Source organism: Pararhizobium sp. DWP1-1-3 (assembly GCF_049896125.1).
GTDB lineage: Bacteria > Pseudomonadota > Alphaproteobacteria > Rhizobiales > Rhizobiaceae > Pararhizobium.
Map to the genome: position 1 here is coordinate 1 of NZ_JAFCTR010000019.1, position 57,671 is coordinate 57,671.

A 57,671-nucleotide genomic window follows, 5' to 3' on the forward strand; every position below is an offset into this window, starting at 1 on the left:
GCCAGATGTTGGTTGGCCGTCTGCTCGAACAAGTGCCGGATATCGCGAAGCTGCATCTGCGATGTCGGCAGATCGTTCGACAGAAGCCATTTGTTCTCGCGCTCGATCAGAGTTTTGTCACCGAGCCCGCCCGGCGTCACTTCCCGTGTCGTCATCATGATGTGGGCATGATGATTGCGAACATCGCTCGCACCGTGTGGAGAGTGCACGGCAAAATCCACCGCTGCGCCATACCGGTTCGCCAGTTCCTGCACAAAGGCCCGTGTCAGTGCAATCCGCTCGCTTGCCTGCAGTTCATGGGGAAGAGCAACTTCGAATTCACGAGCGACGCGAGCGTCCTTGCGGTTCTCGGCTTTCTCGGCTGCATTCCACAAAGCCGATCGATCCCGCGCCCATTCGGCATCCACACCGTCAGGAAGCACAATCTCCACATGCTCGACGCCCTGCTTGGCTCGAAAATCGTGGGTCAGGCCATCTCGCTCATTCGTCAGCTTTTCTGCAGCACGATAGGCGGCCGAAGCAACCGCGCTACGGCCGCCGCTCCTTGCAATCGGCTTCATGCTGCAATGGTAAATCGCCAAACGCGGTTTGCCTTCCCGATATGCAGATCGGCGACTTGAGTTGCGCAGCAACTCGTAAGTGCGCCCTTGGAACTTCTTTCGCTTCGCTCTCTTCGTAAGGGATTGCACCAGGCGCACCATTGTAGGATCCAACAATGGTGCCGGTGCTGCGTTGTCTGTAGTCTTGCGACAAACAAGGAAGCGTCCATGACACAAACACGTCGAGCACCACTGGCGTTGCTGATTGACGACGCCGCCGCGCCCAGGATCATCCGCAGCCATTTGAGGGAGGTCACGCCGTTGGGATCACCCGTCGTCAAGCGGATCTACGGCGACTGGACCACGCCAAACTTTAAAGGCTGGAAACTGAGCCTGCGCGATTTCGCCATTCACCCCATCCAGCAGCTTGCCCAAACGCTCGGAAGGAACGCCACCGACGGTGCGATGATCATCGACACGATGCATATGCTTCATACCGCTCGTTTTTCCGGTTTCTGCATCGTCTCCAGCGATCACTATTTTTCGCGCCATGCCGACCCGAAAGAGCACGATGGGACGTAAACCGATTGTCCAGCGGATCGCAGAACTTGAGCAGCGCAAGAAGTCGCTTGTGGCCCGTCTCGGCAAACAGGAACGAGCACGCGACACAAGACGCAAAATTCTGCTGGGTGCCTTCGTGTTGCGTCAGCTCGAACACTCCAGAGATCCTGCCTTGTCTCACTGGCTTCGCGAGAGACTGTCCACCGAACTGTCCGGGTTTCTGGCTCGCGATGGCGATCGAGCTCTGTTCGACGACATCCTCCTGCCGGCATCATGGCTCGAAAGGTCGAGCCGTGGAAACCCGGAATGACGTGTTCGAGGCTCCTCCAATCGATCGTCAAGGCTCCGGTCCTGGCGGTCGGTTCCGCGATTATCTGCGTGCTGTTCGCGGCGCTGCTGTTCCTCGCCAGCTTTCTCATTCATCTGATCGCCGGCTTCCAGCCTGGGAGATCACCAACCTCGTCCAGGCCTTCGCAGGATATCTGCCACTTGTGTTCGCTGTCGGAGGTTTTCTCTCCGTGTTCATGACGAATGTGCCGATTTTTTCCGTGTTGTGGCTCCGCGCGTTGGGCGACGGCTTGGGAACTGCAAAAACTCTCCGCAACAGATGACGGTCTGATAATCGGTGGCGATCCGGAGACAATCAGGCTGCTGCGCTATGACGGGCCAGCACACCTTTTGACCATAGCGCCAACACGGACCGGCAAGGGTGTTGGCACCATCATTCCTAATCTGCTGAACGCCAAAGCTCGGTGATCTGCATAGACCTGAAGGGAGAGAACGCCAGGTTAGCAAGTCAGATCGCGAAGCGGGGGGCGTGCTGTCGGCGGCGCAACGTCAAACTCACTTCCTTGACAGTCCGCGCATGACCGCGGTGCTTGGCCGATCAGATTTTCGTTTTACCGATCTCAAGCGCAACAACGTCACGGTGTTTCTGGCCCTGTCGCCCGATCGGCTGTCGACCTGTTCGAGATGGCTACGACTACTGGTCACCCAAAGCCTGACTGACATGGTGCGCGACGCCGCGTCCGCTGCGCGGCCTATTCTCTACCTGCTCGACGAGTTCGCGGCTCTCGGTCACTTGGCGCCGATCGAACGCGCCATGGCCCTCATAGCCGGTTACGGCATTCAGCTCTGGCCAATCCTGCAGGATATCCATCAGCTGCGCGCCACCTATGGACAACGTGCAGGCACCTTCCTGTCGAATGCCGCCGTCCTACAGGTCTTTGGGGTCAACGATCACGACAGCGCCCGTCTGGTCTCCAATCTGCTCGGACACGAAACCGTCGTCTTCCAGACCATGGGGCGCGCGCTTGATTCCGAACAGTCGGGTATTTCTTATAGCGAGCAGCACGTCGCCCGTTCGCTTCTGACGCCGGACGAAGTGCGCAACCTTCCGGCGCACGCGCAGCTGCTGTTTCTTGCCGGACAACGTCCTGTCATAGGGGCCAAGCTGCGCTACTATTCGGACCCGGAGTTCAAGGGAATGTTCGATTAGGATCGGCAGACGGCGCTCAAGCGTCAAGGGCAAACGCAAACTCACCAGTGCAGCAACTTTAAGCGCCAAGCCCCGGGCGAACTCGAAGTGCATCCATAAACTTTGTGAATCGATTGGCGGCGATCGGTTCACAAGTCTCCTTGGACCGGGCACCCGCGATAATGCCGGAATGACCAATCAGACAGGGACACTCTGTATCAGGCGCATCGACCCGTCCCGCAAATTCGCACGCTGCCATTGCCTGAACGTTCAGCAGGGCCTGTCGCAGATGCGTCCGTGAAACGGACCTGCGACCGCATCGCGACTGCTGTGGCGACGAGCCAGAGGCGCGGACTTTTGGCGAGGCTTGCGGCGCAGAAACTGCGCAAAGGCTATCGCAAACACCGATAAGTCTGTTCGCCAACGATGGCATTTGTAAACCCATCGTCTTGCCAGGAGAGGAGGGCCCCGCCGTCGGCGGGGCCCTCGTTAGTGTTCAGTCCCGGTTCGTGCGGGACCAGATGAGGGAGAGGCCTTCCTCGCCTTCGACTTCGATCAGGGTTGCGTAGATCGGAGCCGGAAAGCTCGGGTCGTCGAGTGTGACCGAGAGGTAGTCGCGGCCCTCATTCGAGGTCTTCTTCCAGGCGGCGCCGAAAGCCACGCTTCCCGCAAGGATGCGGAAGTCTGGACCCTTCTCCGTGGTGCGTTCGACAGCGCGCACGGTTGCCTTGACGTTGAGGTTGAGGGTCTTGATGGTGCCGGAAAAGCCGTTGCCGGTAGCGGTGAAAGAGCCGATGGTCGCCATTGTCTTTATCCTTCCTAAGTCGTTCGAGCCGCGCCCATCGCGATCTCGATGGCTGTCGACCAGGCCGGGGACGAACGGTCCGCATCCGAAGGACCGAAACAAAGTGGAGGACGGTCATAGGTGAGGCTTTCTTGCCCCGCGAGGAATGGGCGCTTGCGGCCAGGGGAAGAAAACGAGCCGGCCGTTGCGGCTGCCGATCGAGCTGAGCTTGCGAGGCGATCCTCGGTCAGACATGCCCCATCGAGACCGCAATGGGCGCCAATGCCGGCAGATTAAGAAGGTGGGGCAATGGCATCATCTGGCAGCGATCGGCCAAAGCGTCCGGCGCCGTGCCCAAACCCCTGGCTCGTGCATGTCAGGCTTTGCTGTTTGCCTCAAACCACACCCCGACGGTGAAGCTCTGTCCCGCATACTCTCTCGGACGCGGCGATGAGGCACGCATCGAGGGGCCAAGCTCGGGGCGCATTATCGTGTACCCGTACAGCTCCACGAAACTGCAGGATCTCAGACAGTAAAAGTCACCAATCGCATAAGGTACGGGCTTTGCATATTTCGACATGGTCCAGCTGCCGGGTATCTGTGCACGCCGGCGTTGCTCGCCATGAACGGCGATGGGCGGCCGGGACTGATAAAACAAAAGCCCGTCAACTGGAAAAGTTGGCGGGCTTATTGCTGGGCAGACAGACTGGACCAGTGATCGCTGAACCGTAAACGAAACCTAACTAAACATGCCTAACAGATGGTTAATTCGCCGATGCGTGTCCATCTCAAATGAAAAAGACCCACTGAGAGGGTCAGTGGGTCTCAATTTCCGGGAAGTAACATGTTTTGCTTCGTCTTTCGTGGGCATGCACTGCACTGCGCTGCACTTTGGCGATCCGATAGTGACACTGCCTCGGACCAACCACAGGATGACTCCCCATCGTTAAGAAATAGTTAATGCTGTTTTAGCCTTTCGTGCCAAGACTGGGCGAACTGGCCTCTGGGAGCAGAGCCGCTCAAGAATGAGCGGAGTTTGTAGAATGTCCCTAAGGCGGTTTCGACTAAAATTGATGACGCAGAGCGACCTGACGAGCGGCCCACATCTGTCGATACACTACTTGATCACAGTCGCCCGATGTCCGACGTCCCGCTGCACGCGGGACACATGAAAAATGAGCATATCGGAGAACCGAGCATAGCGGTGGCTTAAGCCACGGTTCGGGAATTCGCGCATGCAACTTCGGTTCCCGGGGCAGCCGCAGGAGATTTAGCATCGCGCCGCCGGAACGGCGGAAATCGGGATCGACTGTCCCGAAGTTGCATTCTATATGCTGCTCTATTTTGGCCAGCAGCGAGATCGGTGCAAACGCATCGTGGCCGGCTGTAAGCAATGTTGCGCGCCAGAAACCTTCCTTCAGGCTAGCATCAGAAATGCAAGCCGGCGAAATCTACATAGCAAACAGAAGCGACTTGGGAGCGGAGCGGAGCATAGGCATACGTTGTGTCGTAGGTGCAAATTGTTGCCCGCTCGGTGCAGGAGGTGCGCAAGGCGGGTAGTGCCTATCTCGAATCGGAATTTGCGGGGCCGTTGTGCAGTGGACCACACGAAATTCGACCGGCAGTCCTGAGGCGCTACTATACCACGGCGGATACTACGGTGTGAAAAAGCGACGATAAAACCTCGTCGCAGTATCGATTTCGATGAAGACGGTAAAACCGGAGCCATCTTACTCCCAGAACAACCTGTGCGGTTACAACATTTCTTCTGGTTAAAACCGCCCTCGCCACATATGCTTTCCACATGGATTCGAGCTATCCCCCAAAGCGTCCCATATCTTTGCCCGCGCCTGTCATACCTGGGTGGGTCACGTCTCGCGGCGCGGTGAGCGATGTCGATGTGGCATTCAAGGCGGGAGCGGCTTTGAGTTCGCTAGATCAGCTGGTGCGACTGGAGCCTGTTTGGTCCGGTTCCTGGCGCCAGCGCCTCGGACTGAAATGTGCGGTGGCTGCGGTGCGGCTGATGGGCCGGACGGAGGACGAATCGGCGCTGCGTGATGCCGTTCTATTGCGTACGGCCGATGGCGACGCGGGACCGGCCGGCAATGTCTTTTTGGCCTATAAGAAATTGTCGGCGCATAGCACGCATAATTTTGAACCGCCGCATGCAAAAACACTGCGCGACATCGCAAATCTCTTCGCAATGAAATGGGACGATACGCTGGCGGATTTCTGTCAGCTCACCGGCGACTTGGCGCAGGATGGGCGCGCGGCACCTTTTGCCGTCGCTGAACTGGTGACGACAGTGTGCCGTCTTCGTCCGGACGCAGAAATTCTGGCCTGGTGGCTGGCGGACTGGGTTTTGGCGAAAAAACTCAACTGGCAAACGCCTGTTCCGCTCCTGATGGCGCAGCGTTATGATCCAGCGTTCCGGATGGCCGGGGGGAGGGGGCGCATAAAACCCGATGATGAGGCGTTTGCCCGATCAGTCTGCCTCGCTCTCGTTCAGGGGGCACGTGAGGCCTTGCGACAGGCGGTCGACATCAGTCGTCGTGCCGAGCAGTTCCTGGCCGTGGCACCAAAGGTACGGACCAAGGGCGCAGAAACAGTCATGCGGCAATTGTTGGCCGAGGATGCATTGTCGGCCTCCGCTACCAACGGCAACCTTTCACGTTGGGCCAGCCGCCGGTTGTTCGAGCGCCTGGAGATGCTGGGCGGTGTGCGGGAGCTGTCGGGACGCTCAACCTTCCGGATTTACGGCCTATGACCATGGCTGGATCGGATATTGCCAGGCCCGGGGGGCGCAGAAAGAAGGCGGCGGGGCAGGAGAACGTGTTGTTCGACCGCGAACTGGCTTCCCTGCCGCCGGCGCTCCGCTGGCGTGAGTGGATGAACCGCGTCGAGGCGGTGATTTTTGCCTCGGCTATTCCGGTTGATCGTGCGACACTTGCCCGGGTCGTTGGGCAGGAGTGTAATATCGACCTAATCATTGACGATATTCGCGAGGAATTGCGCGGCCGGCCGTTTGATCTGGTGGCTGTCGCGGGCGGTTGGCACCACAGGACAAGATCCTCCTATGCGCCTGCAATCCGGGCGTCAGGGACCACAACCCAGCCGATGGCGGGCTTCAATCAGCAAGAGGCCATAGTTCTAATCGCCATTGGCTACTTTCAGCCGGTCACGCGCGGCGAGTTGTCAACCATGTTTGGCAAGGAGGTCAGCCGCGACACAATTGCCAGTTTGCGCGAGGCCAAGCTGATAACCTCCGGCCCACGCAGCCCGACACCGGGCGCGCCTTATACATACGTCACGACGCCCGCATTCTTGTCGACGTTCGGCTTCGACACTCTGCGCGATCTGCCTGATATCGAGATGCTCGAGGACAGCGGATTGCTCAACCGGAAAAGAGTGGCTGATGATCCCGATATGAATGGCACAAGCCCCACCGAAGATGACGAAGATGATTGACCCCATTTTGGGTTCTTTTGCTCGGGAGCAAACTCGGTTCGCAGTCGCCACCCCCCATTGCGCGGCCTGCCCGCTGACCATGAACGATGTAACATCACTTTGAGAGAAGCCCGTGAAACCCATCCGTCTCCTGAGTTTGTTATTGGGCTGTGTGTCCCTTTTTCCGATCCCTGCACACGCAGACTGGCAGGCCGTCGAAAACGTTCAGGTTTACACCGTCGGCGGCAAGACGGGCGCGGAACTGTACGCCTCGATCGGCGGACGCGGGCCCAAGATTGGAAATGCCGGCCGCGCTGTTGCCGTTACCAATTTCAAGCTGACCTGGACCCGGAAATACGAGCCCAAGGGCAATTCTTGTGTTCTGGCTGTCGCGCGACCCAAGCTGATCATAACCTATGTTTTGCCAAAACCGGCCGAGCGCTTGCCGGGACCGGTTGCGAAAAAATGGGAAACTTTCATTTCAGGCGTGCATAAGCACGAGCTGGTGCATGGTGATCTCATCAAGGATATGGTGAAAAAGATCGAGGCCGTTTCCGTGGGCTTTACGGTAGCCGACGACCCGAAGTGCCAGAAGATCCGCACGGAACTGACCGCTCGCCTTGGTGAGCTATCGCGCTCCCAACGGCAACAGAGCCGGGATTTCGACCGGGCCGAACTCAGCAACGGCGGCAACATCCAGCAGCTCGTCCTTGCCTTGATCAACGGGCAATAGAAGCAGTCGAAAATAGGCCGCCTGCAAACAGTGCGGCGGTCATACTCCTGTTCGCGTAGAACGGTCGCTCTCGGGCACGACTGAAGACGTATTCCGTCGACGGAGCTCTTCGGCGTGCCCTCCCACGTGTTCACAACTCAAGGACACAGCGGGTCCGGTTATGGATTATTTTCCTTGTTGAGCGGTGATGCAATTGGGGTTTATGAAAATGAATTTCATAAAACTGATGATTTTGCGGATTCCGGTTGACGAGTTTGAAAATCTGCCTCAGTCTGAGAAAATAAATTACGACAATAAACGGGGAATACCAGAAGAATGAAAGTTGGCATTATCGGACTCGGATTCCGTCTTGGCTATCTGGGTTATGTCTTCAAGGCTATGGACGAAAACTTCGAGATCGCGGGTTACGTCGATCCGAATCCGGCCGGTTTGCCCGGCCTTCTGGAAAAAGGCGTCTCTGCTGGTACTGCCTATGCGACACCGCAAGACCTGTTCGCCAACGAGAAGCTCGATCTCCTGATGATCGGCTCGCCCAATCACATGCACCTCGATCATATTCGCATTGGCTTGGAATCCGGTCTAAAAGTCTTCAGCGAAAAGCCGATCGTCACCACAGTTGAAGCGAGCATCGAACTCGCCCGTTTGATGGCGAAATACGGCCATGAGCGGCTGATGGTCGGCCTCGTGCTGCGCTATGCGCCGATGTACCGCGACCTCCGTGCCGCTCAGGCTGCCGGCACACTTGGGCAGATCGTCTCGATCGAGGCGTCCGAACATATCGAACCCTATCATGGCGCCTTCTTCATGCGCGACTGGCGCCGCTACGAGCGCTATTCCGGCAGTTTCATGCTGGAAAAGTGCTGCCACGATCTCGATCTCTATAATGGCATTATCGGCGCACGGCCGGAGCGGGTCGCAAGCTTCGGAGGCCGCAAGAGCTTCACCCCCGAAAATGATCCGGCCCGCGAAGGCATCAATGACCTTGAGCTTTTCCATCGCAAGCCTAGCGGCTGGATGGGCTCCGACAAGGTGTTCGACAGTGATGGCGACATTATCGATTACCAGGTAGCGATCGTCGAATATGCCAACGGCGTCGGCATGAACTTCCACACCAATTTGAATGTGCCCGACCAGTTCCGCCGTTTCTGCATCATGGGATCCCGCGGCATGGCAGAAGGTGATTTCATCCGTGGCTATTTCGATGTTCACGAAATGCTGAGCGGAAAAAAGGTCGTCGAAAACAAATATGCCGCGACAGCGCTGTCACAGCATTACGGCGCCGACGAGCAGATGGCCACCGACATCATCGGGCATGTCCGCGATGGACGGGCGCTGCCAGTTTCGACGATCGATGCACTGGAAGCGGGCATTCTGGCGCTGTCCATGGACGAGGCGCGCCGCAAGCGCACCGTCGTCGATCTGCGGCCAGTCTGGGATCGCTTTGACGAGGCGCTCCACACCCGTGCGGCATAGGAAGGGCGCAAGATGAACGTTCAGCGCAGCACTCTCATCTTCGCCTGGATGCTTCTGCTGCCAGCCGTTCTCTATGTCGTCGTGATCGTTGCCTATCCGCTATTGGACACGTTCATCCTGTCGTTCACCGACGCTTCGTTGAAGAAGACGACCAACTGGGTCGGCTGGGTCAACTATGAGAAGATTTTCAACACCACCTTTGCCGAGGTCATCATCCGCACCTTCGTGTGGACCTTCTTCTCGGTGGCGATCAAGATGATCATCGGCGTCTTCGGCGCCTGCATGCTGAATGCCGCTGTTCCTGGCCGGGCCTTGTTCCGCGTGCTGACCATGCCGCCATGGATCGTCCCGATGGCTATCGGCATCTTCATGTGGGGCTGGATGTATAACGGCCAGTTCGGCATGATTTCCGGAGTCTTGCAGAACTGGGGCATCATCGACGGTCCCATCGCATTCCTTGCCCGTGGATCGACCGCATTCTGGGCGACGATCATCACCGACGTCTGGATCGGCGTACCGCTGGTGACGCTCTATATGCTGGCGGCGATGCAGGCCGTGCCGCAGGATCTCTATGAGGCTGCCTGGACCGATGGGGCAGGGCGCTTCTACCGCTTCCGCCGCATTACCCTGCCGCTGCTTATCCCCTCACTGATCACCATGTCGATGCTGTCGTTGATCGCCACGTTCAACTCGTTCGACATCATCTGGATCCTGACGCAGGGCGGGCCGAACGGTGAAACGACAACGATGATCATCGATACCTACCGTACGGCGATCGGTTCGAAGAAATATGGCGAAGGTGCTGCGCGGGCTGTGCTGATCTGCATCTTCCTGTCGATTTTCTGCCTGGCCTATTTCCGGGTGACCAGCCGGCTTTCCGCGGGAGAATCCAACCGATGAGCACACAACCCGCCATGATCAACCGTTACCGCTGGTACGAGCTGATAAGCATCTATGCCGGCATCTTCCTCTTCCTGACCTTTATCCTGGCGCCGTTCGTCGAAGGCTTTCTCGTATCGCTGAAACCGCTCGGACTTCTGTTTTCCTCTCCCTACAAGTTCTGGCCGGAAAACGGGTCGTTCGCCGCCTACCGGACGATGTGGGTGAGCGTGCCGGGTTTTGCTCGTTATATCTTCAACTCGTTCTTCATCTCGATCATCGTCACCGCGATCGTCCTGATCCTGGTCGTGCCTGCGTCTTACGCATTCGCCCGGTTCACCTTTCGCGGCAGCGGACTTCTGCTCGGCGCGTTTCTAGCGGTCAACATGTTTTCGGGCGCTGTCCTGCTCATCCCGCTGTTTCGCCTGATGCGCACGCTCGGTGTTCTGAACACCTATTTCGCCATGATCGTGCCGGGGGTTGCCTTCCTCATTCCGTCGGCCATCTGGCTGTTGCGCACCTACATGATGCGTATTCCACGCGAGCTGGACGAGGCGGCCTTCGTCGATGGTGCCAGCCATTTCTATACGCTGCGCCGGGTCATCCTCCCCATCGCCATGCCCGGCATCACCGTCGTAGCGATCACGACCTTCATCGGGTCCTACGCTCAGCAATTCATCTTCGCGCTGACCTTCAACTCAAAGACCGAATACATGCCGTTGCCGGTTGGGCTGTTTGCCTATTTCGGCCGGCAGGAAGTGATCTGGAACGAGTTGATGGCGGCGAGCTTCGTCGGCATCACCCCGGCCATCATCGTGATCTTCTTCCTACAACGCTATCTCGTCAGCGGGCTGACCGCCGGCGCGGTGAAACAATAAAAGCAATCAACCACCAGAGAAACGGGAGCTTCAAACGTGTCAATTCAACTTAAAACGGGGATTCTCGCCCTTGCGCTGCTCGGCTCGACCGCGCTGGGCGCCATGACCGCCCACGCGGCCGATCAGGAGATCAGCTGGATCTATTGCGGCGACGTGATGGACCCGGTTCACGAGAAGTACATCAAGCAGTGGGAAGAAAAGAATCCCGGCTGGAAGGTTACGCCTGAAGTTGTCGGCTGGGCGCAGTGCCAGGACAAGGCGACGACGCTTGCGGTTGCCGGCACGCCGGTCGCAATGGCCTACGTCGGCTCGCGCACGCTGAAGGAATTCGCCCAGAACGATCTCATCGTTCCGGTGCCGATGACCGAAGACGAGAAGAAGAGCTATTATCCTCACATTACCGATACCGTCACGTTCGACGATAATCAGTGGGGCGTTCCGGTCGCATTTTCGACGAAGGCACTCTACTGGAACAAGGACCTGTTCAAGCAGGCTGGCCTTGATCCTGAAACGCCGCCGAAGACCTGGGCCGAAGAGATCGCCTTCGCCAAGCAGATCAAGGAAAAGACCGGCATTGCCGGCTACGGTCTCCCAGCCAAGACCTTCGACAACACCATGCATCAGTTCATGCATTGGGTTTACACCAACAATGGCAAGGTCATCGACGGCGACAAGATCGTCATCGACAGCCCGGAAGTTCTTGCAGCCCTTCAGGCCTACAAGGACATCACGCCTTATTCGGTCGAAGGCGCCACGGCTTACGAGCAAAACGAGATGCGAGCGATCTTCCTCGACGGCAAGGTCGGCATGCTCCAGTCCGGTTCGGGTGCTGCTGTCCGTCTCAAGGAGACCAAGGTCAACTGGGGCGTTGCACCGCTGCCGCTCGGTCCGGCTGCCAAGGGTGAAGGTACTCTGCTGATCACCGACAGCCTGGCGATCTTCAAGGGCTCCGGCGTTGAGGAGAAGGCAATCGAATTTGCAAAATTCATCACGTCGCCCGGTCCGCAGGGCGAATATGAATTGCAGGGCGGCGCTGGCCTGACACCGTTGCGCCCATCGCCGATGGTCGATGAGTTTGTCAAGAAGGACCCCTACTGGAAGCCGTTCATCGATGGCATCACCTATGGTGGTCCGGAGCCGCTCTTCACCGACTACAAGGGTTTCCAGAACGTCATCATCGAAATGGTTCAGGCCGTTGTCACGGACAAGGCCGAACCCGCGGATGCCTTGAAGAAAGCTGCTGCCGATCTCGAGCAGTACAAGTAAGACCATCGGACCGCGAACCGGTATCTAGGTTCGCGGTCCACTCCTTTTCTGCTACGAACGGGCCGCTTTTCGCCGGCGGCCGGAGACAGTTTCTTGGGACAGCTCAATCTCAACAAGGTTCAGAAATTCTACGGGACGTTCGAAGTGCTGAAAGGCATCGAACTGGAGGTCCGCAACGGCGAATTCGTCGTTTTCGTTGGCCCATCCGGTTGCGGCAAGTCGACATTGCTGCGCATGATCGCCGGTCTTGACGAGACCAGCTCGGGCGACATCATGATTGATGGCAAGCGCGTCAACGACTTGGCGCCCGTCAAGCGTGGCATCGCCATGGTGTTTCAGTCCTACGCGCTCTATCCACATATGACCGTGTTCGAGAACATCGCCTTTCCGCTACGCGTCGAAAAGATGCAGGAAGACAAGCTGAAGGCGAAAGTCGAGAATGCCGCGCGCATTCTTCATCTCGATCAGCGGCTCCAGCAGAAGCCTGGAATGCTGTCCGGCGGCCAGCGCCAGCGCGTGGCCATCGGCCGGGCGATCGTGCGTGAGCCCAAGATCTTCCTGTTCGACGAGCCGCTCTCCAACCTCGACGCCGCCCTGCGCGCCGATATGCGCATCGAACTGGCGAAACTGCACAAGCAGTTGAAGGCGACGATGATCTACGTCACCCACGATCAGGTCGAGGCGATGACGATGGCGGACCGGATCGTCGTGCTCAATGCTGGGGAGATTTCGCAGACCGGGGCACCGCTGGAGCTCTATCACAAGCCGGCCAACACATTCGTTGCAGGCTTCATCGGCAATCCGCGCATGAACATGCTGCCCGTCATCTGCAAGGCTGTCAGCGATGCCGGCGTCGAGGTCGAATTCAAAGGGCAGTCGGCTACAATTCCTGTGAATGGCCGGGCGGATCTTGTCGGCCAGCCGCTGACGCTCGGTATTCGCCCGGAGCACATTCAGTTCGGTAAGGCCGATCTGTCGATGAGCTTGACGCCTTCAGTGATCGAACGGCTTGGCGCCCAGACTGTTGCCTATGCGTCGCTTGACGGTGAAAGCGAGAATTTCTGCGCGATGCTGCCAGGCAGCGCACCGATCCGGACTGACGAGACGGTTCCGATCGGTATTGGGGTTGCCGATTGCCATCTGTTCGAAGCTTCCGGCGTAGCGCTGGAGCGCCGGGTGGAACTCACCGATATCGACGTTGGCCTGTTGAAAATCGCCGGCGGCTGACGTCGCGGCGATCTACAAAGCTTCGTTGAAAGCAAACGGGACGCCGATGGGCGTCCCTTTTGGTTTTGCAGTTGGTTCACTGTTGGCGGAGGACGTGTTCGGCGAACTTACGCCGATCCCAGCTCCAGATTATGCGGGTTCTCTACCATCGGCCAGATATCGCGTGGTGCCCGGCGATAGGGCGTGCGGGCCGGATTGTTCGGGTATGGTGTTCCAGCCGAGCAATAGAGGATTTCGGCCGCAATCAGCGCGAAGGATGCGTAGAAGTGATTGGTCGACTTGATGACCAGGATTTTCTTCGATGTAGGGTCTATGCCCATAACCGAAAACAGGCTCGGGTCAAAGCTCTGCGCCCGGGTGGAGTTGAGGATGATGTCGATGCCATCAAGTTGGATATGTGCGGCGTCACCAAAGGGCGCGTAACTTTCGCCGAAACGCATTTCCGCGTTGCGCACCAGGTTGACGACCTTGACGACGCCGTCGATTGGATAGCCGGTGCCCGGTGCAGACTTTGCACCGAACCGCAGCCGAATTTCAGCACCTTCGCCGGCGGCCATGCAAATCTGCACTGCCATCGGATCCCAGATCGTGCCGACTGCCGTGTCCTTGGCACCCTGTGCCAGAAGCTCGGCCAACAGCACCGTCGCATCACCCGCCGTACCGCCGCCGGGATTGTCCCAGACATCCGCAATCACCACCGGCCCGCTGGTTGCGGCGAACGCGTGGGAAACGGCCTGTTTTTCATCAATCTGCGGCATGATGAACGTGCCACGCCTGGAGAAGAGTTCGAGGCCGAGTTCACGGGCAAGGGCTGTGCCCTTTTCCGGTTTGCCGTCGGTGACAACAAGCATTTTCGTTCCCATTTCCGGCACATCACCGGCCATGAAGCCGTGGATGACTGAGATGGACAGGATATCGGGGGCTTCGGCTTCCATCCGCATGATCTTGTCGACGAACGAGCGCATCGGGTCGCGCGAAGTCGGGTAGACGTCGATCATCCGGCAATCGAACACCGACATGACAGGCTTGACGCGGCCTGCCAGCGTATCCAGCGCGATGCGCCACAGGTCTTCGGCGCGATCGACAAAGTCCGTATGCGGAAATTCCTTGAAGTAGACGAAGAAATCCGCAGCTTCACGACGCTTGGCGGTCAAGTGACTGTGCGGATCGAGTTCGGCGCAGACGAGAATGTCAGGACCGACAATCTCGCGGACACGAGTTAGAAAATCGCCCTCGGTATCCTCATAGCCATCGGCGACCATCGCACCATGAAGTCCGAGCACCACGGCATCGACCGGCAGTGCTGCGCGCAGCTGGTCGAGGATTTCGTCGCGCAGGCCCTCATAGGTCAGGCGATTGACGAGACCGGCCGGATCGGCCCACGTAGCCGTGCCCTCGATCAGATCAAAGCCCTTTTCCGCAGCAAGCCGGCGGCCGACCGTGATCGGCGCTGAACAGAGCGTCGGTGTTTCCGGGTGCTCTCCAGGTGGGGCATAGAGCGACGCCTCGAAGGCGCGGCGATCGACGCAGATCGGTGAGAATGTATTGGTCTCGGTCGCCAGGACGGCGGTGAAAATGCGCAATGCCCTTGCCTCGTTCTTGCTGCTCAGACCGCGCCCATCGGATTGGGCAGATATCCCGTGAAGCCGCAGATCTTCCAATGCCCTTGATGCAGGCGGCAGTAATACAATGTCTGCCACTTGAGAATATCAACGCTGCCGTCCGACTTTTTCAGGCTACCGTCAAATTTCTTGCGGACGAGTGCCATGTCGCCTTCGATCTCGATGTCTTCGAGCGTCGTGGTGGTGAAAATGGCATTTCGGGTGTCTTCGGCGAAAGATTGCTGGGAAAAATCCTCGGCCTGGCGCAGCCACTCGTCGCGATAGGCCGTCAGGCAAGGAAAAGCCAGGCGCCATTTGTCGGGGCTGGTCTCACGCTTGGCATCAATGCCGATGAAGCCTTCCTCGACAAAATCACCGGCGACCTTCGTCCAGTCGGCGGCAAGAAAGGCATCAATGTCGCGCTCGACCAGCATCTGCCAGATCGCGTGACGGGCGGCATCGGAAGAAGGGAAAGGATTGCGGAAGGGATCGCGCACGATTGCTCCGTGGATTGAAATTCTTTTCATAAATAGCGATTTTCTCTGGTCAAATTCCGCTTTCTATGGTCATTTGTCAACGGATCAAGAAAACAATTTGCAAGGACGGGGCGAATGTCCATTACACGTTATGGCACCGTACAGGCGGGCGCAGGCGGCAAACCGCTGCCTTTCGCGCGCGCGGTAGAGGCGAATGGCTGGCTTTATGTATCCGGCCAGGTTGCAATGGATAGCGGCGAAATCATCGAGGGCGGCATCATCCCGCAGACGCACAGAACGATCGCCAATCTGCTGGCTATCCTGAAGGAGGCCAATTACGGAACCGAGCATATCGTTCGCGTCGGGGTCTGGCTTGATGATCCCCGCGACTTCTGGACCTTCAACAAGATTTATCAGGACTATTTCGGCGAGCATCCACCCGCACGCGCCTGCGTGCAGGCGTCGATGATGGTCGATTGCAAGGTCGAGATCGACTGCGTCGCCTACAAGGAAAAGACGTCCTAAGATTCAGACGATACGGAAACGGGTAGACACCAGGTGAGAATCGTATGCCAGATCGCAGCATTGCCGCGGTTTCAGGAAGCCTCTTCAAGGCGGCCTGGCGATTTCATTGAGGGTGCTGTCTGATGGATATTTTCTCGACACTTCAGGAAGAAAAAGGGCGACTTTCGCCGGCCGAAGGCCGCATTGCCGAAATATTGCTGACTGATTTCGAGTTTGCGGTGAATGCCTCGATCATCGAGCTGGCGGGCAAGGCGGATGTATCCCCGCCGACCGTCACACGCTTCTGCCGCCGGTTGGGCTGCGACAGCTTTTCCGACTTCAAGGTGCAACTGGCCCGCACCGCGTATGTCGGCATGCGCTACCTCAAGCCCGAACCGAAAAGCCGGGAGCCGGCCGATGTGGCGCAGGATATCGTCTCCAAGGCGCAGAATGCGCTGTTCATGCTGCATCGCAGCCTCGATCTTGCCGCGATCGAGCAGGCGACCGAAAAGCTGGCCGGCGCCAATATGATCTATGCGTTCGGCTCCGGCGGCAATTCCTCGATGATCGCCAGCGAATTGCAGAACCGCCTGTTTCGCCTGGGGCTGCGCATTACCGCAAGTTCCGATCACAGCATGCAGATGATGATGGCGGCTGCCGCCCGGCCCGGCGACGTCGTCATCGGGTCGTCGTTCTCCGGGCGCAACGCAGAACTCGTCCGATCCTTCACGCTCGCCCGCGACCAGAATGTGACGACCATCGCGCTGACGCAGACCGGCAGTCCCGTTGCTCGCGCCGCCGATATCACCGTACCGGTTGATCTGCCTGAAGGTACCAATATCTATCGCCCGACATCGACCCGCATCGCCTATGTCGCACTCCTCGATATCCTGGCCAGTCTTGTTGCCTACCACATCCAGCCACAGGCGACGGTGACGTTGCGGCGCATCAAGCAGCAGCTTGTCGCCCATCGCGACGGCGACGACCGCCAGCTTCTCGGGGATTGATTTCACCATGCTCACAAGGGGACCCGTCATGACTTCATCTGTTGCAATCGTAACGGGGGCTGCTGGAGACATCGGCCGGGCCATTGCCCGCCGTCTTGGCGAAGATCATGATGTCGTGCTGATGCCGGACCTGGATGGCGAAGCTGTTGAACGGGCAGCGGCAAGCCTTAGCAATCCCGCCAAGTTTGTTGCCCTGACCTGCGATATCACCGATGTGGCAAGTGTCGCCGCGATGGCGGCGCGGGCGGCGGAACTCGGCACGGTTCGAACGCTTGTCAACAATGCAGGTGCTGCGCGCGCTGTCAGCCTGCATGACACGACGCCGGAAATCTGGCGCATGGACAGTGTTCTCAACCTTGAGGCCGCCTTTCTCTGCTTTCGTGCTGTCGAAGATGCGTTGAAACAAAGCCATGGCTCGGTGATCAACATCGCCTCGGTCAACGGCACAAATGTCTTTGGTCATCCGGCCTACAGCGCCGCCAAGGCCGGTCTTCTGCACCTGACAAAACTGATCGCCGTCGAATACGGCAAGTACGGCATTCGTGCCAATTCGGTTTCTCCCGGTACTGTGCGCACCCAGGCATGGGAAGTCCGCGCCGCCGCCAATCCGAATGTATTCGAGGACGCACGCCGCTGGTATCCGCTGCAACGGATCGCCAGTCCGGACGACGTGGCCAATGCCGTCGGCTTTCTTGCCAGTCCGCTGGCGTCCGCCATCTCCGGCGTTTGCCTGCCGGTCGACTGCGGCCTGACGGCAGGGCAGACGGAGCTCGCCCGTACCTTCTCGCAATCCGAAAACTATTAGACATCAGAGGAACCGGCATGCAATTGGCGTCCTATCGTCTCGAAAGCGCGTGGCATACGCAGGGCGGTCCGCATGGCCGCTTCGTTTTCAGCCTGTTCAACCTGTCGGACACAGCCATTCACGGCTTTACCATCGTCTACACCGCGCTGACCCGGGTGATCGACAAGACCGCCTGCGAGAATGCCGTCTTCGTCAAGCGCAATGCCAACTACCATGAGTTTGCACCCCCGGCAGGGTTTGTGCTTGCGCCCGGTGCATCCTGGACTTTCACGGTCAGCGGCCTGCACCGCAAAGCCGTGCATTGCACCGACGGGGCGAAATCCGCCTATCTGACGCTCGCCGATGGCCGTCATGTGCCGGTTGCCGTTTCCGATCTCTTGCTCGAGGGGCGGACCAGCGAGCCGCCGCCGGTGCTGTTGCCGGAGGGCAAGCTCGACCTGCCGTTTGCGCTGCAGCCATGGCCCCGCCAGATCGATGCCGTGCCCGGCGATGCTTTCCCCGTTTGCCTCTATCCGGCGCCCGGCGCCTCGATCGACGACCTCAAGGCGATCGATACGGTAATAGGGTTGTTCCGCCGCCTATTCGAAGCCGACCATGCACCGCTCAGCCTGACGGGAAACAGCCAAGGCAGGGCGCTGCACTTGAAGCAGGATGCGGGCATTGCGGCGGAAGGCTATGCGCTGTCCTTTTCTACGGACGCCGTCACGCTCAATTATGGCGGAGCCGCCGGCCGGCAATACGGATTGACGTCGCTCGCGCAGCTTCTGAACGGCGCCCGCCGCGAGCCGGGAAAATTCCGGTTTCCGGTCTCAGGCACGATTTCGGACGCGCCGCGCTACAGCTGGCGCGGCTGTCATCTCGACGTCTCCCGGCAGTTCTATCCGGTCGCCGACGTGGCGCGGCTGATCGATATCCTTGCCTGGTTCAAACTCAACATTTTCCACTGGCACCTGACCGATGACGAGGCGTGGCGGCTTGAGATCAAGGCCTATCCGGAACTGACCACCGTCGGCGTTATCCGCAGCCCGGATGGTCCGCTCCTGCCGCAACTTGGCAACGGGGCCGAGCCTGTCGGTGGGTTCTATAGCCAGGATGATGTCCGCACGCTGGTCGCGCATGCGCAGACGCTGAATGTCGAGATCATCCCCGAGATCGATGTTCCCGGTCACAACTCGGCGACGTTGGTCGCCCTGCGTGACCTCTCCGATGGCCAGGAGGCACCGGAAAGCTATCATTCCGTCCAGGGTTATCCGAACAACGCGCTCAATCCGGCCGTGCCGTTCACCTATGAGTTTCTGGGCAAAGTCTTCGATGAAATGATCACGCTTTTCCCGTCAGCCTATATCCATATCGGCGGTGACGAAGTGGCGAGCGGGGCCTGGCTCGCGTCGCCGCTTGCCCGCAAGCTGATGGAAAGGGAAGGCATTGAGGGCACGTTTGCTCTGCAATCCTATTTCTTAAGGCAGATCAAAGAGATGCTGACAAAGCGCGGCGGGAAGCTTGGCGGCTGGAACGAGGTTGCCCACGGTGGCGGTGTCGACACAGTGGAAACGCTGCTGATGGCCTGGGAGAAGCCGGAAGTCGGTATCGAGCTTGCCCGCGAAGGCTATGACGTGGTGATGACACCCGGACAGGCCTATTATCTCGATATGGTCCAAGGCGAAGAATGGCAGGAGCCGGGCGCCAGCTGGGCCGGCACCGTACCGCCCGCCCATACCTATGGCTATGAGGCGGAAGGCGACTTCCCAGACGAGCTGAAAGACCGGATGAAGGGCGTGCAAGCCTGTATCTGGTCCGAGCATTACCTGTCGCGCGGTTATTTCAACCGTCTGGTCTTCCCACGTCTTCCGGCGATTGCCGAAGCTGCCTGGACGCCGAAAAGTCAAAAGAGCTGGCTGCGCTTTGCGGCCATCGTCCCGCTCAGTCCGAAGCTGTAACACCTGAAATAATGAGGAAAACAATGCGCATCGCCGTTGGTGGTATTCATACCGAATGCAGCACCTATTCGCCGGTCCTGATGACGGTTGAGGATTTTCGCGTGCTGCGCGATGCCGATCTGCTCGGCGCTGAATATTTCAATTTTCCTCAACGCGGCCGGTATCGAGCATGAACCGCTGCTGCACGCACGCGCGGTTCCGGGCGGTCCGGTATCTCGCAAGGCCTATGAGGCCTTCAAGGCGGAGTTCCTTGAAAAACTGCAGGCTGCACTGCCGATCGACGGGCTTTATCTGGCCATGCATGGTGCGATCAATGTCGAGGGTATGGACGACGCCGAGGGGGACTGGATCTTAGCCGCCCGCACGGTCGTCGGACCGGATTGCCCAGTCGCGGCAAGCTACGATCTTCACGGCAATGTCAGCCAGAGGGTCATCGATCAGCTCGATATCTTCGCTGCCTATCGCACCGCGCCGCATATCGATGTGCGCGAAACCATGGTGCGGGCTTGGTCGATGCTGGTGGAAACGCTGCGGACGGGCAATCGCCCGGGGGTCGCCTGGGCCAAGGTGCCACTGCTGCTGCCCGGCGAATGCACCTCGACGGAGGATGAGCCCGCCAAGTCGATCTATCTCGGACTTCCCGCATTCGATGCCCAGCCGGGCATTCTCGATGCCAACCTGATGATTGGCGATGTCTGGGCCGACGAGCCGAGGGCAACGGCATGCGCCGTCGTGACGGGCACCGACAGGCAAGCGGCGTGGAAGGCCGCCGAGGAAATCGCGCAAAAATACTGGAACGCGCGTGAAAATTTCGGCTTCGGCCCGGTCACGGGACCGCTGGAGGAGATGCTCGATATTGCTGCTTCTGCCACGACATCCCCGGTCATCCTTGCCGATTCCGCCGACAATCCGACTGGTGGCGGGGTTGGCGACCGTGCCGATGTGCTGCGTGCGCTGATCGCCCGTGATTGGCATGGTGCACTTCTCGCCGGGATCACCGACCGTCCGGCTGTGGAGGCCTGTTTTGCCGCCGGGGAGGGCGCTTCGCTTACCCTCCGGGTCGGCGGCAGCCTCGATCCAGCCAGCATTCCAGCCGAGGTGACCGCAGCGGTCCTGCGTCTTGATGACAGTGGGGCGGTCGCGGACCGTCAGGCCGTGGTCACAGTTGGTGGTATCACGATCGTGCTGGCTGCACGCCGCCGTCCCTATCACAATATCGAGGATTTCCGGCGGCTGGGGCTCGATCCGAAGGATGTGCGGCTGCTGGTGGTCAAGTCCGGCTATCTGTCGCCGGACCTTTCGCCGACTGCCAATCCGAACCTGATGGCGCTGACGGATGGCGTCGTCAATCAGGATATCGCCAATCTGGCGAGCAATCGCCGGGCGAGACCGGTCTTTCCCTTCGACCGTGATTTCGACTATGTCCCCGCAGCAGCATTGTCGGCGCGCTGGCGGGAATGACGCAGGGTTAGGATATTTGAACCTACCTCCTCGTCCGGATTTTCCGGACGGCCTTTGACCTCCTTTCCGGTGTTCTCATCATGACATCCACGCTGTCGATCGCCTTCCGCCACCCCGTGGTCCGGCTGAGCATGATCGCGATCTTCATGTTTGGCTTCACCGGGGCTGCGACTGCCCCCTATCAGTCGGTGATCGGCATCACCGAGCTCGGCTTGAGCAACGGCTTCTATTCCATCCTGATTTTCGCGGCTGCTGCCGTCAACGTCATTGTCAGCCTCTGGGTCGGCGTGCTTGCTGATCGTATCGGCAATTACCGGATCTTGCTGATGACAGTCATGTCGTTCGGGGTCTTCGGTTATGGCCTCGTCTTTGCCGTACCGGTCCCCGCCAGCTTCGTGTTCTGCACGCTGGTCATGCTGCCGGTCTACAATTCGATGACGTCGCTGTTGTTTGCCAACGTACGCGCCATTGCCAATGCGGAGGGCGGCCGCGATGCGGCGGCGATCAATTCCGGGGTGCGCGCCGGCATCTCGGTTGCCTGGGTTCTGGTACCGGGCCTCGTGGCTCTGGTTCTGGTCGGGCGCGGCAGCATGCTGCCGGCCTATCTGCTTGCCTGCCTCGGATGCATCGTCAATCTCGTGCTGGTTTTCTTCAAGTTGCCGGCCGCCGATGGGCCGCCGCCGGCAAAAAGCCATCGCCATTCCTATCTTGCATCATTTGGCGAAGTTCTCGCGCCAAGCGTCTTCGTCCGCCTGATGGCGATCTCGCTGATCACCTCGACCCTTCATGTCAACGCGGCAGTTCAGCCGCTGATCATAACAGGTGCCGCTGGTGGTAGCGTGACGGACATCGGCGTGGTCGTCGGCATCGTCGCGTTTCTCGAAGTCGTGTTCATTTTCGTCTGGGCTCGCATCCAGGTTCACATGCATGCGGTAACGGCGCTTGCAATCGGCGCTGGGCTTTATGCGGTCTATCTCACGCTCCTGGGTCTTGCCTCCGCCCCCTGGCATGTCTATGCCCTGACGCTGCTCAGCGCCTTTGCAGCGGCGGCCCTCATCAGTATCCCGATCACCTATATCCAGGACCTCATCGCCGACCGCCCGGGTCTCGGCAGTTCGCTCATCTCGGTGAACCTGTTCCTGAGCGGCGGATTGAGCGCCATCCTGTTTGCAATCGGCACCCGCTACAGCGACTATTCGGGCACGTCGATGCTCGGCGCGCTCGCAGGAACGATTGGTCTCGGCCTGATGCTCCATCTCGATGGTCGCAGGCGAGGCGCAAGCCCTAGCCCAAGGTAAGACGGGCGGCGACGATGCCGCCTCCGTCGTTTCCCGCGAACGCACAAAGGCTTTGCGCCCGCAGGTGCCGGGAGCTGCGGGACACATGACTTCCATCTCGTCATGTGTCGAGGTGCCGTTGTCGCAGAAGCCTACCTACGGCTCCGTGCATCATCGCGACTTAACTAACGGTTGGCACCGGGATGCCTTTTGCTTTCATCGCGCCCAGGCGCTACCCATCGAGATGACAGTCCTGATTTCGTGATGAAGAGGCATGGTAATGATCAATTTCCGGCAACTTGAAGTGCTCAAGACCCTGCTTGCGACGGGATCGACGATCGCAACGGCGAAAAGCATGGGATTGAGCCAGTCGGGCGTCAGCCGACTGCTTGCGCAGCTGGAATCCGACCTGTCGCTCAATCTCTTCGCGCGCGACAAGGGGCGGCTTATACCAACGCCGGAGGCGACCATTCTCGCCCGCGACGCCGAGAATATCCTGCTGGGGTTGAACCGGTTCTCCGGCCTGGCGGAAGACCTGCGAAGCGGTGCAACAGGCCCCGAGGTCGTCCGCATCGGGTTGCCGAGCAGCATGTGGGAAGATTTCGCGCCGGCGATGCTGATGGACTATGCAAAAGAATTTCCAAGCGTGCGCATCGAAACTTTCTTCGAAACGACGACCGCGATCACCCGGCTGGTCGAACAACGGGTGATCGATTTCGGCTTCCTGCGCTACGAAGGAGAGGTGGGGCCGGCCATCGAGATGGAGCCGGTGGCAAATGGCGTCAGCGTCTGCGTGATTCCGGAAAACCATGCACTGGCGGAACTCAAGCAAATTACCCCGAAGGACCTGCGCAACATTCCGCTGATCCTGATCGGCCGGCAGCGGCCGACACGCATGCTGCTCGACCAGACGTTCAAGCGGGCGGGCGTGACGCAGAACGTCAAGATCGAGACCCATACCAACAGCTCGGCTTGCGCCTACGCCGCCCACGGTCTCGGCATCGCCATCATCAGCAGTTTTTACGCCAATCTCTACCGGCATCTGCGAATCGTCCAGCGTCCTTTCATTCCGATCTCCAAGCAGGAGTTTGGTCTCGCAAAACCTGCGGGCGTTCCGCCCTCGCTTGCGGCGCAGGCTTTGATGGATGCGCTCAAGCGTCAAATCGCGCTGTCGCAGGCGCTACGCTAACTGGTTTTGCCCGTTGCGCTTTCCGGATATCAGGCGCAGAGCGGACGGCGCCGCATCTGCATAGGGCTATGACGAAATCGCATAATATTGCGCATATTTAGCAAAACCATCATAGTTCGGTCATAAACAAGCCGGCCAACGGTAGCGATCCCGCATCCAATCGTGTTCAGGGGAACCGATGCTCAGATTTATTTTGAACCGCCTGCTGATGGCGTTGCCGACAGTCGTGATCGTTTCGATCACTGTGTTCGCGCTGATCCGCTTCATTCCCGGCGATCCCGCCGCGTTGATGCTGGGCGATATGGCGCAGCCCGAGCAGATCGCCGAAATGCGCTCCGAGCTCGGCCTCGACAAGTCGATGCCCGAACAATTCCTGATCTGGGGCGGCAATGTGCTGACCGGTGATTTCGGCCGGTCGATCGTCAGCGGCGAGCCGGTCCGGCAACTCGTCGTTTCGCATTTTGCCGTTAGCGCCCAGATTGTGCTTGTCGCCGTGCTTTTGGCCAGCCTGATCGCCGTTCCCGCCGGAGTCATTGCGGCCTGGCGGCAAAACAGCCTGACCGATCTTGCACTTGTCGGCACCGCGACCGTGCTTTTGTCGATCCCGACATTCTGGCTCGGTCTATTGCTGCTTCTGTTCTTCGGGCTGCAGCTCGGCTGGCTGCCGGTGCTCGGTTACGTTTCGATCGGCGACAATCTCGTCGGCGGCCTGCTGTATCTGGTTCTACCGGTGATGACGCTGGTCATCCACGAGATGGGCGTGCTAATCCGCATGGCACGCGCCTCGACGCTGGAAGTGCTGAGGCTCGATTACATCACCCATGCACGGGCAAAGGGCCTGTCCGAAAGTGCTGTTCTTTGGAAGCACGCCTTCAAGAACGCTTTTGGTCCGACCTGGACGATGATCGGCCTGATCCTCGGCAATCTGCTGGGCGGCATCGCCGTCATCGAAACGGTCTTCACCATTCCGGGCCTTGGCCGGCTGATGGTCGATGCCATCTTCCAGCGCGATTACCCGGTCATCCAGGGCTGCCTGCTGTTTGTTGCGCTGTCCTACGTGCTCGTCAACCTGATCGTCGACCTGCTCTATCCCCTCTTCGATCCGCGCGTGGTAGCCGAATGAAAAACTATACATTGAACGGCCTCATCGGCGGCGTTCTCATTGCTCTCCTGCTTATTGTCGCAGTGCTCGGTCTCTTCTGGACGCCGTACGATCCGATGAAGCTGAGCTTCACCGCCCGCCTGGCAGCGCCCAGTGCAGAGCATTGGCTCGGAACCGACGAGTTCGGCCGCGACGTGCTGAGCCGCATCATCGTCGGCGCCCGCGCCAGTGTCTGGATCGGGGCCCTCACGGTCTCGCTTGCTGCGATTGCCGGCACGCTGATCGGTCTGGTCAGTGGTTATGCGCGCGGCTGGGTCGATGCCGTGATCATGGCCGTCAACAATGCGCTTCTGGCCTTTCCGGGCATTCTCTTGGCGCTCGGTCTGCTCGCCGTGTTCGGGGCAAACCAGTACGGCATCATCTTTGCACTCGGCATTGCCTACACGCCGTCGATGGCGCGTGTCGTTCGTGGCGCCGTGTTATCCCTGCGCGAACGCGAATTCATCGAAGCCTCGAAGATCATGGGCAACAGCGAAGTCTTCACGATGCTGCGGCACATCCTGCCCAATTGCCTAGCGCCGATCACCGTCCTGTCGACGTCGATGTTCGGCTGGGCGATCCTGTCGGAGAGCGCCCTGAGCTTCCTTGGCCTCGGCGTACCGCCACCGGCGCCCACTTGGGGCAACATGCTTGCGGCCGGGCGCCCGTTCATCGAGCAGGCCGTCTGGCTTGGTCTCTTCCCCGGTCTCTGCATCGCGCTGACTCTGCTTGGCATCAATCTTCTCGGCGACGCGCTCCGCGACAAGCTCGATCCCCGCATGCGAGGTCTGAAATGACACAGGAAAGACTTCTCAGCGTCCGTGACCTCTCGCTCGAGGTCGCCCAGCGCGGCGTCGAGGTGGTGAAGAAGGTCAGCTTCGACATTGAGCCGGGTGAAATCTTCGGCATCGTCGGCGAAAGCGGCTCCGGCAAATCATTGGCGACGCGGGCGATCATTTCGCTTCTGCCACCGGCCATTAAGGTGACGGGCGGGCAGGTGGTCTTCAAGGGGCGCGACGTCCTATCGATGAGCGAAGCCGGGCTTCGCGAATTGCGCGGCGCGGAAATCGGACTGGTCTTCCAGGAACCAATGACCTCGCTCAATCCGTCGATGACCATCGGCCGGCAGCTGGAGGAGGGGCTGACGCTTCACACAAACATGCCGCCGGCCACGCGGCGCGAGCGCATTCTTGCCATGCTCCAGCGCGTCGGTATCCGTGACCCGGACGGCGCGCTTTCCGCTTATCCGCACGAGTTTTCCGGCGGCATGCGGCAACGCATCATGCTGGCCTCGGTCATGCTGCTGAAGCCGGCACTGTTGATCGCCGACGAACCGACGACGGCGCTCGACGCCGTCATCCAGCGCGACGTCATGGAGCTGATGGTCGAGTTGACCAAGGCCGAAGGCACTGCCGTCCTCCTGATCAGCCACGATCTGCCGATGGTGGCGCGCTATACCAGCCGGATCGTGGTGATGGAAAAGGGCTCGCTGGTCGAACAGGGAACGACCGAGCAGATCCTCGAAAAGCCGCATCATCCGTATACGCGAAAACTGCTTTCATCGCTGCCGATCCGTGGCGAGGTCCGCACCATTGACACGATCTCGGCTCCGATGATTTCGGCACGCAATATTGTTGTCGATTACCCCGGCCGCAAATCGCTGTTCAAGAAGGGCACGCCGAAACGGGCGCTGCACGGCGTCAGCGTCGATATCCATGCCGGCGAAGTGGTGGCACTGGTCGGCGGCTCCGGCTCGGGCAAGACGACGCTTGGCCGCACCATCGCCGGGCTTGTCAACCAGAGCTCGGGGGACATTCTGTTTCAGGGCCGTGAACGGTCAGCGGATTGGCGCGACTACCGGCTGAACTGCCAGATGGTCTTCCAAGATCCCTATTCGTCGCTCGATCCGCGCATGACGATCCTTTCGCTGGCCGAGGAAGCCTTGCGGCTGGTGCCGGGTATTGACCGGGCTGCCAAGACGAAGCGGGCCTATGAAACGCTGGAGGAAGTCGGGCTCGGTGCCGAATATGCCCTGCGCTATCCGCACGAACTGTCCGGCGGCCAACGCCAGCGCGTTGCGATCGCCCGCGCCATTGCCCGGCGGCCAAAATTCCTGATCGCCGACGAACCGGTCTCCGCGCTCGACGTCACCGTCCGCGCGCAGGTCTTGACGCTCTTTTCCGATCTGCAGAAGCGCTACGGCTTTTCCTGCCTGTTCATCAGTCACGATCTCGGCGTCGTCGAGCAGGTGGCTGACCGCGTCATCGTCATGCAGGACGGCCGCATCATCGAACACGGCGACCGCAACACGATCTTCGACAAGCCGAAGGAGGCCTATACGCGGCGCCTTCTCTCGGCCATCCCCGCGCTCGATCTCAACGAGACCGGTGGGGTCAAACTGAAATGGCGTCTGGAGGCCTGATATGAACACGACAACTTCGAGCAAGGTGGCCGAGCGGCTGAACGCGATCTGCGACGCGCAATCCTTCGTCACCCGCTACTGCGTCCGCAATCTGCTGACCGGCGAAACGTTTGGGCGCGGCGCCGACGAGGAAACCCCGTCCGCCAGCACGCGCAAGACATCGATCATGATGGCCGCACTCAAGGCCATCGGCGAAGGCCGTCTCGATTTCGATGAGCAAATCGTCTACGAAGCGCGCTTTGCGGACGAAGTCGCAAGCGGCATCTTCCGTTATCTGACGCCCGGCATCGTCATCTCGCTGCGCGATGCGATCACCGGCATGATGGTTCTGAGCGACAATGTCTGCACCAAGATGGTGTTCGAGCGGCTGACGCTGGAAGAAGTCGATCTCTACTGCAAGTCGATCGGCATGAACGGCACCCATCACCGCTTCCTCATCCCGCCTTTGGCACTGTCGCCGGATCATGCGCTCGGTGCGGTGACGACGACGACGGCAAACGATCAGGTCATGCTGTTGCAGACCATTCTCGATGCGCAGACCTTGAGTGCTGCCGCCGCCAAGCTCGGTTGCCCGATGGAGCTTTGCCAATTTGCTCTGCAGACTTTGAAGAGCCAGGTGCTGCGCTACGGCATTCATTCGCGCCTGCCATTCGAAACCAAGGTCGCCAGCAAGGGCGGACGCGGCAAGCGCGGCCGCATGGACGCAGGCATCGTCTACCGCAACGGTTCGCCGTTCTACATCATCGCCGCCTATACCGACCAGGTGCCGCAGGCGATGCCGGACGGAACGCCCGGATACACGATGTCACTTGAAACCATCGGCAGGCTGTCGCGCGCCTGCTGGGATGAATTCCAGTCATAACCAAATCAAAAAAGAGGGTAGAACAATGAAGACAATTCTCCTGGCCGGCACCATGCTGGCAGCACTCGCCGGTACCGCCGCAGCCCGCGATATCGTCGTGGCGCAAAGCTCCGATCTGCGCAGCAACAATCCCGGTGTCAACCGCGACGGCAATACCGACAGCATCATCCTTCATATCGTCGAAGGCCTCGTCGGTTATGCCAACAATGGCGAGGTCAAGCCGCTCCTGGCAGAAAGCGTCGATATGGCGCCGGATGGCCTGAGCTACACATTCAAGCTGCGCAACGATGTGAAGTTTCACAACGGCAAGCCCCTGACGGCGGAAGACGTCGTCTGGAACTGGAACCGCTACATGGATCCGGCTACCAAATGGACCTGCCTCAAGGATTTCGACGGCAATGGCGCCACCCATGTCACCGGGATCAAGGCCGTTGACGCCTCGACCGTGACGATGACGCTCGAAAAGCCATCCGCCGTTTTCCTCGGCCTGATGTCGCGCCCCGAATGCGGCTATACCGGCATAATCTCGCCCGAATCCGTTGCTGCTGACGGCACGTTCGATAAGCCGATCGGCACCGGCCCATTCCAGTGGGACGTGTGGAAGAAGGGCGAATATCTGCACCTTGCCAAGTTCGACGGTTATATCTCGCCGAAGAATGACGGCAAGCCGGATGGCGTCGTTGGATCGAAGCGGCCGCTGGTCGATGGCATCAAGTTCATGGTCATTCCGGATGCCTCGACCGTTAAGGCTGGTCTGCAATCCGGCGTATTGGACACCGCTGAAATCTCGCCGGATCTCATTCCGGAATTCAAGGACAGCGAAACCACCCAGCTGATCATTGCCCGCAACAACGGCAAGAACCTGTTCTACATCCAGACCCGTGATCCGGTGCTCAGCAGACCTGCGATCCGCCGGGCCATGGCACAGGCGCTCGATCTCGACCAGCTGGTCGCCGCGGCATCGAACGGGACGGGCGAAGCGAACAGTTCGATGATCTCGTCTGATTCCGTCTACTACAGCGACGTGCAGAAGAAGCGTCTGCCCTATGATCTGGAGGCGGCGAAGAAGGAACTCGAGGCGTCCGGTTACAAGGGCGAACCGATCAGCATCATCGCCAACAAGCGCGGCAACGTGCCCAGCTTCCCGGCTGCCGTGATGGCGCAGGCGATGCTGCAGCAGATCGGGCTCAACGTGCAGATCGAGGTGCTCGACTATGCCACGCAGGTCGATCGCCGCCGCTCGGGCAACTACCAGATCATCTCGCAATCCGTCACGCCGCGTCTCGATCCGGCGCTGATGTACAGCTTCTATGTCGGCGACAAGGACAAGAACGCCTCGCTGATGTGGGACGATCCGAAGGCGCGCGACCTGATGAAGGCTGCCTATGCCGAGATCGACCCGAAGAAACGCCAGGCGATCTTCGACGAGTTCCATGAACTGATGCTGCAGGAAATGCCCGGCATCTTCCTCTACGACATGGTCGATGTGTGGGGCGCCACAAAGGCACTGAAGGGCCAGCCGGTCTGGCAGTCCAATGCCCGCCTCTGGGAAGTGTCACTCGACAAGTAAGCCTTAAGCGAACCACGCCGCTCTGGCGGCGTGTCTTTCCTTTTTTAACATGAACGCAGCCGGCGGAGACCCCTCCGCCGCCCGGATTTCCGACGCCGAAATGCGTCGACGCGAGGATACGCATGCCCGACAAATCTTCCCTGCTTTCTCTGGCGACTGCCATCGATGCCATGGCGCCGCAGTTCACAGCGCTCAGCGATCAAATCTGGGACTTCGCCGAACTGAAATTTGATGAACAGCGGTCGGCAGCGCTGTTGATCGCGATGTTGGAGCAGAACGGCTTTTCCGTGCGGAGAAACGTCGCGGATATGGAAACGGCGTTCATCGGCGAGTTTGGCAGCGGCAAGCCTGTCATCGCCTTTATCGGCGAATTCGATGCACTGGCTGGCATGAGCCAGATCGCGGGTGTCGACACTCCGCAGGCCGTGTCGCCGGATGGCACAGGCCATGGCTGCGGTCATAATCTGCTCGGCGCCGGCTCGTTGCTCGCAGCAATCTCGCTTGCCATACACTTGAAGGCCGAAGGTCTGCCGGGCACCGTTCGCTATTATGGCTGCCCGGGAGAAGAGGGCGGTTCTGGCAAGACATTCATGGTGCGCGCCGGCGCCTTCGACGATGTCGATGCAGCACTCACCTGGCACCCAGCCCCGTTTAACGGGGTGCGCTCGACCAACAATCTGGCGGTGCTCGAAACCTTTTACCGCTTCAAGGGCGTGGCCGCGCACGCTGCCAACAGCGCCCATCTCGGCCGTTCCGCCCTTGATGCGGTGGAATTGATGAATGTCGGCGTCAATTTTCTGCGCGAGCACATGCCGCAGGATTGCCGCGTCCATTATGCCATTACCGACGCAGGCGGCCGCGCGGCGAATGTGGTGCAGGCCAAGGCCGAAGTGCTGTACCTGATCCGTGCGCCGGACATGGCGCAGGCGCTGGCTCTGGCCGAGCGGGTGGGCAAGGTGGCGCAGGGTGCTGCCACAATGACGGAAACCGAAGTCGAGACCATCTTCGATACTGCCTCGACCAACCTGCTGCCCAATCTGACGCTCGAAAACGCTATCCATGACAACATGGTTGCGCTCGGGCCCGTGCCGTTCGATGACGATGATATCGCCTTTGCAAAAAAGATCCAGGCGACCTTTACCGACGAAGCGGTCAAAAGCAGCATCCGTCTGTACCAGATCAAGGGTGACGTCTTTTCCAACGACAAGATCGACGGCTCAACGGCGCTGCATCTGGGCTTGCGTGCCTTCGAAGGCCAGTCGCATTTTCGCGCGGGTTCGACCGATGTCGGGGATGTCAGCCGGGTGACGCCGACGGCGCAATGCTGGGCGCCCGCCTGGGCAATCGGCACCAATCCACACACATGGCAGGTTGTCGCGCAGGGCCGCAGTCCGGCGGCGCACAAGGCGATGGTGCATGCGGCAAAGGTTTTAGCAGCCACCGGCCTTGATCTGGCAACGTCGGAAAAGCTGCGTGACGAGGCAAGGGCCGAGTGGAACGACAAGATGGACGGCCAGCCCTATGTCTGCCCGATCCCGGCTGACGTCAAACCGGGACAGCACTAAGCCAACCGCCGTACCCGCCGATCAGAAGGTCGGCGGCGTGCAGGCGCTGATGATTTCACAAGCCACCGGCCCGACGCAGCGGAATCGGTGCGGGCGGCGGCTTTCGAAATAATAAGCATCGCCCGGCCCAAGGATCCGGCGTTCATCATCGACAGTGACTTCCAGCCGCCCGGACAGGATGATGCCGCCTTCCTCGCCGTCATGCACCAGCGGCACTTTGCCGGTGTCCGCGCCGGGCTGATAACATTCCTTGAGGATTTGCAGGCTGCGGCCGAACAGATTATCGCCGATCTGCCGGTAGGATATTGGCCCCTTGCCGATTTCGACGAGTTCGTCGCCCCGATAGAAAGCCTTCTTCGGGCGGTCCGGCTCGAAGGCAAAAAACTCCGCGAGCCCGATCGGAATGCCGTCGAGGATGCGCTTCAGCGCACCGACGGAGGGATTGGAGGAATTGGATTCGATCAGCGAAATCGTTGAGTTCGTCACGCCCGACCGCTTCGCCAGTTCCCGCTGCGACAAATTGTTGAGCAGGCGTACATGGCGCAACCGGTTTCCGATATCGACAGACATGCCCATCCCCCGTTTCTCATGTTCGAAATATCGCAACTATCACATTTCACGGCAAGCATTTTCAATAGCTTATTAAAGATCAGAAAAGGACTTGTTTCGGCATTTGAAATCGTGGCGTCATCGTGGTCTCACAGGAGGTCGCCATGAACCAGCACAGCAAACCAAACACCCCGGTACTCGACAGCTACTGGATGCCGTTTACCGCCAACCGGCAATTCAAGGCGGCGCCGCGCCTGCTCGCCTCGGCAGAGGGCATGCATTATACCAGCGTCGATGGACGCAAGATCCTTGATGGCACCGCCGGCCTCTGGTGCGTCAATGCGGGTCATGGCCGCCGCCAGATCGCGTCAGCGGTCGAGCGCCAGCTGCTGACGCTGGATTTCGCACCGTCCTTCCAGATGGGCCATCCGATCGCCTTTGATTTTGCCGAGCGGCTGGCCGAAATCGCGCCGGGCGGTAAGGGCGAAAAGCTCGACCGCGTGTTCTTCACAGGCTCCGGCTCGGAATCCGTCGATACAGCCCTCAAGATCGCTGTCGCCTACCAGCGGTCGATCGGGCAGGGCACACGCACACGGCTGATCGGCCGGGAGCGCGGCTATCATGGCGTCGGTTTCGGCGGCATTTCCGTTGGTGGCCTCGTCAACAATCGCCGGGTCTTTCCGCTCATTCCCGGCACGGACCATCTGCGCCATACGCATGATCTTGTAAAGAACGCCTTTGTCAAAGGCCAGCCCGAGCACGGCGCCGAGCTTGCCGATGATCTGGAAAGACTGGTCGCCCTGCATGGCGCCGAAACCATCGCGGCCTGCATTGTCGAACCCGTCGCTGGTTCAACCGGCGTACTGATCCCGCCAAAGGGCTATCTTGAGCGGCTGCGCAAGATCTGCTCGACCCACGGCATCCTGTTGATATTCGATGAGGTCATCACCGGTTTCGGCCGCCTCGGCGCGCCGTTTGCCACCGATTATTTCGGCGTGACGCCCGATCTCGTCACCACGGCGAAGGGCCTGACCAACGGCGCGATTCCGATGGGTGCCGTGTTTACCAGCCGCAAGGTGCACGACGCGCTGATGCATGGGCCGGACGGCCAGATCGAGCTGTTCCACGGCTACACCTATTCCGGCCATCCGGCAGCCTGCGCCGCGGGTATCGCGACGCTCGATATTTACCGCGACGAAGGTCTCTTGACACGGGCAGCCGAGCTGCAGGACGATTGGCATGATGCAATGCATTCGCTCAAAGGCCTGCCGCATGTCACCGATATTCGCACGATCGGCCTGATCGCCGGCATCGAGCTAGCCCCCCGCGACGGCGCGCCCGGTGCGCGCGCTTACGATGTCTTCGTCGATTGCTTCGAACGGGGCCTGCTGATCCGCGTCACCGGCGACATCATAGCCTTCTCGCCGCCGCTGATAGCTGAGAAATCCCATATCGAGGACATCGTCTCGATGCTCGGTGATGCCTTGAAGCTGGTGCAGTAGTCCGTATGATTGAGGCGTTCGGCTGTTAATCAAAAACATGCCGGGCGCCAAATTCGGAGGAAACATGGCATGGACCGATTGACCGGCGGTTGCCTGTGCGGCGAGGTCCGCTTTGTGGCGGCCGGCTCCCCATACCGGGTCGGCCTTTGTCACTGTCTCGACTGCCGCAAGCATCATGGCGCCCTTTTTCACGCTTCCGCAATCTTCCCTGAGGATGCGGTGACGATCGAGGGCGAAACGCGCGACTATGCCGGGCGGTTTTTTTGCCCCCGCTGTGGCTCTCCCGTTTTTGCACGCAGCGCCGACGAAATCGAAGTGAACCTCGGATCCTTGGATGCCCCAGACCAACTGATGCCGACCTACGAGCTCTGGACTTCCCGCCGCGAATCCTGGCTGCCGCAATTTCCGCTCGTGAAAGGATACAATCGCGATCGCGATGACACGAGCCGCTATGAGGCGTAGGTCACAGGATCAGCGCGAAGATGCCGTTATCGGGTAACAGAACTGTCAGAGGTTAACGGCGCGTCACTCCGGAAGCCCAGCCTTACGGAAACCCTCAACGAAATGCTCAAGCACCGTCGCTCGCGAAATGGCTCCGTCGCGGCCCAGTGGCGGGTGGTAAAATGCAGGTTGCCGACGAGGAATAGCTCGGCCTGCCGCACGGCCAATTTGCAGATAGGCTCAGGGAGGTGCCGGATGGACGCGTTCGCTATGATCTTTCTGTGATCGTGAACGCTGCAAGCTCTGGACTGATGACAAACTTATATTGTCCGCGATCCACTTGACCTGGCTTTAGTCACTCGGTGGCGTAGCCAGTCACCAATCTACGGTCGGTAACCTCGTGTTTGCCGAAGCAAAACTCCTCCAACTCCAAGTCAACTCGATCCTTGCTGCAAATGTGCTAGACGGCCGCGGTGGATATCACGCCTGATATTTTGACGAAGATACCAAAGTGTGCCGCGGAACCAGCATCTATCAGCCTCGGGAAACGTACAGCGCGTCGGTCGTTCGCACTCATTTCTGCGCCGCTTCTGAATGTAGCGAAGCGGACGCCGCTATGACTTGCTCCGTTTCAAATATGAGCCAGCGAGGATTGCACTGAGCCTTGAAAATAAGCGCAACTCCAGCAAAGTCACCTGATCAACGAACGAATTCGTTTTTCAAATTGAATGCGAAACAGCTTAATGCAACGGCGCTGGGCCGCAATCATAGCTTTCAGCGCGGCTCCTTGTCAGCAATCGCAGCGAAATTTATCGGATTTTGGGGTGAAGGTGAGTTGGCAAGGAAAGAGGAGATAGCGATTAGAACATCGGCGTAAGTGGCCTCAGTTTTTCTCTGGTCTAAGAGCCTAGCTGTCCTTTGCGGGACAGCGAAATCTTCTACCAAACGGGAGATGTAGAGCTTGCAGAACCACCGCTGTTGTGTCGCGATATCGGGCGAATGCGTCTCGCCCAGCTCGTCTTCGGCGTTCTCCCTTAACGAGCCGTAGAATTCGTTATCGTGTTGTGACCCCGAAATAGGTTCGTCAAGTGATTGCATAGATGAATGAACCGGAATGATGCGATACAGATATGGTTCTCTGAAAATCCGGCCAGCGTAAGCGGGATAATTCAATCGGCCTGCGCTGAACAATTGCATTTTTGAGTCTTCGTCGGCCACGGATGGCACAGCAACATTCCGCTCCTATTGAGCATTGGCGAAACGTTCTCAATCTCTACGAGGTCGGTTACCGCCAACATTCAATAAGATATCCTTTTGCCCCTTGCACCGGGTCTATCTTAGGGATCGGCAGCGACGATATTCGTGCCTTCATCTCGCTAGAGGGCGCTGACGTCTGGATGTCAGCCTGTTGTCCGACAGGATAAGCGCCGACGACCTCGAAGTCTGGAGAGCAGCCCAAGTTCTGGTGTCCCGTTCCCGCTGGCAGTATCAGGCAGTCGCCGGTGCCGGCTTCTATTGACTGGCCTCCCGGACCTCCGATTAGGAGAGTGGCAGAGCCACGGCCGACGCCCAGCACTTCGTGTGCGCCTGAGTGGTAATGCTGATAGTCAAAAACACCGTTTCTCCAGATACCGGTCCATCCGTTCGCGGCGAACATGGTTTCAAAATCTTTTGACGAGCCATTGTTGGGCAGGGCGTCGCTATAGAGGAGAACTGCGAGCCGCTAATTGTTTGGAACCCAGGCGCTGGGGGGGAATAGGATCTGTTCCTGTTTCATACATACCCTCCTTTCGAGCCATGCAGCTTGCCGAAAGCTGTCCTCGTCATTTGTCGGCAGCGTCGCCGTTAATGTCATTCAGCGACGGGAGAAACGTCTCGACGTCCCTCTTCTCACGATCTGATAGAGAAGCTATGCGCTTCTCCCAGAAATCGGCGGCTTCGGGTGGGTTGTTTTCCCAGTCCCGCGTCGAGCCGAGATTGTCGTCGATCACGGCGACGCGGCGGCCACCAAGGCGCCGGTATTCGTCGGCCAGACTTTTCGATTGGTTTTCCAAACTAAGCTCCTATGTTCAAACTTGCAGCCAGCTGTTCGCGACACAACGAACCGATCACAAATGAGTTCCGTATTACTTCCCCTTAAGCATGATGCGGGCTGGCATTTAAGGCACTACAGAGGCTAGGTACCCTCGATTTGCTGTCACGTTATCGGCGGGAGCGGTGGGAACAACGCCACTGCCAAAGGTTGATTAAAACGGGCACGAAGCGATCAGATTTGGCCGATTTCGCGGCTCAAAAAGACGATACGAGATTTATGACCCTATCCATGACCGCCGTTCGAAAGTCCTATACAACCGCCGAGGGGGTCATAGAGATCCTAAAGGGCATCGATCTCGACGTTGGAGCTGGCGAGAGTGTCGCGTTGACCGGTGAATCCGGAAGCGGCAAAAGTACGCTGCTCCATCTAGCCGGTGGTCTTGATCATGCGGACGGTGGCTCTGTTCTTATGCAGGGACAGGACCTTGCTCAATTCGGTGAGCGGGAAAGAGCCAACTACCGTCGAACTCAGGTCGGTCTCGTCTTTCAACAGTTCAACCTGATCCCGTCGTTAAACGTTGCCTCCAACATCTCATTTCATGCCAAGCTTGCTGGACGTCATGATGCAGCGTGGGAGGTTGACCTCACGGAACGCTTGGGTTTGGCAGCCTATCTTGCCCGCTATCCCGAACAACTGTCGGGCGGGCAACAACAACGCGTCGCGATTGGTCGAACCTTGGCAGCTCGTCCACCGCTCATTCTTGCTGACGAGCCGACAGGAAATCTGGACGAGGCGACTGGAGACGCGGTCCTCGATCTTATGGTCTCATTAGCGAAGAACGCCGGGTCCGCTCTTCTGCTGGTAACGCACTCAATGAGGCTCGCGGATCGCCTTGACCGGCAGGTCGTCCTTCGTGGCGGCAGGATCGTCGAATGACCTTTGCATTGGCGGCGCTGCTTTCACATTGGCGACGGAAGCCACTTCAGCTGCTAACACTGGTGATGGGGATCGCGCTCGCGACCGCGCTGTGGTCTGGCGTGCAGGCAATCAATGCCGAAGCCCGGGCAAGCTACGCCCGGGCGGCATCCGTTTTGGAGCAGGGGGCGCTTCGGCAAGTCGTTTCTAGGGACGGCAACGGGATTTCGATCCAGACGTACGGCAAGCTTCGTCGCGCGGGCTGGAATGTCTCACCGGTTATTGAAGGCACGTATCGGTTCGGAAATCTAAGGATCAAATTGATCGGTATCGACCCGACCAGCATGCCGAGGGAGGGGCAGGTGGCATCCATCACGGATGGATCTGATTTCTCAGACCTTCTGTCCGGCCCCGGCCAGCTTGTGGTTTCAGCTGCCACTGCCGAGAGGCTTCGTAGCGCCACGGAAATGCGGCTGAAAGTCTCCGAGAACGTCCCCGATGAGGCCGCCTTCGTAGATATCTCCGTTGCTGACAGGTTGCTTGCAGCTCATGGAAAGATCAATCGGCTAGTCGTCGCGTCCGAACAGCGTCCCGGACTGAAGCCGATCGACCAAGTTGCTCCGGAGATCACACTGCGGGAGACCTCAGACACGTCAGATGTCGCCCGGCTTACCGACAGCTTCCATCTCAACTTAACAGCTTTCGGGTTCCTCTCTTTTATCGTCGGACTTTTCATCGTGTATTCGGCGACCGGCCTAACGTTCGAGCAGCGGAGGGGAACCTTCCGCACGTTGCGATCGCTGGGAGTTTCGCTCCCGGCTCTGACCGCAATGCTCGTGATCGAGCTTGCGGCATTGGCACTGATCTCTGGTATTCTTGGTATCGTTCTGGGGTATTTCATCGCATCTGCGCTCATGCCGGGTGTCGCGACCACCCTTAAAGGCCTTTATGGCGCGAGCGTCCCAGGCTCGCTTTCGGTACGCCCGGAATGGTGGGTAGCGGGATTGGCTATTGCTCTCGGCGGGACGGCTATATCTTCCGTCCAAAGCCTGTGGCGGGTTTGGACGCTTCCCATATTGGCTGCCGCCCAGCCGCGTGAATGGGCGAGAGCGTCCGCCAAAACCCTTGCGTACCAAGCGTCCGCAGGCGGCGCACTCCTAGCGCTGGCCGTGATCCTGGCGATTGCAGGCTCAGGGCTCTTGATGGGTTTTGGCGTCCTTGGAGCACTGCTGCTTGGTTGTGCTCTTATGTTGCCTGGGCTTCTAGCCCTCAGCCTCGCACTCGCTGAACGAACCTCTCGCACAGCCCTGACCCAATGGTTCTGGGCGGACACACGTTTGCAACTCCCCGGGCTGTCGCTTGCGCTCATGGCACTCTTGCTTGCCCTATCTGCAAACATCGGCGTAGGGACAATGGTTTCCAGCTTTCGGCTGACCTTCCTTGGGTGGCTGGATCAAAGATTGGCCGCCGAATTGTACGTAACTGCGAAAGACGAGGAAGAGGCCAAGCGTTTGCGCGAATGGCTTCCGCAACACTCCACCGCGATCTTGCCGATTTGGAGTGTCGAAGGGGATGTTCTGGGCGAGCAGCTCCAGGTTTTCGGGGTGGCCGATGATCCGACGTACCGAGACAATTGGCCGTTGGTCGTCGCTGACAAAGACGCCTGGGATGAGGTGTCTTCTGGTAAAGGAGCGCTGATCAACGAGCAGATGTGGCGACGCGGCGCGGCGAAGCCGGGGCAGACCATCGCGATGCCGGGCGGGTGGGACGCAACAGTCGTGGGAATCTATTCCGACTACGGAAATCCTAAAGGACAGGTCATAATTGGGATAGATGCGTTGGTTGCCCATTACCCCAATGTTTCCAAACTCCGCTACGGCATTCGCGTGCCGCCGGAAAGCGCTCCGAAACTCAAGCAGCAGCTCGTGACCCAGTTCGGTCTGCCCGAAACCTCCATTGTCGATCAGAACTCGCTAAAAGCACAGTCGCGGGCGGTTTTTGAGCAAACCTTCGCCGTCACGGGAGCGCTCAATGTTCTGACGCTTGCGGTGGCGGGGTTCGCGATGTTTTCGAGTCTTCTGACACTCTCGGGTATAAGGTTGCCTCAGCTTGCGCCTGTGTGGGCGATGGGTATTAGGCGGCGGCATCTTGCGCTTTATGAGGTCGCTCGCACTTTAGCTCTCTGGCTTGCCACGTATGTCGCTGCCATCCCAGTCGGTCTTGGTCTGGCGTGGGTGCTGTTGGCCATCGTCAATGTCGAGGCGTTTGGATGGCGTTTGCCGATGACCGTGTTTCCTCTCGACTGGCTATGGTTAGGAGCTGTTGCTCTAGTGGCCGCGATTTTATCTGTTCTGGTGCCGGTTCGACGCCTAGCCACCATCAACCCAGCCGATTTGCTCAGGATATTCGCCAATGAGCGCTAAAATGGTGATGTGGATCTTCGCGGCGCTACTGTTGACCGCCTCAGCGGGACAGACCCAGACCCAAGGATTTGCAGGGCTCGGCTCGGACGCGAAGGGTTTCGCCATTCCACATACGGGATCAGCGTTATCATTCCCGGTCGATCACGGGGCTCACCCTGATTACCGGATTGAGTGGTGGTATGTGACGGCTAATCTTCAAGATGAGGATGGCAAGCACTATGGAGCGCAGTGGACCTTGTTCCGGTCCGCTTTGGCACCGGGCGTCAATCAAGGGTTCGCTGATCCGCAAATTTGGATAGGACATGCGGCCATCACCACGGACGACCACCATTACGTCGCAGAACGCCTTGGCAGGGGTGGGGTCGGGCAGGCGGATGTAGTCGCATCGCCGTTCGAGGCCTGGATCGACGATTGGCGGTTGGCGGCGGTGAACAAGACGGCACGAGACCAACTCAACGACCTTGCTGTCACCGCAAACGGGGGCGATTTCAATTACAGCTTGAATCTGAAGGCAACCGGTCCCTTGGTGCTTCAGGGCGATCGCGGATTCTCCGTCAAATCGGCGAGCGGGCAGGCGTCTTACTACTACTCGCAGCCCTTCTACCGGGTTTCTGGCACAATCAACGTTGCTGGTTCTGACGTCCAAGTGAGCGGCAAGGCGTGGCTTGACCGAGAGTGGTCTTCTCAGCCATTGGCGGAAAACCAGACCGGCTGGGATTGGTTTTCTCTGCACTTCGACACAGGGGACAAACTGATGGCGTTCAGACTTCGCGACGACACGGATGGGTTCATCTCGGCAAACTGGATTTCGGCGGATGGCAAGACCACCCCGATTTCAAAAGAAGACATACGACTGGACCCGATTCGCCAAGCAAAGGTGGAAGGGCGCGAGATGCCAGTGGGATGGCGCATTCAAATCCCCGCGAGATCCATAGATATCACAACGCAGGCTTTGAACGATCAATCATGGATGCGGACATCGACGCCATATTGGGAAGGTCCGATCTGGTTTAATGGCACCGCGACGGGGATAGGGTACTTGGAGATGACTGGATACTGACCCGTTTTCGTCGCTGGCATCGAAAATACCCCGCTTGCACACTTTGCTCAAGCTGCGGTCGCGGCGCTTGCCCGAGTGGGCGAACCTACTATGTCTTAAATAATCGTGGTCCCGGTCGGTTCCACGATTTCACACGAGGGGTGATGCGGGCCGAGTCACACATAGCCGACATGCTGACCAAACGGGACATCCTCGTCGAGGTTTCCCGAGCCGATACGTTCGCTCTCACCGGAAAGGAGTTCGGCACTCTCTTTATTCGTGGGAACAGCGTCTGATCCTTCGTCGTCAACATCGCGCCCGGGAACGCTATCAGCATCGGTTTCCGCAGGGCTCGCTCTCTCGTGGGCGGCGCCGTCATCTCGTTTGCGTTTCTCAATGGCTGCATTGATCGCAGATTGGCGGTGCGCGACCCAAGCTGCGTCCGGTTCCGCAAGCGAAAGGCTTGATTCGACGCGGGTAGCGGTAGATGGGGAGGAAGATGAGACTTTTGTGATCTTGTCGACCATGGCTTCCCCTTCAAATTTGATCTCACCTAAATATAGGCGCTTTCGGGCTACAAGCGAGCGGTTGCCTCAACGCTTGAACGAATAGATCAGAGCTAAGCAGGCCCGGCTCGTGACCTCATGCACCCAAGTTTCAGGAAGCTGTCGTTGCAACATCTTTGCTCACGCACACTCGCAACGAGAGAGCTAGTGCTATCTCTAAGCTCAGCAAGAATTCACACTGATACACAGACTTGCTGTTGTCGTAGGCGATCTGCTGCGGTGGCCACGTTGCCGATTGATTCCATTGGGTGGAACCCCCTCTGAAGCCCCGCGTTAGCTGGAGAGGTCGCAGCTTGTGTCAACCGGACGCGACAGGGATGGCGAACGCAGCGATTTTTCCGGTTCTCGCTGCGGGCAACGAAATGCCAGTCGAGCGCCCCACCTGTCCATGCCGCGATCTCGGCCTAGTCGGAGCGCGACAATATAGATAATCACGCTATCGTTGTTAGTGGCCTCAAACGGGCAGGCAACAGCGGACCGCTGACGCCATGGCCGACCTCTCCATGACGCGCCGGGAGCAAATGGTGCATTTCAAGCGCACACCCACGAGGCCATCAATCAATTGTTCCAGTTCCGACAAGTAAATCCAACCGAGCTCGAGGCGTTTAAGCCCAACTATGTTTTGATTCTAGGGATGCGGTGCGACCTGAACCACCCCGCCTGTTAGTTTGCGGGGTGGATCGCTGGGGTCGACTTTTGGGGCTATGTGAAAATCCTTCGAGACTTCTGTCGGTCCCACCCCGCTAAGACGGCGAAAGCTGAGCTTGTTTCACCAATCCGATGCCGCTGGTTTGGTATCAAGCCACCAAAGAGGGGTTTAGGCGAGGGCGGGGCCGCAGCAACGGTCTGACGGCGCTTTTGAGCGCAACCGGTTCAGCATTGCTCAAAGCAGATCGCGTTGCTTCGGTAAGACTAAGTGAGACGAAGTCCGCGTTGATTTCATCGGGCGCAATCTGGGCGGAACGTTCACTGTCCGCCATCGGGACCACAATACCAACCCGAAGAGACGGTTTCCGACGCTTTAGACGTCGGATAATCTGGCGAGCTTGTGATTTCGAGTTTCCGTTTAAGAAGGCGATTAGAACCGTGTCTGCATTAGAAGCTTCCAACGGGTCGGAGCCCTGCGGGTCGTTGAGGACGCGGTTGTCGGCGACGTGAGCACCTTGCACTGCAAGTATCTGTGCAAGCATTGACGCGACGGCATTGTCCATCGCGCCTCTGCCTCCAAGGCATAATATGGATCGTCCCCTGCCGTCTGGAAGGTCAAGTTCGTCGGCGGCCTCGGCAGCGTCAGTCTGTGCTTGCTCGAGCTCCTCGTCCTTCTCTTCTTCGTCCGCCATGTCGGCGAGATTGCCAATCAGCGTCTGCATGCTCGCCGCAACGAGTGCGATCTGCGTCTCGGTCATTACACCGCGCTGACGGTCCATTTCCCCCAGTAACAGCGCTGGAAGACCAACATTCTCGTAGTAGTCGATCAGATAACCCTCTTCGAGGAAATCCTCGGCATTATCGGTAGCCTCGCTTGGATCGCCAGCGAGCAAACGCTGATAAAGCTTCTCCTGCGGTTGTAGGACGGGTTCATTACCGAGAAGCACATCCAGGAAGCTGAATTGGGGTACATACCTGCCTAACACAACGAGGCATACGGTGAGGGGCGTCGACAGCATCAGTCCGAGCGGTCCCCACAGCCACGACCAGAAAATAGCTGAAATAATAATCGCCAACGGAGATAGCCCGGTATGACTACCGTACAGCCAAGGCTCTATGACGTTATTACTAATGACCTCGATCGTTATGAATAGCGCGGCGACCCATGCCACCAAGGACCAACCTGGCGAGATTGCCAATGCCAGCAATAATGGCAGGATCATTCCGATGACTGGGCCGATATAGGGAACAAACCGGAGTACCAGAGTGAACAAGCCCCAAAGGATAGCGTTTGGTATTCCGAGCAACCAAAGACCGAGCGTTATCGGGACGGCATAAAGAGAATTTACGACGAGCTGCATCAGAAGATATTTGCCGACCCTGGTTCCCGCGTCCTGAAGGGCCGCGGTTGTCCTGTGAAGGTCGCCGAGGCCGACCAGCCTAATGAAACGGTCGCGCAGGTCCTCACGCTCAAGCAACATGAATATCACAAGCACTATGACGAGACCCGCCGTTGCAAACGGGCTGATCAGTGGCAGGATAACGTTCACCAGTGTTTCGATCGGTTTCGAGGGGGTCACGATCTCAACAGGAAGAGGTTCGCGCTGCTGCGTTGACGAAGGTGTCTCATCCCGAGTTTCGGTTGCTCGATTTTGCATCTCGGCTCCGACACGCTCGACGACCTTGGTCAGGTGTTCGAATATGCCCGTCCCCGTTCCGGCCTCACGTAGTGCGTGTACCTTGTCGATGATATTGCGCTGATAAGTAGGGATGTTGTCTGCGAGGTTTGCAACCTGTCCTGCGACGATGAAACTGAACGTGGCGATCACAAGGAATGCGGAAGCCACAGTTAGGACTACCGCCGCGATTTTAGGAATGTATCGCTTTCTGAGGAATGTGACGATCGGCGCCAGCGTGAAAGTCAGGAGCAGCGACAAAGCCAGCGGCACGAAAATATCCTGGCCGACGCGCAGGAGCACGGCGGCCCCGATCAGGATCAGGATCATTCGTCCAGACAGCGTCGTATTTACGAATGTCCCGGAACTTGGCGCCGTGCCCCCCGTATCCGTTGTTGTCAGGTTGCTCATGAGCTCATCCTCGTTAAAGGCTTTCTCGCCAATGATCTGTTTGTTCTAAAGTATAACAGCACCGCGCTTTATCGAGGTGTATACTAAAATATACCCTCGGTGAGCCAGCACCCGTGCTAGCTCCGATCGGCCTCGTCGGGTATACCGATGTGCCCCGGGAAATTGACGTCTCTGATAGCGCGTTCGCCAGCTTCGGGTTCAGAAGCCCGGGGAGCCGAGATGGCCGAGCCAAAAGTTCAAGCTGGCGAGACGAAGTCCGCTGCCATAGAACACATTCACGGGCACGAACATTCGCGCCTCAGCCTAATCCGCTTGAGGCCTTTCGGTTACGTTTCAAGAGTGGACATGTCCTCCAAGGAGTCAGAATTCTGTTCGAAGGCCATCCGCCGCTTCCAGAGTATATCCCGCATTCCTTCAATAACCTCGAGCGTCGTATACCCAGCCTTTGAGAACTCGTCGATAACATCGCCCAGAATAGAATCTAGGTGCTTTTGGAGTTCGAGATGACGATCATCCGTGTTCGGTTCGTGCAGTGGACTTTCAACCATAGGACAACTCCCTTCGAGCGGCTAACTCGAAACCAAGCATTAGGTTGCACGCCGTAAGTTGTGAATGGCATCTGCAAAAATGTCATTGGCGCGCCTCGGGGGAATGAGCAGCCGAAGCAACAGATCCTGACCACGCACGGCGCAACACTGAAGCTGGCGTTGACCGTGAACGCCTTCGCGCCCTTAAGGCCAAGATTGCGAGCGCATTATGAGCCTTCGCCCGCCACACCATTGCCAATGCGGCACCCGTATCATTCCCCACGGTGAGCGTTGCTCTTGCCAGATCGCTGCGACCCGCGTCCGTAACGCACGCCACGATGCACGCCGCCCTTCGGCGCGGAAGCGCGGCTATGACGGCGAATGGCGCAAGGCCCGCACTGAATACCTCACGATGCACCCGCATGGCAGCATGTGCGCGCAGAGTGGCCATATCCGGCCCGCTACTGTGGTTGATCACATTAAGCCGCATCGTGGTGAACTCAATCAAGCAGCGGCAGGTGCGCAGCCGATGAGTTCATCGCTGAAGCCGGTTCCTTCGCTCCATAAGAAGCTCGTGTTCGACAAGTCGCTTTCCCGCGTCAGAAAGACCTGTTTCGTCGGTCAAGCCAAGCTCCCGACATTTCCGGTCGATTTCGTTCGGGAGGGTGGCGCTCTCGTGGTCGCAGAGGCGCACGAGACTGTCCCATTCGTTGTAAGTGAAGTCCCACCTAGTCGTCATAAAGTGCCTCCCACTGTCGAACCGATCAAAGATAGCACGCTTTTGCTTTTTTTGGCCTGCCGTACCTTCGATGTTTGCGAGACATGTTATTGTTAGAACGCGAGGCTGAACGACGAGAACGAACAGATTACCGATCTCCTGACCGGGCTGACGAGGGCATGTCGCACTTTCGTATGCTTATAAAAGCCAAAAGCTGATGTGACGTCGTTACTCGACCTTAAATCGAAAGTCGTGAGGTCTTCTTGGCAACCATCGTCGAAATTGACTTGATCAATCCACCACATAATGCAGCCCGCCGCCTTCCTGAAACGTGCCGGAAAACTCTACTCCCCGGCGATCCAAAATGCCCGGAGGCCGATACGCGCACAAGTCACCTGCGATCAGGTTGCATCGCGCTGGGTGCGCAGGTTGGAGACAACGCGGCGATTTTGCACCTTGCATGAGCGGTCGGTACAGTCGCGCACTTCGCGGTCGTTGCCGTAGCCCTTGGCCCACATGCGCCCGGGGTCAACACCCTTCGAAGCGAGATAGGCCATCGTCGCATCGGCGCGCTTTTGCGACAGCGCTTCCATTTTGGACGCTGACCCGGAATCATCGGCAAAACCTTGCAGCTTGAGCAACCAGGTTGGGTTCTTGTTGAGCCAATCGGCCTGGTTATCCAACGTTGCCTTGGCAACGGAATCGAGCGCGGCCGAGTCCTGCGTAAAGTAGATCCGCCGGCCGACATTGAGGATAAAATCCTGTTCGCTACCAGACGAGACGGTTTCGAAACCGGGCGCTGGATCGTTGGTCTGGCCGGTCATCGGCACCGCCGCAGGTTCTTCGACGGAGGCGATTTCGGTTGTGTTGCAGGCGGCGAGCACCAGGAGCATGGCCGCGGCTAATACGTGCCGCGTATATCCGATCATAGCAGGCATCAGGGAAATTCCTCATTCGACCGGGGTAGCGTCACTGACCTGGGGAGCCTGGTCGGCAATATGCGGCAGAACCTGCACTGCGGTGCCGATGGGACAACGCTGGTAAAGGTCGATGGCGTCTTCGTTGAACATGCGGATGCAGCCGCTGGAGGCATCCTTGCCGATGCTGCCCGGTTCCAGCGTGCCATGGAAGCGATAGCCGGTATCTACGCCGTCGCGATGCAGATACATGGCGCGGGGGCCGAGCGGGTTCTTGGGCGAGCCTCCATCGACAAATTCGGGCAGTTCGGGATGGCGTTTGCGCATATCCGCAGGCGGCGTCCAGCGCGGCCACAGCGATTTCTGGTCGATCGTGGCACGGCCAAACCACTTGAAGCCATCGCGGCCGACGCCAACGCCGTAGCGGATGGCCGTCTTGTTTTCCATGATCACGTAGAGAAAATGGTGCCTCGTATCGACAACAACCGTGCCGATCGGCTCGCTGCTGAAATATTTGACGACCTGGCGGCGCCACTGCTTATCGATCTTGGCAAAATTGGTCGTCCGGAACGTCACGCCATTATCCACGGCCGTACCGGCAAAGTAGGAAGCCGCTGCCGCCAATACCGGGTTCTGGACTGTTCCGGCGCCAAATAACGCCAAACCACCAAGTAGCATATCCCTGCGAGTCGACACCATCGGCAATTTCCCCCAAAGCCAATCATCGAAATGCCAGTAAATCAGATTTTTCATTTGCCACAACAGGAAATTCTTCGGCCTCGGTTCTTTCGTCGAACTTCTGAGATGCCAGTTGTGGCGTGCAGGCCAGCGGGAATGGACGTTTTGGGAGGTGGCTCAGCCGTCCAAAAGTACACCGAGGCATAATCAGCCGTATGCCGCAAAGACACCCTCTCTCGCTTGCGCTAAAGGCGCTCAAGGGAGCGGTCGCGATAGATGCTGCTTGAAGAAGTCAATGACTGCGCGCCGCATTGACGGTGTTTCCCGATGTCCGATGCCAGCCTCTTCCAATAGTGTGACGGCGGTTTCGGCATCAACGGTTTCGTAGACGGTCAGCGTCTCGATGAAAGCCCGATGAATCGCAAGCGGCGGCGTGAGCGGATCGTCGAGACCGGCACAGATGAGCTGTGGGCGCGGCGCGATCAGCCCGGCGATCTCGCCGGTCGAGGTCTCCGCGAGAAGGCCGGGGATGGTGAGATAATGGCCATGCAAATCATGAGCGCCGGTCTCGACCAACATGGCGAAATCGGCATAGCAGCAGAGATGGGCGGCCGCAGCAATGCGTGTGTCAATTGCGGCTAGATAATAGGTAAGGGTGGCGCCCATCGAGATACCTGTCATGCCGATCCGGCTGGAATCGACGTCCGCGCGTGCGGCAAGCCAAGTCAGGGCGGCTGCCTGTTCGCCAAGCATTTGGCCGAACAGGGTCTGGCCGTGCCAGAGGGCCGCCTTGGTTGCGGCGCTTTCGGTTACATCAGCGCGTCCGCCGAAGACCGGCATGTCGATGCAGAGCGCCACATAGCCTTTCCGCGCCAGAACGGGGCCGGGGGCGTCAAGGAGGGCAGGACGTCCATAAATCAGTTCGCTGGCGCCAATATCGTAGCGGGCCCCATGCGCATGGGCGTAGAGGATGGCAGGTCCGGGCTTGGTGTTGCCGGCCGGCCTGGTCAGTAAGCCGCGGATTTCCGTGCCGCCGGGCAAGCGGAACCGCAGGTGTTCGACGGTGTAACCGTCATGATCTTCGACAGTTGACGCCACCAGTTCCAGCGCTGGTTCCGTTACGCGAAGCAGGGATCTCAGCCGTTCGATAGAGATGGCCATTCGCGATCCCCGGCTTAGCGCACCAGCCAGCCGCCATCGACCGGGACGGTGATGCCGGTGACGTAGCTGGAGGCTGGAGAGGCAAGGAACAGTACTGATGTTGCAAGATCGTCCGGCGTACCCCAGCGGCCCATCGGTATGCGGGCGGAGATCTGGGCGTTGCGGGTGGGATCGTTGCGCAATGCCTCGGTATTGTCCGTCTCCATGTAGCCTGGAGCGATGGCGTTGACGGTGATGCCGTGCGGCGCAAGTTCGTTGGCCATGGCTTTCGTCAGGCCGGCAATACCGTGTTTGGACGCGGTATAGGCGGGCACGCGAATGCCGCCCTGGTAGGACAGTATCGATGCGACGTTGATGATCCGTCCCGCCCGCTTCGTCTCGACCAAGTGCCGGGCAACAGCCTGCGACAGCAGGAAGGCAGACTTGAGGTTGACGTCGATGACGGCGTCCCAATCCTCTTGCGAATGATCGAGCAGATCGGCGCGGCGGATGATGCCGGCATTGTTGACGAGGATATCGATACTGCCCAGCGCAGAGACCACCGACCCAATGACATCTTTTGCATTGAATTTCTGCGAGAGATCGACTTCGAGTTCGTGAAACCTGCGGCCGTTCTGGCGGATGGATTCGGCTGTTTCCGGCATCGGGCTGGAGCCAAGGGCAGCGATATCGGCACCGGCGCGGGCGAGCGCCAGCGCCATGCCCTGGCCGAGCCCCGTTCGGGCGCCGGTGACCAGCGCAACCTTGCCAGAAAGATCAAATAGCGTGCTCAAGGCGCAACCCCTTCTCGTTGAACAGATGCAGTGGGGCAGATGACAACGACAGGCGGATATCCGCACCCGGCGTCAGGTTATGCTGTCCTTGTACGACAACCAGAATTTTCTGGCCGGCGACGTCGGTATGGAGGATGGTTTCGGAACCGAGTGCTTCGACCAGCTTGATCTTGGCTGCGATACCGTCGGAACCATTGGCGATCGAAACGTGCTGGGGTCGGACGCCGAGCGTGATGGGCGCGCCCTTCGCAATGCTGCTTGCGGTCACCGGAAGCTCCAGCCGGTTACCGCCGGCGAAGGTGGCGACGGCCTTGCCGGAGGATGATGGTTCCACTGAGCCTTCGAGGAAGTTCATGTGCGGCGAGCCAATGAAGCCGGCGACGAAGCGATTTGCCGGCGTATTGTACAGCTCCATCGGCGTGCCGATCTGCTCGATGCGGCCGGCGCGCAGCACGACGATCCGGTCGGCAAGCGTCAAAGCCTCGACCTGATCGTGGGTGACGTAGATCATCGTCGCGGACAGACGGGCATGAAGGGCCGCCAGCTCGGCGCGGGTCGAGCCGCGCAGTTCGGCATCGAGGTTGGACAGCGGTTCATCGAGCAGGAAAGCGACCGGGCGGCGCACGATCGCCCGGCCGATGGCGACGCGCTGGCGCTGGCCGCCGGAGAGCTGGCCAGGACGCCGGTCGAGATAGTGCTCGATTTCCAGCATGCGGGCCGCTTCAGTGATGCGTGTGGCAATCTCGGCCTTCGGCATCTTGGTGTTTTCGAGCCCGAAGGCGAGGTTCTGGCGCACACTCATATGCGGGTAGAGCGCATAGGATTGGAACACCATGGCGAGCCCGCGATCGGCGGCGGGGATTGTGTTGACCACCTTGCCGTCGATGGCGAGTTCGCCGCCCGACGGCTTTTCAAGGCCGGCGATCATGCGCAGCAACGTGGACTTGCCGCAGCCGGACGGGCCGACGAAAACGACGAGTTCGCCGTCGGCAATCTCCAGATTGATGTCATGGATCACGTCGACTGCCCCGAAAGACTTTGCGACATTGGTGAGTTTGATATGTCCCATGATGAACCCCTATTTCAGGCCGGTTCCGGCAATGCCGGTGGTGATGAAACGCTGCAGGAAGAGGAAGACCAGAACCACGGGAATCATGGTCACGACCGTCATCGCCAGGATGAAGTGCCATTGCACGTTGAGCTCGCCGGAATAGATGCTGAGGCCGACCTGCAGGGTGTAGAGCTCCTTGCGCGACAGCACGATCAGCGGCCAGAGGAAGTCGTTCCAGCGCCAGACGACGGAGAAGATGGCGAGGACGGCGAGCGCCGGTGCGGACAAAGGCAGGATGATGCGCCAATAGATCTGCCATTCCGACGCCTTATCCATACGCGCGGCGTCCAGCAACTCGTCGGGGATCGTCAGCATGTACTGCCGCAGAATGAAGACGCCGGTCGGCGTCGCCACTGTCGGCAGGATAACACCCCAGAGATTGTTAAACAGACCGAGTGCCGAGACGATGGAGTAGAGCGGCACCATGATTACCGACAGCGGCACCATCAGCGTCGCGAGGATCAGAAGCATCGCAAAAGTGCGGCCGCGGAATTCGTATTTGCTGAGCGCAAACGCTGCCATGGAATTGACCACCAGCGTGATTAGCGTTGCGGTCACCGTGACGAAGACCGAGTTCCAGAGATAGCGGACGAAATCGAAATGGGTGAACGGCTCGGTGTAGTTCTCGGTTGCGAACGACATCTGCCGGACCGGCGTGCGCTTGGCGATGTTGACCTTGACGATCTCGGCGGGCTTTTCGGGATCGACCATCTGGCTGACGGTTCCGATCCGGCGAACTTCTGCGAGCGTCGCCGTGCCGCCATCTTCAAGCGTTGCGGTGTAGAGATCGAGCGGCTTGTCATAGCCTTCGACCGTCACCTTCTGGGTGACATAGGGCAGGATGGTCGGCGGGAACTCGGCGAGAGCGGCGGGTGACTTGAACGACGATGCCGTGAGCCACACTGCCGGACCGAACATCACGAACAGGCCCACGATCAGCCAGACCCAGGTGACGATATCCGTCCAGTGCCAGCCTTTGCCGCCCTTGCGGCGAAGCAGGAATTCGATCGCCCGGCTCATTTGCGGGCTCCCTTCTTTTCGCTGGAACGGCTGAGGCCGAGCTGCATCAGTGTGAGGACGACAAGCACGAGGCCCATCAGGATGGAGGCGGCGGCAGCAAGGCCGGGATTACGCAGCTGTGCTGCAAAACCGGTCTCGTAGATGTATTGCGTGACAAACAGGGTGCTGGTGCCGGGCCCACCGCCGGTCAGCACGTAGACTTCATCGAAGATCTGTACCGCGCGGATCAGCACCAGCACGATGACGACGAGCAGGTTCGGCATCAGGAGCGGCAGGGTGATGCGGCTAAAGACGCGCATGGCCCGGGTGCCGTCCATCTCGGCTGCCTCATAAAGGTCCTTCGGAATGGCCTGCAGGCCGGCGAGGATGATCAATGTGTAGAAGCCCATATGCGCCCAGATCGAGACGCCGACGGCGGCGGCAAAGGCCCAGTTGCGGTCGTTCAGCCAGACATGCGGTTCGAAGCCGAAGCCGTAGAGGCCGAAGTTCAACAGGCCTTGGCGTTGCAGGATCCATTTCCAGATCAGGCCGACGACGACCGGCGACAGCAGCACCGGAAAGAAGAACACCGCGCGCCAGAAGCTGCGCGCCATCAGGTTGCGGTTGAGGATCAGGGCGGTGATCAGCGACACGGCGATCATCAGCGTGACCTGCAGGATGACGAACCAGCCGGTATTTCCAACCGCCGTCCAGAACGTGTCCTCGGCGCAGGTATTGGGGTTCAAATAATTCGAGCAGTCGAACAGCCTCGTATACTGATCGGCCCCGACAAAGGTGCGGTCCGACAGGAAGAGCGCGGTGCCGCCGGTCATGGAATAGGCGAAATTGATGAAGAACGGCAGGAGTACGAAGACGCCGAAGATCAGCATGTTCGGCAAGAGGAAGAACGCCGCCATGCCGCCGAGACCAAACTTCTTCTGGACCCAGCGCAGGGGTGCATCGATGATGCCCATGGCAAGGCGCACCGGTACCATGGCGGTCTCGCCCAGGCTCTGGCTGGATATTTCTGCCATTATCGATCACTTTCCTCTTGCGCGTTGAATGGCGCTGCGGCTCGTCTTCCATAAAAGATGTAAAACGGGCGGCTGTGCGGGATTGGCCGCCGCCGCCCGCGTGTTCTCAGTTAGAGAGCTGAGTCCTTGACCTTGGCGGCGATATCCGCGTCGATGCGGCTATAGGCTTCGTCAAGCGTCATCTCGCCGGCAGCCGCCTGGCTGACGCGGGTAACGAGAGCGCCGTAGATCGTGTCGGACCAGGCCCAACCGGGCAGCTTGCGCGCGAGGTCGGCGAGCGACGTCGTTGCCGTCACGAAGATGCCGAGCGCCGTCTTGGCCTGTGCATCGTCCGTCTTGAAGTCCAATCCCTTTTCGATCACGCCCTTGTGCGCTGGCAGGAACAGGGTGCGCTCGGAAAACTCTTTCACGACCGGTTCGCTTGCCAGATAGTCCATGACCTTGGCAACGTCCTTGGGGTTCTTGGTGTACTTGACTGCTACCAGACCGGCGCCGCCCGGCATGCCGGTGCAGTTTGCCGGGCCGCAGGGGCTACCGGTCGCGACCCAATCGAAGTTCGTGCCGATTTTCGTCGAGAAGTTCGGCACTTGCCACGAGCCGGAATAATAGAACGCGACCTGGCCGTTAATGAAGTCGTCGGCGCCGGCGCGGTAGGTCGAGCCTGCGGCCGATACCCAGACGTCCTTGCTCATGGTGCCGTCTTCGATCCAGCCGATGAACTTGGAAATGAAGGCTTTCGAACCCTCGTCGAGCGGTGCCGGCTTCCCGTCTGCACCGATGTAATTGGCGCCGAAAGCTATGTCGGGTGCTGTTATGCGATGCCCAGATCTGTCCAGTGCCATCGGGAAGGGTATCTGCTGGCTTTCGGCGACCTGCTTGGAGGCCTTGGCCCAGTCATCCCAGGTTGCATCCTTGCCAGGCAGGGCAACGCCGGCCTGTTCGAACAGCGTCTTGTTGGCAAAGCCGCCGGTCAGCGTGATCTGCGTCATGAAGCCGGAAATCTGGTCAGTGCCGTCGGGGCGCATCCAGTCGGCCTGATCGCCGAAATTCGTGTCCCAATAGGCAGCGTCGGCCACGAGCGGGCGCAGGTCGAGCCAGTGCTTGCTCAGTGCCTTCAGATTGGTGACGCGGGCGATATCCGGGCCGTCGCCGGCCTCAAGCTGTACCGGCAATTGTTCGCGCACGACGCTGTAAGACACGTTGTCGATTGTGACCTTGATATCCGGATTGTCCTTCATGAAGCGGTCGATCAGGTCTTTCAGGACCTCGCCTTCGACGCCATCGGAATACCACATGATGCGTACGTCCCCGGCAAGTGCCGCCGTGGAGGTCAAAAGCCCGACGGCGAATGCCGCGAGCATCGTTCTGGTCCTGGTCATGTCTTCCTCCTCCTGTGGGTGCGGGCCTTCTCCTTGCCCGCATTTGAACGGGCGCCGGCTTCTCCTCGCCGGCGCTTCGCCTCTAGTGTGCGGTCAGCATGGCAACCTCGCCCGCGACCGTGAAATCCTTGGGAACGATCATCCGGCCCTCAGCCTCGACCGTTCCGTCCCTGCGGAAGGTGACCGTGCCGTAGTCAGGGTCCTCGATCACCAACGACCCGTCTGCCATCTCTGCTACGGACAACGAAGCGAACCGGCTTTCTACCACCTTAAGATCAGAAGCTTCGCAGACCCGGACGATCCAGCGGGTATTCTGGCCATATTGGCGCAGTTCCGCATTGGCTGAAGGGCCTGTCGTCACCGGTTGCAAATCCGTGCTGCCTAGAAGGATCGCCGCGCCGCCGCCGCTGCGGGCAATGGCAAGGCGTCCGCGAACAGTGCTTTCATTGAATTCGTCGACCGGGAACCAGGCGTGGGTAAAGTCGGGCTGTTCTTCGAAAGTCAAAAAATCGAGTACGGCCAGCCCTCGGTACTGGTGGGCGCGAGGGAGGGTGCCGCACCCGCCCCAGAAGGACGGTCGGCCGTACCCGAACTGAATTGTCTCACCCGGATGGTTGATCCAGATGGCGGCTTCGGGCCGCTTGCCCAGGCGCAGATGCAGGATGGTTTCCTGATAGCCCCATTCGTCCCAACGGTAATGGGCGGCGGATCCCATGGCGAAATCGCGGCCCTTGTAATGATAGAGCGCTGCAAACCGGTCCTGGCCCTGCGCAAACCGCCATTCCTGATGCTCGTCGGCCTGATGGCTGGCAACGGCGGCGAGCGTTTCGGGAATGACCAAGCCATGATCGCGCAGGCAGACAGCAAGCTGCGGCAGGGCATGGACGCGGCGGCCGTACCAGCCGGCACCCCAAAGCAAACGGGCAACACCCGAAAGCTCCAGCGAGCGGCCGGCGCAAAGCGTGTGCTCATAGGAACGCCCCTGCGCTGCCGTGACCATGCCGTGGTGGGCGGAGCGGGCGATCACTTCGCAGATGCGCACGATGCCTTTCTTTGCCCGCTCGGCGATATCGGCATCGGGCGATAGGGCGGCGAGTGCCGTCAGGCCCTTGAGATCGATCGGGAAGTAAGGTGCCGAGTTGAACTCCGCCATTTCCCACGCTTCGAAATGATCAAGCCAGGCGCGTACGCGGGCGGCTCCGATAGCGCTCTGCTCGGCACCCTTGCGGCCGGAGCGGGCGAAGATTTCACCGGCCAGCAGGTGTCCGGCGAGATAGGCAGAGGTATGGAAAAGCAGGGCATGGTTTTCGGAAAAATACCACTGAACATCGTTGCCGGGTTCGTCCATCCAATAGCGGAAATCGAGGATGGCGCGGTCGATGCGCGCGCGGGTCTTTTCACCAATGTCCTTGCCCCAGACGGTGCGCGACCAGATCAGCGGCACAAGCGAAAAGTCGGCGCAGTCATGGCAATCCTCGATCGACGGCAGGATTTCCTCGATCATCGCGTCGGTATCGGCGCCGCTCCGGTCGCTGGCGAGCCGTGCGAAAGCGCGGACAGTGTCGCGTTCGGATAATTCCGAGACTTCGGTCAGCGTCTCGGTGATGCGATCAGCAAGCGTCGCCGGTGCCTTGCCCTGGCGGCCGGTATGGCAGATTTCGATGCCGAGCGAGCGCGATGCGACGAATTCGCCGGCCTTGAGCGTAATGCGAAAATGGCGGAAATCGGCGGGTGCCGCTTCCGAAGGACCGATCACCAGACGCGCTTCGCCAGCCTTGAGGACAAAGTCATAATCGAAGCGTTCGGTCGACATGAAGTCGCCCTCGACGGTGACATTCACAGCGACATCCACCGGCAGGGCCTCGGCAAGCCGCAACGTGATGTCGCCTTCGAAGTAAGCGGTCCTGTCAAAATGCATGCTGTCGAGGGCGGTCTCGATCGTCTCTGCCACCTTGCCCTCGATGGGCACGGGAACGGCGACGCTGGCGACCGGGCCATTGAGGTAATCGAGCTGGAAGAAATAGCGGGCGTCGCGTTCGGCGAGATCGTCGAAGAAGATCGTGACCTCGTTTAGCCCTTCCTGCAGCGTCAGATCGAATTCCGCCTTTGCCTCAAGATTGCGGCTGTAGGGCGCCATCCAGCCGGCCTCATTGCCGTTTAGCCAGAGGACCGCGCCGCCGCAGGTGCCGAGCCGAAGCTTGGCGGTTCCGGGTTTCTCTGCGGCGATGAACGTGCGGGCAAAGGTGGCAAGCCGGGTCGGGCGGAACCAGAAGCCGGAAAGATCGAGCCGAGGCGATCCGAACGGCAGCCACCAGCGGGCGGCCTCGAAGGAGCCGCGCACGTCAGGGCGCTTACCACGATAGGTTTCGGCAAAGATCGTCCGGCAAGGATATTCGTGCGGAATGAAGTTCTTGTGTTTGGTGAGAAAGAAGAACGGATCCATCTCGCCTTTCATCGGCGCGTCCGGCACGTCGAAGCGCTCTTCGGCAATCGTTCCGAGCTGCCAGTAGCGGATGGCATCGCCGGCGTTCAATGTGCGGTTCATCAGGGATGTCATCGGGGTCATTTCAGCTCTGCCAGGGCCACCGGGGCCACGTCGTTATATTCCTGGTTCTCTCCGGTCATGCCCCAGACGAAGGCATAGGGACCGGTGCCGGCGCCCATGTGGATAGACCAGGCGGGTGACAGGACCGCGTCGCCGTTGGCGACGATCAGATGACGCGTCTCTTCGGGGCGACCCATCAGATGAATGATGCGATCTTCCGCCGCCATGTCGAAATAGCAATAGGCTTCCATGCGGCGCTCATGCAGATGCGGCGGCATGGTGTTCCAGACACTGCCCTCGGCCAGATCGGTGATTCCCATCAAAAGCAGGCAGGACGGCGTAACTTCCGGATGGATGTACATCGCGAGGCGGCGCTTGTTGGAGCGGCGGCCGTCGCCCAGATCGACGGCCTTCGATTCCGCCTTCTTAATCAGCTTGTGGGGAATATCGGCACCGGCCGGAACGGAGTTCATGTAGAAGCGGGCAGGGGTTTTGCCCAACAGGCTTTCCATCGAAATTTCTCGCGCACCACGGCCGAGATACAGAACATCACGGTTTTCCAGTGTGAAAGATTGCCCATCGACAGTTACAGTGCCCGTACCGCCAAGATTGGCGATGCCCATTTCGCGTGCGGACAGAAGATAGGGCGTGCCGATCTCGTCGCCGGAACCGAATCTCACGCTTCTGGAAACCGGCATTGCGCCGCCGAGCAGCAGGCGATCGACATGGGTATAGGTGAAACTGGCCGCGTCCGGCACGAACAGGTCGGTCATCAGGAAGGCACTGCGGAGTTTTTCCGTATCATAGCCTTTGACGTCTTGCGGGGCTGCGCCGTACAAAATCTTCATCGTCATGCTACTTGTCCTTCTTGTCCGACGTGCTGCAGGCCTTCGGAAAGACACAGGATGGCGAGTGCCTGGCCGTAGCCGGTCGGTTGAATGGGAATGTCCTTGTAGAACTGGAGATCGTGGCCCATGCGGGTGCCATAGGAGACGTTTCCGACGGTGCCGGTGTCGTCGATATTGTCCATCACCACCTGCAAGGCCCTGAGGCCTGCAGTGCGCCATGCCGGGGTGCCGAGGCCGAGGCGGTAACCTTTGAGCAGACCGTAGCCGATACCGGCCGTCGCCGAGATTTCCTCATAGGACGAGGCATCGTCGAGCAGAGTGCGCCATGCACCGGATGGAGCCTGTAGTGACAGTAGCGCATCGACCTGCGCGACGAGAACGCCTTGAAGGAAATACTTCACCGGCTTGGCGAGGTCGGCGAGATCGAAGAGATCGAGCAAGCCTGCCGTAATCCAGGCATTGCCACGCGCCCAGCGGGCCTGGGCGAAATTGTGACGTCCGTCAAAAGTCCAGCCATGGAACCAGAGGCCGGTATGGGTGTCAGCAAGGTAGCGGGTATGGACGAGGAACTGTCTCGAGGCTTCGTCGACCAGTTCGCGGCGGCCACTTGCCTGGCCATAGGATGCGAGGAACAGGGCGACCATATAGAGCGTGTCGTCCCACAGTTCGTCGTGATTGACCTTGTCGGAGACATGATGTTCGAAACCGCCTTCCGGGGTGCGGCCGAGCTCTGCCATCACCCGGTTTGCCCATTCATCGAGTACCGGCTGCCAGCGGGGATCGCGGGTCTTGGCCCAGAGCACCGACAGGCCGAGCATCGGTGCGGTGGTGTTGACGTTGAGTTGGGGCAGGCCGGCCTCGATACGCTGCTGATACCAGGCTTCGACAAGCTGGCGCAGATCGTCGCGGCCGGTGAACAGCCAAAGCTTGATGAGGCCATAGAGACCAACGCCCTGCGGCCATTCCCAACTGTCGAAGCTGATATAGTCGCCAGCGGTGCCATCGAGATTGGGCTCATGGAAACGGCCGTCGTGCTTGAGGCCGGTCGTTCCGGCGACAAGGCGATCGAGACCGTTGCTGATATCGCGGCCATTTGGACCCATGAATGCTCCTCCACATGCACCGCTCTTCGAGGCGGCTCGTTAAAGAAATAATGCACGTCGAATTTTGTTGCGCAATCTGAAAATTTTTCTCATGTTGATGCCACGGAGGTCGATATGGCTGTCAAACCCATCGCGGGCAAACGCGGAAAGAAGAGCAAACGCGTGCGCCTGGAGGATATTGCCGAGGCGTGCGGCGTGTCGCTGAGCACGGCCTCACGCGCCATTGCCGGCGAAAAAGGTGTCAGGCCAGAAATTCGCCAGCAGGTGCTCGAAGCGGCGAAGCTCGCCAATTATGTGATCCCGACGGCTGTCGCCGGTCAGAAAGTCATTCTGGCGGCATCCAGTGCGGCAATGATCGATTACGTGCGCAACCAGTTCACGCTCTATGTGCTTGAGGGCCTGAAGGAACGGGCGCAGGCGCTGGGGCTCGAGATCGTCACGCGGCCGATCGCCGACCGCAATGAGGAATTGGCGGTGTTGAAGGAGGCGCAGGATGATCCGCAGGTCGCAGGTCTCCTGTTCCTGACCGTCGATGACGAGGGCATGCTGGCCGCAACCCGCGGTTTCGACAAGCCGGTGGTGCTGCTGAACA

48 protein-coding genes and 3 pseudogenes (1 of these 51 running past the window's edge) are annotated in these 57,671 nt (G+C 59.2%); 30 read left to right on the forward strand and 21 right to left on the reverse strand.

Annotated elements, in window-relative coordinates; translation table 11 throughout:
• The coding region (gene mobQ, locus ACP7BS_RS26345) for a MobQ family relaxase (protein ID WP_426240516.1) at positions 1-581 on the reverse strand (581 nt) is incomplete at its 3' end.
• 186 nt (positions 582-767) lie between these two features.
• On the opposite strand from mobQ, the gene ACP7BS_RS26350 reads away from it, so the two are divergent.
• The 3 genes and pseudogenes from ACP7BS_RS26350 to ACP7BS_RS26360 form a co-directional block, all read left to right on the forward strand.
• Positions 768-1,121, forward strand: coding sequence for an NYN domain-containing protein (locus tag ACP7BS_RS26350; protein ID WP_426240449.1), 354 nt, complete (start codon positions 768-770; stop codon positions 1,119-1,121).
• Positions 1,111-1,410 carry a mobilization protein gene (locus ACP7BS_RS26355; protein WP_426233038.1) on the forward strand — a complete coding sequence of 100 codons (300 nt, stop codon included), beginning with the start codon at positions 1,111-1,113 and terminating at the stop codon, positions 1,408-1,410. The genes ACP7BS_RS26350 and ACP7BS_RS26355 overlap by 11 nt, the downstream gene beginning before the upstream one ends.
• Before the next feature lie 245 nt (positions 1,411-1,655).
• Positions 1,656-2,598 (forward strand): annotated as a pseudogene (locus ACP7BS_RS26360) (type IV secretory system conjugative DNA transfer family protein); the annotation flags it as partial.
• 475 nt (positions 2,599-3,073) lie between these two features.
• Here ACP7BS_RS26360 and ACP7BS_RS26365 read toward each other — a convergent pair.
• Entirely contained in the window at positions 3,074-3,382 is a 309-nt protein-coding gene (locus ACP7BS_RS26365) for a DUF736 domain-containing protein (protein ID WP_426232568.1), read from the reverse strand.
• A gap of 1,864 nt (positions 3,383-5,246) precedes the next feature.
• On the opposite strand from ACP7BS_RS26365, the gene ACP7BS_RS26370 reads away from it, so the two are divergent.
• From ACP7BS_RS26370 to ACP7BS_RS26405, 8 genes are all read left to right on the forward strand, one after another.
• Positions 5,247-6,128 (forward strand): DUF1403 family protein, encoded by an 882-nt coding sequence (locus tag ACP7BS_RS26370; RefSeq protein WP_426240450.1) that lies wholly within the window; start codon positions 5,247-5,249, stop codon positions 6,126-6,128.
• A gap of 2 nt (positions 6,129-6,130) precedes the next feature.
• Positions 6,131-6,829, forward strand: a complete 699-nt coding sequence (gene scpB / locus ACP7BS_RS26375) for an SMC-Scp complex subunit ScpB (RefSeq protein ID WP_426240517.1) — start codon at positions 6,131-6,133, stop codon at positions 6,827-6,829.
• 112 nt (positions 6,830-6,941) lie between these two features.
• Positions 6,942-7,541 carry a DUF922 domain-containing Zn-dependent protease gene (locus ACP7BS_RS26380; RefSeq protein WP_426240451.1) on the forward strand — a complete coding sequence of 200 codons (600 nt, stop codon included), beginning with the start codon at positions 6,942-6,944 and terminating at the stop codon, positions 7,539-7,541.
• 315 nt (positions 7,542-7,856) lie between these two features.
• The gene (locus ACP7BS_RS26385) at positions 7,857-9,014 is read left to right on the forward strand and encodes a Gfo/Idh/MocA family protein (protein WP_426240452.1); all 1,158 of its coding nucleotides are present in this window, start codon (positions 7,857-7,859) and stop codon (positions 9,012-9,014) included.
• 12 nt (positions 9,015-9,026) lie between these two features.
• Positions 9,027-9,914, forward strand: coding sequence for a carbohydrate ABC transporter permease (locus tag ACP7BS_RS26390; RefSeq protein ID WP_426240454.1), 888 nt, complete (start codon positions 9,027-9,029; stop codon positions 9,912-9,914).
• On the forward strand, positions 9,911-10,771 hold the full coding sequence (locus ACP7BS_RS26395) for a carbohydrate ABC transporter permease (RefSeq protein WP_426232563.1): 861 nt from the start codon (positions 9,911-9,913) through the stop codon (positions 10,769-10,771). The genes ACP7BS_RS26390 and ACP7BS_RS26395 overlap by 4 nt, the downstream gene beginning before the upstream one ends.
• 36 nt (positions 10,772-10,807) lie before the next feature.
• Complete coding sequence (locus ACP7BS_RS26400) at positions 10,808-12,037, forward strand: ABC transporter substrate-binding protein (RefSeq protein ID WP_426232562.1); 1,230 nt, start codon at positions 10,808-10,810, stop codon at positions 12,035-12,037.
• Positions 12,038-12,130: 93 nt separating this feature from the next.
• Positions 12,131-13,264 carry an ABC transporter ATP-binding protein gene (locus tag ACP7BS_RS26405; protein WP_426240456.1) on the forward strand — a complete coding sequence of 378 codons (1,134 nt, stop codon included), beginning with the start codon at positions 12,131-12,133 and terminating at the stop codon, positions 13,262-13,264.
• 107 nt (positions 13,265-13,371) lie between these two features.
• Here the strand turns inward: ACP7BS_RS26405 and ACP7BS_RS26410 are convergent, their stop codons facing one another.
• Both ACP7BS_RS26410 and ACP7BS_RS26415 read right to left on the reverse strand, forming a co-directional pair.
• Positions 13,372-14,847: a M81 family metallopeptidase gene (locus ACP7BS_RS26410; protein WP_426240458.1), complete on the reverse strand. Its 1,476-nt coding sequence runs from the start codon at positions 14,845-14,847 to the stop codon at positions 13,372-13,374.
• A gap of 23 nt (positions 14,848-14,870) precedes the next feature.
• On the reverse strand, positions 14,871-15,362 hold the full coding sequence (locus ACP7BS_RS26415) for a hypothetical protein (RefSeq protein ID WP_426240518.1): 492 nt from the start codon (positions 15,360-15,362) through the stop codon (positions 14,871-14,873).
• A gap of 114 nt (positions 15,363-15,476) precedes the next feature.
• On the opposite strand from ACP7BS_RS26415, the gene ACP7BS_RS26420 reads away from it, so the two are divergent.
• The 13 genes and pseudogenes from ACP7BS_RS26420 (at position 15,477) to ACP7BS_RS26480 (ending at position 31,081) form a co-directional block, all read left to right on the forward strand.
• The gene (locus ACP7BS_RS26420; RefSeq protein WP_426240460.1) at positions 15,477-15,866 is read left to right on the forward strand and encodes a RidA family protein; all 390 of its coding nucleotides are present in this window, start codon (positions 15,477-15,479) and stop codon (positions 15,864-15,866) included.
• Positions 15,867-15,988: 122 nt separating this feature from the next.
• Positions 15,989-16,852: a MurR/RpiR family transcriptional regulator gene (locus tag ACP7BS_RS26425; protein ID WP_426240462.1), complete on the forward strand. Its 864-nt coding sequence runs from the start codon at positions 15,989-15,991 to the stop codon at positions 16,850-16,852.
• A 28-nt stretch (positions 16,853-16,880) separates the two neighbouring features.
• Complete coding sequence (locus ACP7BS_RS26430) at positions 16,881-17,657, forward strand: SDR family oxidoreductase (protein ID WP_426240464.1); 777 nt, start codon at positions 16,881-16,883, stop codon at positions 17,655-17,657.
• A 17-nt stretch (positions 17,658-17,674) separates the two neighbouring features.
• A complete protein-coding gene (locus ACP7BS_RS26435; RefSeq protein ID WP_426240466.1) occupies positions 17,675-19,594 on the forward strand; it encodes a beta-N-acetylhexosaminidase in 1,920 nt (639 codons plus the stop codon).
• A gap of 23 nt (positions 19,595-19,617) precedes the next feature.
• Positions 19,618-21,055 (forward strand): annotated as a pseudogene (locus ACP7BS_RS26440) (M81 family metallopeptidase).
• 80 nt (positions 21,056-21,135) lie between these two features.
• Positions 21,136-22,353: an MFS transporter gene (locus ACP7BS_RS26445; protein WP_426240468.1), complete on the forward strand. Its 1,218-nt coding sequence runs from the start codon at positions 21,136-21,138 to the stop codon at positions 22,351-22,353.
• Positions 22,354-22,615: 262 nt separating this feature from the next.
• The gene (locus tag ACP7BS_RS26450) at positions 22,616-23,521 is read left to right on the forward strand and encodes a LysR family transcriptional regulator (RefSeq protein WP_426240519.1); all 906 of its coding nucleotides are present in this window, start codon (positions 22,616-22,618) and stop codon (positions 23,519-23,521) included.
• A 178-nt stretch (positions 23,522-23,699) separates the two neighbouring features.
• On the forward strand, positions 23,700-24,644 hold the full coding sequence (locus tag ACP7BS_RS26455; protein WP_426232553.1) for an ABC transporter permease: 945 nt from the start codon (positions 23,700-23,702) through the stop codon (positions 24,642-24,644).
• Complete coding sequence (locus tag ACP7BS_RS26460; RefSeq protein ID WP_426240470.1) at positions 24,641-25,459, forward strand: ABC transporter permease; 819 nt, start codon at positions 24,641-24,643, stop codon at positions 25,457-25,459. The genes ACP7BS_RS26455 and ACP7BS_RS26460 overlap by 4 nt, the downstream gene beginning before the upstream one ends.
• On the forward strand, positions 25,456-27,084 hold the full coding sequence (locus ACP7BS_RS26465; protein WP_426240472.1) for an ABC transporter ATP-binding protein: 1,629 nt from the start codon (positions 25,456-25,458) through the stop codon (positions 27,082-27,084). Before ACP7BS_RS26460 ends, ACP7BS_RS26465 begins: the two co-directional genes overlap by 4 nt.
• A 1-nt stretch (position 27,085) precedes the next feature.
• A complete protein-coding gene (locus ACP7BS_RS26470) occupies positions 27,086-27,946 on the forward strand; it encodes a serine hydrolase (RefSeq protein ID WP_426240474.1) in 861 nt (286 codons plus the stop codon).
• Positions 27,947-27,971: 25 nt separating this feature from the next.
• On the forward strand, positions 27,972-29,516 hold the full coding sequence (locus ACP7BS_RS26475; protein WP_426240476.1) for an ABC transporter substrate-binding protein: 1,545 nt from the start codon (positions 27,972-27,974) through the stop codon (positions 29,514-29,516).
• A gap of 122 nt (positions 29,517-29,638) precedes the next feature.
• Positions 29,639-31,081, forward strand: coding sequence for a M20 family metallopeptidase (locus ACP7BS_RS26480; RefSeq protein WP_426240478.1), 1,443 nt, complete (start codon positions 29,639-29,641; stop codon positions 31,079-31,081).
• 21 nt (positions 31,082-31,102) lie between these two features.
• On the opposite strand, the gene ACP7BS_RS26485 is transcribed toward ACP7BS_RS26480, so the two are convergent.
• Positions 31,103-31,651 carry a cupin domain-containing protein gene (locus ACP7BS_RS26485; protein WP_426240480.1) on the reverse strand — a complete coding sequence of 183 codons (549 nt, stop codon included), beginning with the start codon at positions 31,649-31,651 and terminating at the stop codon, positions 31,103-31,105.
• A gap of 143 nt (positions 31,652-31,794) precedes the next feature.
• On the opposite strand from ACP7BS_RS26485, the gene ACP7BS_RS26490 reads away from it, so the two are divergent.
• Positions 31,795-33,132 carry an aspartate aminotransferase family protein gene (locus tag ACP7BS_RS26490; protein ID WP_426240482.1) on the forward strand — a complete coding sequence of 446 codons (1,338 nt, stop codon included), beginning with the start codon at positions 31,795-31,797 and terminating at the stop codon, positions 33,130-33,132.
• A gap of 69 nt (positions 33,133-33,201) precedes the next feature.
• Positions 33,202-33,594, forward strand: a complete 393-nt coding sequence (locus tag ACP7BS_RS26495) for a GFA family protein (protein WP_426232545.1) — start codon at positions 33,202-33,204, stop codon at positions 33,592-33,594.
• 753 nt (positions 33,595-34,347) lie between these two features.
• On the opposite strand, the gene ACP7BS_RS26500 is transcribed toward ACP7BS_RS26495, so the two are convergent.
• The 3 genes and pseudogenes from ACP7BS_RS26500 to ACP7BS_RS26510 form a co-directional block, all read right to left on the reverse strand.
• Positions 34,348-34,791 (reverse strand): hypothetical protein, encoded by a 444-nt coding sequence (locus ACP7BS_RS26500; RefSeq protein WP_426240484.1) that lies wholly within the window; start codon positions 34,789-34,791, stop codon positions 34,348-34,350.
• Positions 34,792-34,858: 67 nt separating this feature from the next.
• Positions 34,859-35,350: pseudogene (locus tag ACP7BS_RS26505) on the reverse strand (cupin).
• Between the two features lie 46 nt (positions 35,351-35,396).
• Positions 35,397-35,627: a hypothetical protein gene (locus tag ACP7BS_RS26510; protein ID WP_426240486.1), complete on the reverse strand. Its 231-nt coding sequence runs from the start codon at positions 35,625-35,627 to the stop codon at positions 35,397-35,399.
• A 257-nt stretch (positions 35,628-35,884) separates the two neighbouring features.
• Between ACP7BS_RS26510 and ACP7BS_RS26515 the strand changes: the two genes are divergently transcribed.
• From ACP7BS_RS26515 to ACP7BS_RS26525, 3 genes are read left to right on the forward strand one after another with little or no spacing between them, the layout of a single operon-like run.
• Entirely contained in the window at positions 35,885-36,544 is a 660-nt protein-coding gene (locus ACP7BS_RS26515; protein ID WP_426232571.1) for an ABC transporter ATP-binding protein, read from the forward strand.
• Positions 36,541-38,946, forward strand: coding sequence for an ABC transporter permease (locus ACP7BS_RS26520; RefSeq protein ID WP_426240487.1), 2,406 nt, complete (start codon positions 36,541-36,543; stop codon positions 38,944-38,946). The genes ACP7BS_RS26515 and ACP7BS_RS26520 overlap by 4 nt, the downstream gene beginning before the upstream one ends.
• The gene (locus ACP7BS_RS26525) at positions 38,936-40,006 is read left to right on the forward strand and encodes a lipocalin-like domain-containing protein (protein ID WP_426232542.1); all 1,071 of its coding nucleotides are present in this window, start codon (positions 38,936-38,938) and stop codon (positions 40,004-40,006) included. Before ACP7BS_RS26520 ends, ACP7BS_RS26525 begins: the two co-directional genes overlap by 11 nt.
• A gap of 155 nt (positions 40,007-40,161) precedes the next feature.
• Here the strand turns inward: ACP7BS_RS26525 and ACP7BS_RS26530 are convergent, their stop codons facing one another.
• The 13 genes from ACP7BS_RS26530 to ACP7BS_RS26590 all read right to left on the reverse strand — a co-directional run bounded on the left by ACP7BS_RS26530 (position 40,162) and on the right by ACP7BS_RS26590 (position 57,079).
• On the reverse strand, positions 40,162-40,512 hold the full coding sequence (locus tag ACP7BS_RS26530; RefSeq protein WP_426240488.1) for a hypothetical protein: 351 nt from the start codon (positions 40,510-40,512) through the stop codon (positions 40,162-40,164).
• 836 nt (positions 40,513-41,348) lie between these two features.
• Entirely contained in the window at positions 41,349-43,286 is a 1,938-nt protein-coding gene (locus ACP7BS_RS26535) for an AI-2E family transporter (protein WP_426240489.1), read from the reverse strand.
• A gap of 1,646 nt (positions 43,287-44,932) precedes the next feature.
• Positions 44,933-45,469 (reverse strand): OmpA family protein, encoded by a 537-nt coding sequence (locus tag ACP7BS_RS26540; RefSeq protein WP_426232539.1) that lies wholly within the window; start codon positions 45,467-45,469, stop codon positions 44,933-44,935.
• Positions 45,470-45,481: 12 nt separating this feature from the next.
• Positions 45,482-46,147 (reverse strand): L,D-transpeptidase, encoded by a 666-nt coding sequence (locus ACP7BS_RS26545; protein WP_426232538.1) that lies wholly within the window; start codon positions 46,145-46,147, stop codon positions 45,482-45,484.
• 234 nt (positions 46,148-46,381) lie between these two features.
• Positions 46,382-47,287, reverse strand: coding sequence for an alpha/beta hydrolase family protein (locus ACP7BS_RS26550; protein WP_426240490.1), 906 nt, complete (start codon positions 47,285-47,287; stop codon positions 46,382-46,384).
• A 14-nt stretch (positions 47,288-47,301) separates the two neighbouring features.
• Positions 47,302-48,060: a 2-dehydro-3-deoxy-D-gluconate 5-dehydrogenase KduD gene (gene kduD / locus ACP7BS_RS26555; protein ID WP_426240491.1), complete on the reverse strand. Its 759-nt coding sequence runs from the start codon at positions 48,058-48,060 to the stop codon at positions 47,302-47,304.
• Complete coding sequence (locus ACP7BS_RS26560; protein ID WP_426232535.1) at positions 48,044-49,129, reverse strand: ABC transporter ATP-binding protein; 1,086 nt, start codon at positions 49,127-49,129, stop codon at positions 48,044-48,046. The genes kduD and ACP7BS_RS26560 overlap by 17 nt, the downstream gene beginning before the upstream one ends.
• 9 nt (positions 49,130-49,138) lie before the next feature.
• Positions 49,139-50,191, reverse strand: a complete 1,053-nt coding sequence (locus ACP7BS_RS26565; RefSeq protein ID WP_426232534.1) for a carbohydrate ABC transporter permease — start codon at positions 50,189-50,191, stop codon at positions 49,139-49,141.
• Positions 50,188-51,204, reverse strand: a complete 1,017-nt coding sequence (locus tag ACP7BS_RS26570) for a carbohydrate ABC transporter permease (RefSeq protein ID WP_426240492.1) — start codon at positions 51,202-51,204, stop codon at positions 50,188-50,190. Before ACP7BS_RS26570 ends, ACP7BS_RS26565 begins: the two co-directional genes overlap by 4 nt.
• Before the next feature lie 110 nt (positions 51,205-51,314).
• Positions 51,315-52,583, reverse strand: coding sequence for an ABC transporter substrate-binding protein (locus ACP7BS_RS26575; protein ID WP_426240493.1), 1,269 nt, complete (start codon positions 52,581-52,583; stop codon positions 51,315-51,317).
• An 82-nt stretch (positions 52,584-52,665) separates the two neighbouring features.
• Positions 52,666-55,149, reverse strand: coding sequence for a hypothetical protein (locus tag ACP7BS_RS26580; protein ID WP_426232531.1), 2,484 nt, complete (start codon positions 55,147-55,149; stop codon positions 52,666-52,668).
• Positions 55,146-55,982, reverse strand: coding sequence for a 5-dehydro-4-deoxy-D-glucuronate isomerase (gene kduI, locus ACP7BS_RS26585; RefSeq protein WP_426232530.1), 837 nt, complete (start codon positions 55,980-55,982; stop codon positions 55,146-55,148). The genes ACP7BS_RS26580 and kduI overlap by 4 nt, the downstream gene beginning before the upstream one ends.
• Positions 55,979-57,079, reverse strand: coding sequence for a glycoside hydrolase family 88/105 protein (locus ACP7BS_RS26590; RefSeq protein ID WP_426232529.1), 1,101 nt, complete (start codon positions 57,077-57,079; stop codon positions 55,979-55,981). The genes kduI and ACP7BS_RS26590 overlap by 4 nt, the downstream gene beginning before the upstream one ends.
• A gap of 114 nt (positions 57,080-57,193) precedes the next feature.
• On the opposite strand from ACP7BS_RS26590, the gene ACP7BS_RS26595 reads away from it, so the two are divergent.
• Positions 57,194-57,671, forward strand: partial view of a LacI family DNA-binding transcriptional regulator gene (locus ACP7BS_RS26595; RefSeq protein ID WP_426232528.1) — the start only. 590 nt of this gene lie beyond the right edge of the window; 478 of the gene's 1,068 nt are visible here — the first part of the coding sequence; its start codon is at positions 57,194-57,196; the stop codon falls past the right edge of the window.

Coding starts and splice junctions, on each gene's coding strand:
- ACP7BS_RS26545 (WP_426232538.1), bottom strand. CDS start 46,147: ATGGTGTCGACTCGCAGGGATATGCTACTTGGTGGTTTGGCGTTATTT.
- ACP7BS_RS26550 (WP_426240490.1), bottom strand. CDS start 47,287: ATGGCCATCTCTATCGAACGGCTGAGATCCCTGCTTCGCGTAACGGAA.
- ACP7BS_RS26590 (WP_426232529.1), bottom strand. CDS start 57,079: ATGGGTCCAAATGGCCGCGATATCAGCAACGGTCTCGATCGCCTTGTC.
- ACP7BS_RS26565 (WP_426232534.1), bottom strand. CDS start 50,191: ATGAGCCGGGCGATCGAATTCCTGCTTCGCCGCAAGGGCGGCAAAGGC.
- ACP7BS_RS26540 (WP_426232539.1), bottom strand. CDS start 45,469: ATGCCTGCTATGATCGGATATACGCGGCACGTATTAGCCGCGGCCATG.
- ACP7BS_RS26390 (WP_426240454.1), top strand. CDS start 9,027: ATGAACGTTCAGCGCAGCACTCTCATCTTCGCCTGGATGCTTCTGCTG.
- ACP7BS_RS26420 (WP_426240460.1), top strand. CDS start 15,477: ATGTCCATTACACGTTATGGCACCGTACAGGCGGGCGCAGGCGGCAAA.
- ACP7BS_RS26435 (WP_426240466.1), top strand. CDS start 17,675: ATGCAATTGGCGTCCTATCGTCTCGAAAGCGCGTGGCATACGCAGGGC.
- ACP7BS_RS26495 (WP_426232545.1), top strand. CDS start 33,202: ATGGACCGATTGACCGGCGGTTGCCTGTGCGGCGAGGTCCGCTTTGTG.
- ACP7BS_RS26485 (WP_426240480.1), bottom strand. CDS start 31,651: ATGTCTGTCGATATCGGAAACCGGTTGCGCCATGTACGCCTGCTCAAC.
- ACP7BS_RS26445 (WP_426240468.1), top strand. CDS start 21,136: ATGACATCCACGCTGTCGATCGCCTTCCGCCACCCCGTGGTCCGGCTG.
- ACP7BS_RS26520 (WP_426240487.1), top strand. CDS start 36,541: ATGACCTTTGCATTGGCGGCGCTGCTTTCACATTGGCGACGGAAGCCA.
- ACP7BS_RS26350 (WP_426240449.1), top strand. CDS start 768: ATGACACAAACACGTCGAGCACCACTGGCGTTGCTGATTGACGACGCC.
- ACP7BS_RS26535 (WP_426240489.1), bottom strand. CDS start 43,286: ATGAGCAACCTGACAACAACGGATACGGGGGGCACGGCGCCAAGTTCC.
- ACP7BS_RS26430 (WP_426240464.1), top strand. CDS start 16,881: ATGACTTCATCTGTTGCAATCGTAACGGGGGCTGCTGGAGACATCGGC.
- ACP7BS_RS26385 (WP_426240452.1), top strand. CDS start 7,857: ATGAAAGTTGGCATTATCGGACTCGGATTCCGTCTTGGCTATCTGGGT.
- ACP7BS_RS26470 (WP_426240474.1), top strand. CDS start 27,086: ATGAACACGACAACTTCGAGCAAGGTGGCCGAGCGGCTGAACGCGATC.
- ACP7BS_RS26395 (WP_426232563.1), top strand. CDS start 9,911: ATGAGCACACAACCCGCCATGATCAACCGTTACCGCTGGTACGAGCTG.
- ACP7BS_RS26580 (WP_426232531.1), bottom strand. CDS start 55,149: ATGACCCCGATGACATCCCTGATGAACCGCACATTGAACGCCGGCGAT.
- ACP7BS_RS26575 (WP_426240493.1), bottom strand. CDS start 52,583: ATGACCAGGACCAGAACGATGCTCGCGGCATTCGCCGTCGGGCTTTTG.
- ACP7BS_RS26515 (WP_426232571.1), top strand. CDS start 35,885: ATGACCCTATCCATGACCGCCGTTCGAAAGTCCTATACAACCGCCGAG.
- scpB (WP_426240517.1), top strand. CDS start 6,131: ATGGCTGGATCGGATATTGCCAGGCCCGGGGGGCGCAGAAAGAAGGCG.
- ACP7BS_RS26490 (WP_426240482.1), top strand. CDS start 31,795: ATGAACCAGCACAGCAAACCAAACACCCCGGTACTCGACAGCTACTGG.
- ACP7BS_RS26530 (WP_426240488.1), bottom strand. CDS start 40,512: ATGGTCGACAAGATCACAAAAGTCTCATCTTCCTCCCCATCTACCGCT.
- kduI (WP_426232530.1), bottom strand. CDS start 55,982: ATGACGATGAAGATTTTGTACGGCGCAGCCCCGCAAGACGTCAAAGGC.
- ACP7BS_RS26525 (WP_426232542.1), top strand. CDS start 38,936: ATGAGCGCTAAAATGGTGATGTGGATCTTCGCGGCGCTACTGTTGACC.
- ACP7BS_RS26560 (WP_426232535.1), bottom strand. CDS start 49,129: ATGGGACATATCAAACTCACCAATGTCGCAAAGTCTTTCGGGGCAGTC.
- ACP7BS_RS26465 (WP_426240472.1), top strand. CDS start 25,456: ATGACACAGGAAAGACTTCTCAGCGTCCGTGACCTCTCGCTCGAGGTC.
- ACP7BS_RS26365 (WP_426232568.1), bottom strand. CDS start 3,382: ATGGCGACCATCGGCTCTTTCACCGCTACCGGCAACGGCTTTTCCGGC.
- ACP7BS_RS26460 (WP_426240470.1), top strand. CDS start 24,641: ATGAAAAACTATACATTGAACGGCCTCATCGGCGGCGTTCTCATTGCT.
- ACP7BS_RS26425 (WP_426240462.1), top strand. CDS start 15,989: ATGGATATTTTCTCGACACTTCAGGAAGAAAAAGGGCGACTTTCGCCG.
- ACP7BS_RS26455 (WP_426232553.1), top strand. CDS start 23,700: ATGCTCAGATTTATTTTGAACCGCCTGCTGATGGCGTTGCCGACAGTC.
- ACP7BS_RS26570 (WP_426240492.1), bottom strand. CDS start 51,204: ATGGCAGAAATATCCAGCCAGAGCCTGGGCGAGACCGCCATGGTACCG.
- ACP7BS_RS26355 (WP_426233038.1), top strand. CDS start 1,111: ATGGGACGTAAACCGATTGTCCAGCGGATCGCAGAACTTGAGCAGCGC.
- ACP7BS_RS26475 (WP_426240476.1), top strand. CDS start 27,972: ATGAAGACAATTCTCCTGGCCGGCACCATGCTGGCAGCACTCGCCGGT.
- ACP7BS_RS26480 (WP_426240478.1), top strand. CDS start 29,639: ATGCCCGACAAATCTTCCCTGCTTTCTCTGGCGACTGCCATCGATGCC.